Source organism: Neobacillus sp. FW104-15D2 (assembly GCF_058790155.1).
The window spans coordinates 1-57671 of record NZ_JBYTCJ010000015.1 but is presented as its reverse complement, the minus strand read 5'-3'; the positions used below and the strand labels follow the sequence as shown (position 1 = coordinate 57671).

The window sequence follows — 57671 nt, the reverse complement described above, 5'->3', positions numbered from 1 at the left end:
CGTTTCCTTTTCCTTCCTGAAATATTACAAAAAAGCTATGGTAAGCTAGTAGCGAAAAATAGAAACGCAAGCAGGGGAGGAAAAAGAAATGAAAAAGAAAGCATTAATTGGAACAGCGGCAGCGGCGGCTTTATTGGCAGCAAGCCCAGGAATTCACAAGGCGGATGCAGCTTCAAATACCCCCGCAGCACCACAGGAAAAAGTCTACTATTATCAAACATCCAATTTTAATAATCTCGATTTAAATAGTTTTATAGAAAAGTTTGTCAAAGAACATGGTATCCAGTGGAATTTCACTGATACTCCTGTAAAGCAGTCAGTACCTGGGCAGGCAAACCAGAGTAAAGCATCTGCTCCGGTAAAACAAGAAGTTGCTGCCCAAAAGCCAGCTATAAACAAAACAGCTGCTCCAGCTCATTCGGCACCAGCACAAACTTCCAGCCAGCTTAGTGCCTATGAGCAAAAAGTTGTCGATTTAACGAATCAGGAAAGGGCCAAGAATGGTCTGCCAGCACTTAAAGTTGATCTTGCATTAAGCAAAATGGCAAGAGATAAGTCAAAGGATATGCAGGCAAATCATTACTTTGATCATACCAGCCCAACTTATGGGTCCCCTTTTGATATGATGAAAAAGTATGGTATTTCTTATACGGCAGCTGGTGAAAATATCGCAATGGGACAAAAAACTCCTGAAGAGGTTGTGAATGCCTGGATGAACAGTGAAGGCCACCGCAGAAATATATTAAACTCTAATTTCACATATATTGGTGTTGGATATGTTGCCGAGGGTAACTATTGGACACAAGAGTTCATTGGAAAATAATTTTGATAAACAAAAAGGCAAAGCGCAGAAAATACTGCGCTTTGCCTTTTATTCTTCCCGTGGCCGGAAGTTAATCTTTGAAGATGATTCGTCAGTATTTTCTGTTTTGCTAGCTGGATTATTTTTGGATTTGCTATCTGGATTATTTTTAAATTTGCTATCTGGTTCATTTTCTGAGTCATTTTCAGATTTGCCCTCCAGCTTCTTCTTAAATATCTTTGCTGCCTCTTTTGAAATATCCCCTTCATAACTGGTTCCTATATTCAGCTTTCCAGAGAGTTCTTTTATTCCCAGCTGTCCAAAATTATTGGCATAATCAAGTTTTTCAATGATGATTTTATCTACATTTATATTTTCAATTTTAATGGAAGGCATTTCATCTGAAGAAGTGGCAGAAGGGGGTGGTTTAATTGGTGTGTAATGATTCCTTTTTTCATGCAATGATGATTTTAAAAGATTTTCAATAGCAATCATTTTCTTCTCAATATCTGGAAGCTTTTCAAGTCCAGTCATTTTCTTTTCAATGTCCGAGATTTTTTCAATGGTATTCATTTTCTTTTCGATATCCGACAGCTTTTCGAGTAGTCTTTTTTGTGATGGAAGAAAGCGGAAAGGAAATCGCATAACTACCTCAATTCTGGTGTTTATTCACCAAAGGAAATGGGGATATCCTCCATATCTTCCTTGTTAATTGGAACAATTAATGTAAAAATTCCTTTATCAAGTTCCGTCTGAATCTGTTCTTTCAAGATAGGATACGGGAGATTGATTTTTTTCTCGAATTTACGGCTTGGTCGTTCCTTCATAAAGTATCTGAGATTTTGTTCAAGTGAAACGAATTCACCAGATAGTGTCAAAGTTTGTTCCAGGATGGAGAGCTGAAAATCCTCTTTTTTTAATCCTGGCATTTCAGCAATTAAGATGAGGTAATTGTCTTTTTCAAACAGGTCACATTTAGGGAGAATATCCTGGCTGTTGAAGCCATGAGAAGATTTAGTACGGTGAATGGGATTGCTGCCTGTTTTATCGTCAAACACCGATTTCCAGAAGTCATCGGATTGGTATTGCTTGGCGATATCAAGCCATTGTTTTAATTTATCCATTTCCATTTTTAAAACCACCTCTTAAGATGATTTGCTAATCTATCTTATTTTTAGAATCTAAAAAAATGCAAAAAAAATTGATGTTTATAAAATTTCATTAACATCAATTTCTGAAAACTGCATATCGATATTTTTGGGAAGTTTAATTTCTAGTGTTCCATCTTTAAAATTGGCAGAGGAGCCTTTTTTCCTTACTATCGCAGGCAGAGGAATCGTATGCTTATCATCAAATTCTGGTATATGTTCAATTATGAGCTGGTTGGTCGTATGATACAGCTTTAGCTGTTTTATCCAATCCTCATTTTTAAGAGGGATTCTTACAAAAACAAAATCATGTGTTTCAAATGAAGAAGAGTTCAGGGCGCCAGGTGCGGCTGCCGGCTGCTGCTGACCAGAGAAATTCATTCCAGAGAAAAGATCCTGTGGGTTCGTCATCCCCTTCATATTTCCCGGAAGCATTTTCTCTAGAAGGTTATTGACATAAGAATCAATTTCATCCGGCTTCATTTGGCCCATCATGTTTTTCATATCTTTATTAAAAGGAAAAATATTCCACGGAAACATCTGATTGGTCTCCTTTCAGATCCAAAGCTAAAATTGGTTCGAAATCGGTGAAGAGGGATTAGCAATTTGGTCCTGGTCACTTATATCAAAGTCTCCAACGCCATTAGTCGAAAACTGTCCTGTAGGCGACAGGTCTCCAAATCCTAGATTTGCACCAACCCATTTAGAATTGGCTGTATGGCTGTTATGAACAGCAGGGCCCAGGGAAATATTTGCATTATTATTAATAGCGTTCGTTTTGATGTTGAAAATATTAATCTGAAAAGGCATTGGATTCAATCCTTTTTACATTTGATTTGAGTTAACATTTGCCGGATTCGCGATATCACCCATATCGTTAACGTCCGGATCAATAAATACATTTTCCATGGCTGCAGTAGGGGGAGCGTAGTCTCCGTAGGATGAATTTTGGCCTTGAGATTTCGAATTTGCTGTATGTGCGTTATGAAGAGCTTCGCCAATATTAATAGAACCATTGTTGGAGACACTGTTAATTTTCATGCTAAAAATATTGATGACAGTTTGCATCCCTTCACATCCTTTTTTAGATCAAAATTAGATGTACCCCATTTATGTTGGGGAATTATCTATTCTTGGGTCAGACCATAAGCTATATGGCCAGACTGGCGGGTTGCCTTTTCATAACTTTATATCCCATACTATGCAATGGCACGCCCATCCGTTATAAAAACTTCTCCACTTAAATTCAGGGAAACAAAACAATTAGGATATCGTTAATATTTGCATTCAAGTAAATAACTTTTTACTATAGAGGAAAGAAAATAAAGAGGATTTGAGGTTTTAAATGTGAACAGAACCGCTTTTATTACGGGAGGAGCATCCGGAATAGGGAAAATGACAGCTTATCTTTTAGCTGAAAAGGGATTTTCGGTTGCCATCAATTACAGAAACAGCGGGTATGAAGCCAGTAAACTGGCTCAGGAATTAAATGAAAAATTCGGCATAAAAGCTACTATACATAAAGGTGACATTTCCAAACCGGAGGACTGCGAAAGTTTAGTAAGGGAGGTACTTTCCATATATTCTTGTGTAGATGTTCTTATCCATAATGCAGGCCCCTATATCCACGAAAGAAAAAAAATGGCAGAGTATACAGCAGAGGAATGGAATTATTTACTGCATGGGAATTTATCTTCTGTCTTTTTAATAACAAAAAGCCTGCTGCCTGGAATGAAAGAAAAGGGATGGGGACGAATAATCACGATGGGATTTGACAGAGCCGAGACAGCACCTGGATGGGCTTATCGCTCGGTATTTGCGGCAGCTAAAGCTGGACTGGCCTCACTTACTAAATCGATTGCTTTGGAAGAAGCAGAGTTTGGCATAACCGCTAACATGGTTTGTCCTGGTGATATCATTAATGAGTGGAAGGAAAAGAGGATTGCTGACGCCTGTAAAGATAAAGAAATGGCTGCACCTGTGGGTCGTGCAGGGACAGGTGAGGACATTGCAAGAGTGATAGCCTTCTTAACGGATGATCAATCAGGTTTTATCACGGGAAGTGTTATTCCTGTAACAGGCGGGGCTGATGTTTTGGGGAAGATATATCGAGTGGAATAAACTCATCTATTCAACAGTTGCTTTTAATGGTAAAATTGAAAAAAATTCTCAATTAACCAGTAGGAGTAATATGAAGGAATATAGACAGTTTATCCAGCGTTTAATTTTAAATTATATAGTTGGTTCCTTTTTGGCTGTTTTTGTTGCCGGAGGAATTCCAATGTTTATGAGTATAAAAATAAATCATACAGAAAGCCTGCTTTTAATAGCTATTATTGCCGGATCTTTGTCCGTTATGGCTGTCTGCGAATTCTTATTTTTTATGAAACAAAAAAGTCCCATTAAGAAGGCTTTTGACAATCATTTTAAAAATCCGGAACTGACGGAAAGTGCATATAGCCAGCTTTTGAAATTTCCTGAATTAACAGCCAAAAGAATAATGGGGCCGCATCTATTTGGGTTTTCTGTTCCTGCTGCCTCCATTTCACTTTTGCTTATTCATAATGGATTATTAAACTTTTCCTATATTTATGTTGTTTATGCCTCGGTAGCTTCTTTAATAATAGCCTCCATGCATGCATTAATAGAATATTTTTTTACGATTAAAGCGATTCAGCCAGTTATCATGTTTTTAAATCAAAATGTCTCTTTGCCTGTTCAAACTTTAAAATCACAAATTAGGGTTCCCATCAGTTTAAAACTTGGAACTGCTATTGTATTAATAGGAATATTTCCGGTCATTTTGTTTCTTCTTTCTGCCCAGGTGAAAATTCAGCAAGTTAGCGGAATGAATCCATCTGTTTTTTGGAAATGGGCCGGTGTTGTCCTCCTCATAACAATGGGTTACTCGATTTTAATTTCTAGAATTATGGCAAAAGATATTCAAAAACCAATTCTTCAGCTTCAGCAAATGATGGGTGAAGTTGAAAAACAAAATTACATACACATGGAGAACGTCTATACGGATGAGTTTTCTGACTTATTTAATGGCTTTAATAAAATGATCCATGAGCTGGAAAAACATGATGCTAAAAATAAAATGATGCTCGAAAGCTTTTTAATGGTTCTTTCTGCCGCCTTAGATGCAAGAGACAAATATACATCAGGCCATTCAGTCAGGGTTGCGGATTTTTCGAAAGAAATAGGCATCAAAATGAATTTACCAAAGGACTCGATTGAAGCTCTATATAAAACTGCCTTACTGCACGATATAGGAAAAATAGGTGTTCCCGACAAGGTCCTTCTTAAAGAAGGCAGATTGTCTGATGAAGAGTTTAATTTGATAAAAGCTCACCCTGTAATTGGAGAAAACATTCTAAAACAAGTTCACCCAATAAGTGAAATTGCTGACTTTCTCCCCGGAGTTCGTTCACATCATGAACGGATGGACGGTAATGGATATCCTGATGGTTTAACAGGTAAAGAGATCCCTTTGTTCGGCAGGATCATTGCTGTTGCGGATTCTTTTGATGCAATGACCTCTGATCGTCCGTATCGTAAAGGGATGCCACAGGAGAAGGCAGGCCACATCCTTCATGAAGGGCGTGGCACACAATGGGATGCTAAAATTGTGGATTTGTTTATTGAGTTTATTAATGAAAGTACCAATAAAGAAAAAGTTAGCTGAAGTGTAAAAGGCTGTCCCTGAGGGGGCAGCCTTTTTGGTCGTTTAGGAAATTTAGATTATTAACTAGTGGATAACTTGAACTAGGTTATTGTAATCCAGCTCCAGCGCCCAGCCAGTTTTCCTCGGGAATATGTTTCTTTGAATATCTTGTGAGGATTATGACCGATAGGTGATAATTCGAACAGCTCGGGGTCATAAGCCAAATCACTTCAGAAATCAGGACAAGAAACGCTTCGGAAGCATCAGCATCGCACGATGGAAAAGCTTCAGCTTTTCCGAGGATGACTACGTGATTCGTCTTATGCCTGTTGGAGGCCCACAGGAAGTGGGTCAGGAAGGCGTTGCCACAGGACAAGGAAAGCTTCGTCAGCTTAATCATCGCACGAAGGAAAAGCGCAGCTTTTTCGAGGACGTGGCGATTTTAGCCTTTCATCATCTAACCGGGCTCTTACGCCTTTTCTTCTAAGGGTGGAATCCTCTTTTAAAAAATGCCTATGAATGATTATTCTTCATTCAAGGAAACTTATGGGTAAATAATTAAAATGGGAGGAAGTAAATTGCGAAAAATAGTAAAGGGCTTTTTAATTTCCGTACTATTAACTGGAATTACCGTTTCTGCTGGCAGTTCAGATTATACGGCAAAAGCAGCACCCCAAAATCCGCTGCTTCAAAAGCCAAAAAATATTATTTATATGATTGGGGACGGAATGGGCATTGGTCAGCTTGAAATTGGCAGGTTGTTTGAATATGGGAAAGAAGGCACTCTGTTTATGCAGACACTTCCTCATGCAGGTCTTGCCAGAACATATTCTGCCAATAACTTTGTAACAGATTCCGCTGCAGGCGCCACAGCTTTAGCAACTGGAAGAAAAACCAATAATGGGATGATAGGGGTAACACCAGATGGAAAAGAGGTTCCAAGCATCCTTGATCTTTTCAAAGAGGATGGAAAAAAAACAGGAGTCATTTCAACCAGTCTGGTAACTGATGCTACACCAGCAGGATTCACAGCAAGTGTGTCCCATAGGTGGAGTGGTCAGCCTGAAATCGCCCGTCAGCAATTAAAGAATCAGGTGGATGTCATTCTTGGCGGCGGAGGTGATTTTTTTCAGCCGAAAAATCAAAACGGTTTCGATCTTGTAAATCAATTTCGCAAAAATGGGTACACGTATGTTACTGATAGAACAAAGCTTGCCGGCGTGAAAGGTGGTAAGGTGCTTGGTTTGTTTCATTCTTCCTATATGACTTATATGCAGGACAGAGAAGAGATGGCGAGCCAGGAGCCTACCTTAAAAGAAATGGCACAAAAAGGTATTGAAACATTATCGACAGGTAATAAGGGTTTTTTCGTAATGATTGAAGGAGCGAGGATTGACCATGCCGCCCATTCTTCCGACATTCCAGGAATTTGGCGTGAATTAATAGAATTTGATGAGGCAGTTAAGTATGCAGTTAACTGGGCAGAAAAACGCGGAGATACACTTGTGGTAGTTACTGCTGATCATGAAACAATGGGAGTTTCAGCAGATGAGCCAATAAATATAGAAGCTTATAAAAGAATTAAAGTGTCACCAGAATTTATGGCAAGTAAACTTATATTCGATCCAAATACAGGGGAATTTACTGCCGAAAGTGTCAAAAGAGCTTTTTCTCATTATGCCGGCCTTGTGATAACAGATAAGGAAGTCAGTGATTTTAATTTAAGATTAAAAGCCAACAAGGGACAAATGTACGCCTCAAAACATGCAGCATGGGAAATTGGCAGCATCATAGCACAGCACATGAATGCTGGTATAAATAGCAGCAGGATTCGGGCATTAAGCTCTACAGGGGGGCACACGGCAAATATGGTTCCCATTTTTGCATTTGGGCCTGGCAGCGAAAGATTTGACGGCGTCTTAAACAATATTGAGATACCAAAAAGAATGGGGCAATTAATGGGATACCAGTTTTAATTTATCAGCGTTTATTCTAGGTCGGTTAATGGATCATGTTCTTTAGAAGCTCTAATCAAAGCTGTTTTTCCTCATCTGCAATTTGTTTTTACTTTGACCCTTTATATGCCTGCTGAATTCTATTTAAAAACATTATTGATTTTTATAAATGGTAGTTGTAGCGAGTGTCTTGAAGCGAAACCAAGTATAACAGAACCAAAATTTAAGAATTAATATAGGTGCTCTCTCATAAAGTGTAGGAACATACATTTGAGGGAGTTGACATCATGGCATTTAGAGGCTCGAAGGGCTGGTTTATTCAAGAATTGAAAAAAATGGGGATTAGTAAACATCCAGTTGAGCGTAAAAAATTAGAGCTTTACAAGACCTATTTAATTAGAAATTTATATTGGGAAATAACAAATGAAAAAAACTGATGAATAGAAGACCAGGATGTGATGCCTGGTTTTTCTATTCATCCTCGACTTTTGCTATAGTATTTTCAAATTTTATGAACAATTTGAATAAGAGGAATAAACCTTTTGCCAGAGGCAGATAATATAACTAACTTATATTTGGTGAAAGGATGAGTGGATTATGAGCCACAGGACAAATCGCATAAATCCGAATCAGACGCAGGTGTTTTTTGAAGATGGTCGGTTTGAAACCCTGACCAATGAAGAGCTTGACGAATTTTTTCAGCAAACAGGCTGGGTTGAAAAGTCAGGAAATCTGGAGCAAAACCTTTAATTAAATCTCACAAAAAGGCTGGAACTGTGATAGTTCCAGCCTTTTACTTAGCTAATCTGAATTTATATCTATTGGAACTCAGCTCTTACCTAGTTTACTTTAGGCTTCTAACAATTGAGAGTCATCAGCATCTGTATTATTATTTGTATTTCTCATCATATATAGAGTATATAAATCTTTTGGAATTTCGTATAAATCATATACATCCTCTGATGCATTTAAGCTTTCATAAATAGCGTTCCTTGTTTCATTTGCCTTCACAACATACGGAAGTTTTTCTGCAGCTTTTATGGATCGGATATTTACTTTACGTATCCGCATAAAGACTGTTTCGATACCAAGCTCGTAAAATAGCTCGTCAAAAAATGCTTCTTTTGCCGGGCTGTTATAACCTTTACCATGGTAGGGTTTTCCCAGCCACGTACCTAGAAAACCTGCATTATCTTCTATATCATATAGATTGATTGTTCCTATTGGCGCGCCCCATTCGTCATGAATCGTGCGAGAAATTAATTCACCGCGTTCTTCTGCTTCAATCGTTTGCTTCGTTACGAAAAGAAATTCATCGTATGAAGCCGCTTTTTGGCGCACAAAAGGGAAGACATCTGGATGCGTCATCAATTCATATAATGCATGGCATTCTGAAAGATCACGTTTTTTAATCATGATTGTCCCTCCAGCTAGGCAGTCCGATTCCACTTAATATGAAGCGTCCCACCTCGAAATTTTTTGTATTGCTAAAAAATTTCGGGGTGGGAATCGAACCCACTAGAACCAGAATACCTGGTGGCGCACCATTTGCCTTCCCTATTTCATTTTGTTTTAAAGCTTTAGATCTAAAAAACACCTTCTAGTTTGAATTGGGGCCAAAAGAAATTTGGCACCTTTTTATAAGAGGTCACTTCAAGTATCATACAAAAAAAAACGCGAAAAATAAATAGTTTTTTTTCTTATTTTTTGTTAAATTTTATTCCAATTTTCAACAATTTACTACACCTGCTGATAAACAATTTTACCGCCGATCATAGTCCATTTCGGCTGAGCTAAATAATGGAAAGGATGATGGCTCCAAAGGACCAAATCTGCCTCCTTTCCTTCTTCAATACATCCCAGTCTGTCATCAACACGTAGATTTCTGGCAGGATTAATAGTAATGCCTTCTAATGCTTTTTGTTCAGGAAGTCCTTCGCGGACAGCTATTGCTGCACAGATGTTTAAATACTGAATAGGAGTGTAGGGATGATCAGTGGTAATGGAAACTTCGACACCATTTTCAGACAGCTCCTGATAGGTTTTCCATGTCTTGTTTTTTAACTCCACCTTTGCTCGTCTTGTTAAAGTTGGCCCAACAGATACTTTTAAATTCATTCCTGAGAGCTCACTTGCTATTAAATGCCCTTCCGTGCAATGTTCAATCCTTAAGTCCAGATTAAATTCTTCTGCAAGCCGGATAGCTGATATAATATCATCAGCTCTGTGCGCATGGATCCTTACTGGAATTTCTCTCTTTAATGCTTTTATAAGAGGCGAAACTCTTAAATCATCAGGATTATCTGCATTCAAGGCATTATAAAAAGCCTCCCTCAGCATCCCCATGATTCCCATTCGTGTAATAGAAGCATTATTCCCATTACTATGAATCCTTTTTGGATTTTCTCCAAGGGCAATCTTTAATCCCGCCGTTTCTTTTACGATCATTTTTTGTATGTTTTTCCCGTGTGTTTTTATGACGGATGTTGTCCCTCCAATTACATTGGCGCTTCCCGGCATAATATGAACAGTTGTGATTCCGCTTTTAATGGCATCTAAAAATCCTGTATCTAATGGATATGCACCATCTATCGCTCTAATATGTGGTGTTAAAGGCTCTGCCGTCTCATTTGCATCATTACCAGCCCAGCCAGTTCCCTCATCATAAAGCCCCAAATGAGTATGAACATCGATAAATCCCGGAAATAAGCAATAGTTACTGCAGTCTATCATCTTAACATCAGTGGAGCTGACCAGATTTTTTCCGACCTTTATAATTATTCCGTTTTCAATTAATACATCGCCGTTCACAATTACCTCTGATGTTACAGGATAAACCTTTGCATTTTTTAATAATATCTTTGTCATTTTAATTTCTTTCCCCTGACTAGAAACAGTTTTAAATATTTTATCAATTAACTGTTTAGTTGGGAACAAATTAACCAAAGGAAGTTTTTAGAATTTTCGTCAAAACAAACTTTAAAAAAATTATTCAGATTACTGAACGAATTTTCCAGTTATCCGTCAGATGAGATGAAATGAATACTAGGGGGAAAAATGATGAGTCAAATAGATGGAATAAATATTGCAGTATTAGCTCCGGTTTTAATTATTAATCTCATTTTAATAATTGTGGCTGTTATCGATTTAATTCGAATTGAAAATACAAGGGGTCCAAAATGGCTTTGGGCAATAGTCATTCTCTTTGTTAATTTAATTGGCCCAGTTCTCTATTTTATTGTAGGAAGGAGAAATGATTAATGACCCTTGTTGAGGTAAGCGGGCTGAAAAAAAGCTTTCAGGGAACAGAGGTCATCAAAGGGCTCGATTTTTCGCTTGATAGGGGAAAGTGTATCGCTCTTTTAGGACCAAATGGTGCCGGGAAAACAACCATCTTAAGAATGCTTTCTGGTTTGATGAAACCAACATCCGGTTCTATTTCTTTTTCAACTAATGGAAAAGGAGATGACATCCGTCACTTGATTGGCTATCTACCGCAGTTTCCTGTCTATTATGACTGGATGACTGCGAAAGAATTTCTTCAATATGTTGGAAGGCTTGCAGGACTAAGCAGCAGGGAAGCAAAGGGTAGAACAATTGAATTGCTGAAAAGAGTAGGCATTGAAGAAGCAAAAAATAGAAGGATCGCAAAATTTTCCGGTGGAATGAAGCAAAGGCTCGGAATTGCACAGGCACTAATTCACCGGCCGCTTCTCCTAATGCTGGATGAACCGGTATCTGCGCTGGATCCTTTTGGAAGAAGAGAAGTGCTTGAACTGTTAGAGGAATTGAAAAAAGAAACAACCATCCTTTTCTCCACGCACATCTTAAACGATGCTGAAGAGGTATGTGATAAAATCCTTTTCCTCCACAAGGGCCGCATAGTGGAAACAGGGACAATGGAGGAATTAAAGGACCGGTATATGGAGGCAAGAATTGACTTTTCCTTTAAGCAAAACGCCGATAAGTATGTGACATTATTTGCAGCTTCTCCATTAGTAAATTCCTTGGAAACTCAAGGTGATACGGTAAGGGTTGAAGTGGCTAATTTGGAAAAAGCAAGATCGTATTTTCTTAACCGAATAGCGGAGGAAAATTGGTCTTTAACCAAATTCGAAATCAGTTCTATGACACTTGAGGATATCTTTATGAAGGTGGTGGGAATGGATGAGCCAGTGGATAACACTTCTGCAAAAAGAATTGGTTGAAACGTGGAGAAACTTTAAATGGATCTGGGTTCCTATAACTTTTATATTATTAGGAGTAAAAGAGCCTCTAACAAGCTATTATATGCAGCCCATTCTGGATGCATTGGGAGGACTGCCCAAAGGGGCTGTTATTAAGCTCCCAGAGCCATCGGCGGCCGAAGTTCTTGCTAAAGGGCTCAGCTCCTATACTTCAATAGGAGTTTTGATTATCGTATTAACCACCATGGGGATTATTGCAGTTGAACGAAGAAGCGGAGTTGCTGCTATGATCCTTGTAAAACCTGTTTCCTTTATCTCCTATGTGACTGCAAAGTGGATGGGAGGACTTATTTTAATGGTTTTCTCCTTTTTCATTGGATACCTCGCTACGTGGTATTACACAGGGATTCTTTTTGAATGGGTTCCGTTTGGGGATTTCTTCCTTTCGTTTTTATTGTATGCCCTTTGGCTTGCCCTTATCTTAACTTTTACTGTTTTTTGCAGCTCACTGTTTTTGGTTCCAGGAACTGCAGGCTTCATCTCAATTGCCACAATTATTATCTATACACTTATTAGCGGTACGCTGACTAAGTGGATGAAATGGAGTCCCTCCATGCTTACTGATTATGCTAACCAGCTTCTAGCGGGTCAATCATTGCCCAGTGCGACAAGCGCAGCCGCAGCCATTGCAGCCTTAGCAATCATTATATTATTGACATTGAGTGTAGTCGTTTTTCGAAAAAAAGAGCTCGCTGCCTAAGAATGCGTTTAATTTTTATTCAAGGCTTAACTGGACTATAATAGTCAATATCCGATTGATGTACGATTGAAGGGAAGAGTAAAATGTTAGACCAAACAGGCCTTGTTTTAGAAGGAGGGGGCATGCGCGGCGTTTATACTGCAGGCGTCCTTGAGTTCTTTTTAGAAAATGAAATTTTTTTCCCTTATGTAATTGGGGTTTCCGCGGGTGCTTGTAATGCCGCATCCTATCTGTCAGGTCAAAGGGGAAGAAATAAAACAGTAACAATTGAATATGCTGGCGATCCCCGCTATATTTCCTGGAGAAATTACTTTCGTAACCGCCAGTTTTTTGGAATGGATTTTATTTTTGATGAAATTCCAAGCAAACATGTTCCTTATAATTATAATGCTTTTTACGATAGGCCATCCGAATTTGTAGTAGGTACAACCGATTGCCATACAGGAGAACCTGTTTATTTTGGAAAAAAAGATTACCAAAAAGATCTTTTAACCGTTTTAAGGGCTTCCAGTTCCTTGCCGTTTATAGCACCGGAAATATCTTATCAGAACAGGATGCTGCTGGACGGGGGAATTAGCGATCCCATCCCTGTGAAGAAAGCGATAGAGGATGGGTTTAAGAAAAATGTTGTCATATTGACCCGGAACGAGGGATATCTGAAAAAGCCCTCACGGTTTCATTTCCTCGTTAATCGTAAATATCCTTTATATACTGGATTACAAAAGTCCTTAAGGCAGCGATATAGTATTTATAACGAGACAATGGCTTTCCTTGAGGAGGAAAACAAGAAGGGCAGTGTCTTCCTTGTTCGTCCCTCTGTCCCATTGAAAGTCGGAAGAATGGAAAGGGATCCCAAAAAGCTAGAAGAGCTATATTATCAGGGGTATGTGGATGCGGAAAAATCTGCAGAAAAAATGCTTAAATGGATGCAATAGTCATAATACGTAAGTTAAGAAAAGGGGAAAGCAGATTTGGCTTTTCCCTTTTCTTTTTGCTTATTTCTATCATTTTTTTAAATTCTGGTAAATAGAATTGAATAAGAGGATAGATAAGGAGTCATTAAAATTATGAAAATCTATGAATATTATCGGGATTCTGCTAATTTAACACTTAATGGCGGCCTTTTAGCGCTTTTTCCTGCAATGTTCATTGTATTGGGAAATATATTGATTTTACATCAAAAGATATTAATGCTGCTATGTATACCTTTTATTGTCTATAGTTTCTTAAGCTACCAACTCTACCGGAATAAAACGAGGGATGGAATATCAATAAAAAAGAATATGCATTCAAGCGGGACGAGTTATTTTCATTTATTTAGTTCCCGGCATTTACTTGTATTATTTCTGCCGGCCATAACGCCTAGCGTAAAGCTCTTTTATCCTGATGGAAACCTGGCAGGGGAAATATCCCCTGTTTCACGTAAACTATCTGATTTTATAGGTTCCACGAGGAAATACATCCTTACTGATCAATTTAGTAGTATAAGAGGATCTTTTAAGGTCAAAAATAATAACTCACTAGAAATTGAGGTTTGGAATGAAATGGGGGAATACGCAGGTAAGTTTCAGAAGAGGAAAAGGCCGGGCTTTAAAAGAATGAAAAAAGAGCTTTTTGAGGGCAATGGCTGCTTTTTAGCAGAGATTAAGGGAGCTTCATTTTTTATGGATGAGCAAATTTTAATGCCGGATAATGAAAGTATAGGGCGGTTGAGAAGAGGCTGGATGCCTGTGGAATGGAGCAGTATCTTTCCAGATCCCAACACTCCTGTCCTTACACTTAACCCCAATAAAAACACAAATATTAATCTTCTCGCAATATCGGTTTTAATTAACGAGTTTTTTATTGAAAGGTAAATTGATAAGACTTTTGTCCTGTGTATTTACATTTTTTGATAAATTTATCATAATAGAGGAATATAATATAAACCTTTTCGGGTGGGGATCTAGGGATGGAAGTCTTTGTTGCAAGACAGCCAATTTTAACAAAAAAGGAAGAAATCTATGCTTACGAGCTGCTTTACAGAAATAACGAGATAAATTACTTTCCACAGGTGGATGGTGATAAAGCTACCGCCGATGTTATTATTAATAGCTTTTTAAATATAGGAATTGACCAGTTATCAAATGGAAAGCCTTGTTTTATTAATTTTACGGAAAAATTACTTAAACTTAAGCTTCCAACTTTTTTCCGGCCTCGTGAAATAGTTGTTGAGATACTTGAAACTGTTGTTCTTGGTCCTGATCTTATAGCTATTTGCCGTGAATTAAAGGATATGGAATATCAGATTGCTCTGGACGATTTTATTTTAAATGAACGAAATCCATATTTAGAAGAACTGTTAAAGTACATAGATATTATAAAAGTAGACTTTCAAAATTCTACTCCAGCAATGAGGAAGAAAATTGAAACTCTTGTATTTCAAAAAAAGATACAGCTTTTAGCTGAAAAAATAGAGACCCGGGAAGAGTTCAAGTCAGCAGTTAACGCCGGTTATCACTATTTTCAGGGGTACTTTTTTCCAAGCCTGTTATTTTAACAACAAAAGATATCCCGTCGTATTTTTATTCATACTATGAAATTATTAATCATTTATCATCACCTGAGCCCCGAATAGATACGATTACAAAGCTAATTGAAAAGGATATATCACTTTCTTATAAGCTTCTTAAACTTATCAATTCTCCAGCTTACAGGCCAAAGCAAAAAATTAATTCAATACGTCAGGCTATTGTCCTTCTAGGGTTAATCGAAATCCAAAAATGGATTTATGTACTGGCTGTCAGAGAAACACCGGGAGCAAACCAGGAGCCTTCCAAAGAGATGGTTGCCATGAGTCTAACCAGGGCAAAAATGGGTGAATTAATAGCTGGATATTTACATAACGTCGCAGGAGCTCCATCGTTTTTTATGACAGGAATGTTTTCAATGATGGACTCTTTGCTTAACATGCCAATGAATGATGTACTGGTGGACCTACCTCTTCAGGAGGATATTTGCGAAGCCTTAAAAGGGAAAAATAATGAACTGAAGCTTGTACTTGATCTTTCGCTGGCAATTGAAAAAGGGGACTGGGAAGCAGCATCACTTTTATGTATTCAGCTAAATATACCAGAGGACATAGCGTTCCGTTTTTATCAGCAGGCAATGACCTGGTCAAAACAATTAATTGAACTTGAAACTTCACTCATGTAGCAGCCGGTTTATACCCGGCTGTTTTTTTAAAGGTTATATTAAAGCTCCTTTTTTAGTTTGCACTATATTCATTGGAGCAGAAGGCGGGAGGCTCATCGAAAATCCTCATCATTTCGTGCGGGGATAATTCAAGGCTGCTTTCCCTGAGCGAACGCAATTTCCTTCGTGCTCCAGCGCTGTAGAGTATTAGAAGATACCACCAGCTCTTCGCAAAGTCGCTGGTGGCTTTTCAAAGAAGGTTTTCACAGACAGCAGCTTGACCGCCCGAGGATAGTGCATGCCGGGAATGGAAATCAAAAGGTAAGTTTACCATAGGCTTATTTTTAAATTGATTAATAAAATAAATTGTGTCATTCTTATGTTATTCTTAATACAACATGAGTTCGGGGGTTTTGAAAGTGGAATTAGAAATCATTAAATGCCATGGTTCCGGAAATGATTTTTTGATTATAGACGAGATAACAAATGATTATACTTTTTCAGAGATTCAAAGGGCAGAAATCGCAAAAGCGTTGTGCAGCAGAGATACAGAATTAGGAGCAGATGGGATCTTGTACCTGCAAAAAAGCGATCATGCTGATGGTGTAATGAGAGTATTTAACACAGATGGCTCAGAAGCCTCAATGTGCGGAAATGGTCTTCGCTGTGCAGCCCGATATATTTGTGGTCTTCATGGAAAGAAGGAAGCTATTATTGAAACAATGAAAGCGGATCTTCATGTTAGTGAGCAGGAGAATATATTTCAGGACATAACCACCTTTCAAGTAGAAATTTCTCCGGTTTCTTTCTTGTTAAAAGATCTGCCTTTAATCCTGGATCAAGAAACACTTCAAAACGAAAAAGTTACCGAGTTATCTGAAGAACTTAAATTTACAGCAGTTGCCGTTCCTAATCCGCATTTAATTGCAATGGTAGAGGAGAAACACCTTCAAGGCGACTTTCAAGGAGAATTAAGCAGTAAACTGAATGGCCCAAATAAATGGTTCCCTGACGGAGTAAATGTCAGTTTCGTAAAATCTATTTCTAAAGGAAACATATATGTACGTACCTTTGAAAGAGGAGTAGGCTTTACAAATGCCTGCGGAACAGCCATGTCAGCTTCCACCCTTGTTACCTGCCTCTTAGGATTAAACAATTTAGAGGAAAAGGTAAATGTTTATAATAATGGGGGTTTGGTTCAATGTGTGGCCCACAAATACGAAGAGGGCTACAAAATAGACCTTATTGGAAATGCCACCTTTATGTATAAAGCTGGAGTAACCATTAATATGGATGACTACTCTTTTACAACAGGACCAAAAGAAGATTTTGGTGAACAGGTATCTTATGGAAAACTTCAAAGCGAAGTAAAGCAATTTTTAGATACAAATATGCAGGGATAAGGGCCAGCCTTATCCCTTTTTATATGGGATTTTTTAATCTTTGGATAAACCTAAACAAAGTTATTGGAATCTGGCTTCAGCGCCCCCCCAGATTTTCTCAAATATCTTGGTGAGGATAATGGATCGAACAGCTCGGGGTCATAAGCCAAACTCCAGAAACAGGACAAGAACGTTTCGAAGCATCCGCATTGCACGAAGGAAAAGCGCTGCTTTATCAAGTGTGTGGCGATTTTAGCTTTTCATCATCTGACCAGGGCGCTTGCGCTTTTCTTAAGCTAATCAGAATTTATATTCCTAAATTCTGAACGGATAAGTAAAACTAGGGCATCCGCCAAAGTGACTTGGCGAATGCCAAGATTTTCTAATTATATCAGGGTCGTGATTCCTTTATTCTGCCTTAAAAATTTCAGAATGGGAGCAAAAGGCTGACTGTCTTTTGCAGTGAAATAATTCTTAAATGGGTTGCCCAGAGAATCCATTCGTTTTTTTATTGTGATGAAGGTGTAATCATTGGGATCCATTTTTAAGTTAATTTCCTCCCAAAATAAAGGGGTTGCTATGCCAGCCCGTTCATTGCCTCTTAGAGAGAAGGGAGAAACAATTGTTTTTCCCTCTGAATACTGAACATAGTCGACGTAAAGCCTGCCTTGCCTGTTCTTTTTTAGTCTTTCGACAGTAAAGGAGTCCGGTCTTTTTGAAATAAGGTATTCTGCAATGAAACTGGTGAAAAGCCTGGTGTCGTCGTAAGAATAGGTGTTTTCCGGAAGAGGGATATATATCTGGAGACCTTTGTTCCCGGAAGTTTTAATAAAGCCGGTTAGATTTAATTCATCCAGCACTTCCTTAATAAGGATTGCAGCATGTACAGCAAGCTGAAAAGCTTCCTTTGACGGAGGATCCAGATCAAACACTATTTCGCTCGGCCCGCTGCTTTTTATGGTTTGGAATGGAATATGAAATTCAATCGCGAGCTGATTACCCAGCCATAAAAGTGTTTCAAGATTGTTGCACAGGATATATTCAATATCATCTGCCTGGACTGTTTTTACAAAATCGGGGGCATAATCCGGACAATTTTTTTGATAAAAAGGTTCGCCAAACATCCCGTGTGGAAATCTTATTACCGTTAGCAGCCTGTCCTTTAAAAAAGGCAGCATATAAGGTGAAATCTCAAGCAAATAATTAATATAATCCATTTTGCTTATATCTTTATCCTGCCATAAAGGTTTTTCTGGATGTGTAATTTCAAATTCCTTTGGCAGGTTTTTTTTCTGTAATACAAACTTATCATAAGTACATTCAGTGGGAGTTAGATCAAAACGGAACCTTTCAAAATGAGGTTCTCTTAATTGGTTTTCGTAAAGCTCTAAATACTTCACTTCCAGGCAGATTGCCGGGTCAACATAAATATATTTGCTATCCTCATGTCGGCTGTTTTGCTTAAGTGTTGCTAATAGAGCTTGTTTTTCATCTGGTTTTAGGCCAAACAAAATATGTCCAATCCTAACTACTTCAGTTCCTTTATAGACTCCAACACCAATATACTGATTGGACTTATCGAGATCTGTAATAAAACAATTAAAGTGTTTAAAATTTTTATATTTTAGCCACGATGTTGTTCTTTTTCCTTCTTCCCAAGGACTGCCCTTTTGCTTTGCTACAATTCCTTCTCCATCAAATAAAACAACTTTTTCCCACAATTCTTTAAAATCCTTAAAAGGCTCAACGAATTGAAGCAGCTGTTCTGAATCGGGATTCGGTTTTTTATCAAAATGGAGAGAATCAAACAGGGCTGCCAGTTCTTTTTTTCGTTCAAGGTAGCCCGCAGAAAAAAGCTGTTTTCCGCTAAGGTGCAAGATATCAAACACAAGCAGCCGGCAAGGGCTTTTTTTAGCTTGTTCCTCAATATTTTTAATTGATTTCATTCTTCCTCTTTTTTGAATTCCCGAAAAATCGGCTTTGAAAATATTTTCAAGAAGCACTAACTCACCATCAAGGATTATCGGCAAAGATGGACTAAATAACTTTTCATTCTGGAGAAGAAAGTTCTCTATTTCAGGAAATTGCGGAAGAAGGTCTTTACCGTTTCTGCTAATAAGCTTAATTCCGCTGCTATCCCATTCCAAAAAGGCACGAAAACCATCGTATTTTACTTCATAAAACCAATCAGGCTTTGAAGGTGTATCAAAGGTAAGTGTAGGCAGCATTGGTTTCATTCGAAGATGCTCCTTAGAATATGGTCTGTAACATTATTTTTCGTAAGTTAGTCAGATTTCATCCTTCCATAAGTTGATAAGAATGAGGAATTTACATTTGAGAAAAATAATAAAAAAAGGATGGAGATATATATGCACACAATATGGAAAGGCAGTATTAGTTTTGGACTTGTAAACATTCCGATAAAGCTTCATGCGGCAACAGAGGATAAGGATATTAAACTGCGTACTCTGCATAAGGAATGCCATTCACCAATTAAATATGAAAAAGTATGTCCGGTTTGCGAAGTGGAAGTAAAGCCTGAAGATATCGTTAAGGCTTATGAGTATACAAAAGGTAAATATGTTGTGTTGGAGAATGAAGACCTGGAAAAACTAAAAAAGGAAAATGAAGACCGGGCAGTAGAGATTATTGATTTTGTGAAAATGGAACAAATAGATCCCATTTATTTTGATAAGACTTACTTCATGTCTCCCCATGAGGGTGGTTCAAAAGCATATTCACTTTTAAGAAAAGCCCTGCAGGATTCACAAAAGGTTGGAATTGCAAGAATGATTATCCGTTCAAAGGAACAGCTGGGGGTAATCAGGGTTTACGAAAATACCCTTGTCATGGAAACAATCCATTACCCGGATGAGGTCAGAAAAGCTGCTGATGTACCGAATGTACCAGCAGAGGATAAAGTAACTGATCGGGAATTGGATACCGCCATTTTATTGATTGACCAGCTAACAACAGAATTTGAACCAGGAAAATATATAGATGAATACAGAAATGCATTACTTGAGCTTATTGAAGCAAAACGAACAGGTCAGGAAGTTGTTACTCCTGCAGCGCCTAAAGAAGCCGCTTCAAATGTTACCGATTTGATGGCCGCATTACAGGCCTCTATTGACCGAACAAAACCTGACAAAGCGGAAAAAGCACCTGCTCCAAAGAAAAGGGCGGCGGTTAAAACAAAAAAGCGGGCATAAAAAACAAACCGGTTTCCCCAGGAAACCGGTTCAATATTTTTGCAAAGATAATTTTTAAAATGTAATAATGTTGAAAACAGGAAAAGGCGGTCAGAATGATGGTAGAGAAAGAGAAAAAAATAAGTGCGATTTATTTGATTGTTATTTTAGCTATTCTGGGAACCTTTTTAGGTGTATTTATCCTCGTTGCCAATGAAATGAGAGAGAATAAATTAGTTAAATTTGATCAAACAATTATCCATTATATTCAGGGGTTTATCTCACCCAAATTGACCGAAATTATGCTTTTTTTTACCTTTCTAGGATCAGTAAGATGGCTAATAATTGCGGTTATCCTTGCCACTTTAATTCTTTTTCTCCTTAAGAAAAGAGCTTTGGGAATTTTTATTTTATTATCCTCTGGCATTGGTTCGTTATTTAATTCTTTGCTTAAACATATTTTTAAAAGGACACGGCCGGATATTAAACCTTTAATTACCGAGATGGGATTTAGTTTTCCTAGCGGGCACTCAATGGGCTCCTTTATTTTTTATGGGGCAATCGCCTATATTTTAATTCATTATTACCATAAAAAGTGGAGAAAAATTACGGGCGCCACTCTCATGTTTGTCTTGATATTCCTGATTGGACTTAGCCGAATTTACCTGGGGGTTCATTTTCCGAGTGATATTATTGGAGGATTTACGGCAGGAGGAGCATGGCTGGTCTGCTGTATTATAATGTTTCGGTACTATGAGTATAAAAAAGGTTTATAGATTCCGGCTCTAACTCTCCATCTGTTAGATTTTTAAGTAAGGAAAAAGAAATGGGAGGGACAGTGGTGAGTAAATATATTTTATCCCTTGACCAGGGAACGACCAGCTCAAGGGCAATTTTATTAAATCAGGCTGGGGAGGTATCGCTATGTTTAATGTCCTCATGTTTGTTGATTCGGGTGTGGATGATTCTTTTGCTTTGATGTATGCATTGATGAACCCTCAGATTAATGTGGTTGGTGTGGTAAGCGGGTATGGAAATATAACGAAAGAACAGTCCGTTAGGAACACCGCATATTTACTCAAGCTTGCAGGCAGGGAGGATATCCCTATTATCGCAGGAGCGGCTGGACCGTTATCAGGTGAGCAAACCTCCTATTATCCTGAAATACATGGAAAAGAGGGACTTGGTCCGATTAGGCCGCCAGCAAACCTTACAAACCTTAAATTGTATGATATCAATAAAATTATTGAGATTGTAAACCAATACAAAAACAACCTTTATATCGTTGGGGTTGGGAGGCTCACAGAACTTGCATTGCCCTTTATTCTATATGGAATTGATGCATTAAAGGATGTATCAGCCTTTTATATTATGGGGGGAGCTTTTCTTGTACCAGGGAATGTAACCTCTGAAGCTGAAGCCAATTTTTATGCCGACCCAATCGCAGCTTACACCGTTATGGAAAAAGGCAGGAACATTTTTCTTCATCCCTTAAATATAACAAACCGGGCGATTGTTACTCCTGAAATGGTTGAGTATTTGTCAGTAAATAGCCCCAGCCCTTTTAAGCCTTTGTTAAAACCAGCATATGATTACTATTTTTCAGCTTATCAAAAGCTAGTTCCCGGCATTAAAGGCGCTCCCATTCATGATGTAGTTCCCTTGATAGCTTTGACCAATCCAGGTCTGGTAAGATACCTGCCGAGAAGAGTTCGAATCGAGCAATTTGGAAATGCCCGCGGTAAAAGTATTGCAGATTTTCGTCCCAAACCGGATCAGGAGCCAAAAGAGACACTCGATTTTATAGGCATGGAAGCAGATATTCCAAAGCTTCTTCAAAACTTTATGGACATATTTTTAAAAAATCCGCAAACACTACACTAAAACACGCCGGGAATCCACCAGGCGTGTTTGTTTTTTTATTTATGAACAGACCATTCGGCTCTTTTTAGAATATTTTTGTTTAGAAAAAGGATTCAGAAACATGCTGCATTTCCTTACCGTAAATATCCTTAGGAGGGAGAGGTTTCCCTTCCATTCGAAGACTTTATGAGTTGTTTATATGCCTTTCATTAACCTGGGGAAAACCTTTGAAGAACAGCGGAGATGAATTTCTCCCTGTTTTTTTGTGGAGATTAAGAACTAGGCGGTTTGGGAATATAAAAATATAAAAAACATTATCCATGTATTACGAAAGGAATCTTATGAAAATAGTTGTTGTTTCAGATACGCATATACCGAAAAGAGCAAAAAAACTGCCCTCGGCTTTATTAAAGGATCTTGTCGATGCAGACCTTATCTTGCATGCGGGCGATTGGCAAACGGTGGAGGTCTATGAGGAGCTTTCCCAATACGGTAAAGTCGAGGGAGTGTATGGTAATGTCGACGGAGTAGATATAAAAGGAATTTTCCCTGAAAAGAACATTATCGAAGCTGGTAAATTTCACATTGGGCTTGTTCATGGGCATGGGAAAGGACAGACAACTGAAAAGCGAGCCCTCAGTGCTTTTAAAGATGATCATGTAGATATGATCATTTTCGGACATTCACATATTCCCCTGAAGAAATGGGCCGGGGAAATTCTCTTATTTAACCCTGGATCTGCAACCGACAAACGGAGGCAAAAACAATTTTCCTATGGAATAATTACTGTAGGAGAAACTTTGCATGCCGAACATGTTTTTTACATATCGAAGGAATAGGCGGGAAACTGTTCTTAACAAGGAAAGGATTTTTGGTGTTTTAGGCGCCATCCTCAGAAACGTTCTGTATTTAATAGAAAGTTCTTCATTAGTCTGAAAAAGTTGAACAAATTTATCAAGAGAAAAAAGTAAAGCTTTTTTGCTGTTTTAAGCTTTTTTCGTAAATGAGGCAACAAAAAGAAAAGCAGGGAAATCCCTGCCTTTCTAACGTTTTACTTTAATCTTCAAGCCAAATCTGTTACTGCCTGTTTGCAGTAAAGGTTAACATCTGCCTCTTCGTCCTCTTCAAGTTCAAAATCGAGAACTTTCTCTGATCCTTTTTCATAAAAGTTATATTGTAGAATTTTATGGTTATCTCCGTCTATACCATAGATTACTTTTAAACCTATTCCATTTTCGGAGTATAGCTCGTCTTCTTCATCTACATCAATATCCAAAAAGAACTCGTAGCGGTCTCCTGATAAAAGTCCAAATGGATCTTCAAGTTTTTCAATTGTATGGCCTGTTATATTCATCAAATCATCCTTTTTCGTTATTCTCTTCCACTATTATACACTCTTTTTATGAAATCTTGTAATTACGTTAAAAAAAGACAAATAACCCATTTTCGGATTTTATGTCAATTAAATCACAAAGATAATCAATAACCACAGTTTTAAGATCGAAGGAGTTGGACCTATCTTAGTTATAGAATACTTTAACAGTTTGAGGGTAAAGGAAGTCAGGTGAGCCTCAGAATAACCGGATCCAGCAGAAGAATGATTGATTTGGAAAAAGAAAAAAGCTTGCTCCAATAATTTAGAGCAAGCTTTTTTGACGGAGAAGGTGAGATTCGAACTCACGCGACGGTTGCCCGCCCTAACGCATTTCGAGTGCGCCCCCTTATAACCACTTGGGTACTCCTCCATAATAAAAGTAAAGAAAGTCAGAAACCCAACCAGAATTGGTTGGGTTTTATATGCGGATGAGAGGACTTGAACCTCCACGGGGTTGCCCCCACTAGAACCTGAATCTAGCGCGTCTGCCGATTCCGCCACACCCGCGTTTTATATGTCTGCTTTAATAATATAACATAGTTAGTTAGAAATTTCATTAGGAAAATTTCGATCAAATAAATAATTAAAAAATGAGCGGAAGTTAAAATATTCAGTTTACATTCAAAAACGTTCACAAAAATGATTGTTTTTAGATGTTTTTGATTGAAAGTGATTGAATTATGACATCGCTTACAGTAAAATAAACACAGAGAAAGATGGAAAGAGGTGCTAAAGGTGTTAACGCAACAGCGTCATAGAATCATACTGGATTTGCTAAAAGAAAAGAGTGTTATTAAAATCCAGGAAATTATTGATTTAACTAATACCTCTGAATCAACCATAAGACGTGATCTTTCCCAGCTTGAGGAAGCAAGATTTTTAAAAAGAATTCATGGCGGGGCAGCGAGGCTTCAGGGGAAGCTTCAGGAACCAAGCATGATTGAAAAAGCATCCAAAAACCTTCAGGAAAAACGATCAATTGCACAATATGCAGCCAGCTTAATTGAAGAAGGTGACAGTATCTATCTTGATGCTGGATCAACTACAAAAGAGATGATTGATTTTCTTGATGTTAAAGATTTGGCAGTTGTCACAAATGGTTTTATGCATTTGAGTGACTTATTAAATAAAGGAATAAAAACCTATCTTTTAGGCGGCTATGCTAAACCTTCAACAAATGCTCTTATTGGCCGGGGGGCACTAGAAGGGCTTGAGATGTACCGATTTGACAAGGCTTTTATTGGTGTTAACGGCATCCATCCTCAATTTGGATATACAACCCCTGATCAGGAGGAGGCGATGGTTAAGCAAAAGGCCATTAACCTATCAAGAGAGGTATTCATTCTTGCTGATGATTCGAAGTTTGGGGAAATTTCTTTTGGGAAAATTGCTGATCTTAACCAGGCAGTTATTATTACAAATCAGCTGGAAGAAGATATAAGCAAACATTATGAAAGCAAAACAACAATAAAGGTAGTGACATCATGATTTACACGGTAACTTTAAATCCATCTGTTGATTACGTTGTTGAATTGGAAGAAGTAGAATTAGGCGGTTTGAATAGAACATCAAAAGAAACAAAATTCCCAGGAGGTAAAGGCATTAACGTCTCCCGGGTTCTGAAAAGATTGAGTGTTGGAAGCAGGACTCTCGGTTTTGCAGGAGGATTTACAGGACGGTACATTGATGAATACCTCTCCCGCGAGAATATTGAAACAGATTTTGTCTGGGTAGAGGAAGATACACGAATTAATGTGAAAGTTAAATCTCAAAAAGAAACTGAGATAAATGCACGGGGGCCAAAAATCAGCAGTCAGGACTTAGAAGCACTTAAAAACAAGGCGGCCCAATTGTCAAATGAAGATATTCTAGTTCTTGCCGGGAGCATTCCTTCCAGTATGCCGAAAACCACGTATGAAGATTTAGTAAAGATATGCACGGAAAATGGCACTGGATTTATCGTTGATGCTGAAGGAGATTTACTAAAGAAAGTTCTGCCATATAAGCCTTTACTGATAAAACCAAACCATCACGAACTTGGAGAACTATTTGAAACCACTATAAGGACTAAGGAAGAAGCTATATACTTCGGCAGGGAGCTGCTGAAAAAAGGTGCTCAAAACGTTATTGTTTCTCTTGCTGAGAAGGGCGCAGTTTTTTTAAACAATGAAATTACCTTTTCTGCAGAAGTTCCAGCAGGAGAGGTAAAAAGCTCAGTAGGGGCTGGAGATTCAACTGTTGCGGGTTTCCTTGCAAAATATCAGGAAACGAGGAACTTAGCAGAGGCTTTTAAATATGGGGTAGCTTCTGGAAGTGCAACTGCTTTTTCAATCGGTTTATGTACTAGAGAACAAATTGAAGAATTACTTCCGAAGGTAAAAATAACCGAGTTTCAAGAGGGGGAGAGTTAATGAAAATTACTGAACTGCTTACTAAACCGACTATTCTTCTAAATATGACATCTATACAAAAAGAAGAAGCTATAGATGAGCTCGTAGAAGTACTTTATAAGGCAGAAAAAATTACAGACAAAAATGCATTTAAAGCTGCCATTATTAAACGAGAGGAACAAAGCACGACAGGAATCGGTGATGGGATTGCCATTCCGCATGCCAAAGTAAAGGCTGTTAAAGATGCGGCAATTGTTTTCGGTAAGTCTAAAGCCGGAGTGGATTATCAATCTCTAGATGGGCAGCCTGCCCATTTGTTTTTCATGATCGCTGCGCCAGAAGGGGCTAATAATACTCATCTCGAAGCTTTAGCCCGTTTGTCTTCGATTTTAATGAATCCGGAAGCACGCGAGCAACTTTTAAATGCTAATACACCTGAAAAAGTACTGGATATTATTAATAGTTATGATCATGAAGAGGAACAGGAACAGGATCTCTCCGGAAAGAAAAACACTGTTGTTGCTGTAACAGGCTGTCCAACAGGTATTGCACACACTTATATGGCAGCAGACTCGTTAAAAGCAAAAGCAGCTGAAATGGGTGTTGATATTAAGGTTGAAACTAATGGCTCTGGAGGAGCAAAAAACGTTCTTACAGAAGAAGAAATTGAGAATGCAGCTGCCGTTATCATCGCTGCTGATATCAATGTTCAAATGGAAAGATTTAAAGGAAAACATGTCATTCAGGTTCCGGTGGCTGACGGTATAAGAAAGCCACAGCAATTAATTGATAGGGCATTAAAACAGGAAGCTCCCGTTTACAAAGGAAAGTCAGGCCCGGACGAAGCATCATCCGATAAAAAAGAATCTCGTACTGGTTTTTATAAACATTTAATGAACGGCGTTTCAAATATGCTTCCATTTGTAGTCGGCGGTGGTATTTTAATCGCAATTTGTTTCATGTTTGGCTATAACTCCTTTAAACCTGGTGACCCAACTTATAACAAGTTTGCAGAAGCATTAATGACCATTGGCGGAGGAAATGCATTTGGATTGATTGTTCCTGTACTGGCAGGTTTCATCGCTCTAAGTATTGCAGACCGTCCTGCATTTGCACCGGGTATGGTTGGCGGTATGCTAGCATCAAGTGGGGGCGCAGGCTTCCTCGGAGGGATGATTGCAGGTTTCCTTGCCGGTTATGTTATTGTTTTATTGAAAAAACTGTTTTCAAAACTTCCTCAGTCCCTGGAAGGTATTAAAAGTATTCTTCTATATCCGCTGTTTGGTATAGCGATTACTGGTTTTGTCATGCTTTTTGTTGTAAATAAGCCAGTTGGAATATTGAATAAGGCAATTGCGCACTGGCTGACTGACCTTGGGACTGGAAATGCGGTACTGCTGGGTATTGTTCTTGGATTAATGATGTCCTTTGATATGGGTGGTCCTGTTAATAAAGCAGCATATGTTTTTGGTACAGGTTTACTGGCAAGTGGTGTTTACCAGCCAATGGCTGCTATTATGGCAGCGGGTATGATTCCACCGCTGGGAATTGCGATTGCTACAACATTATTTAAAAACAAATTTACAACACAGGAAAGAGATGCAGGAAAAGCATGTTATATCATGGGACTATCCTTTATTACAGAGGGAGCCATCCCGTTTGCAGCATCTGATCCATTACGTGTAATTCCTGCCGCTATGGCAGGTTCTGCGGTAGCAGGAGCTCTATCCATGGCATTTGGAATTGGCTTAAGAGCACCGCACGGAGGGATTTTCGTCGTACCATTAGTTGAACATGGTGTACTTCAGTATGCAATAGCTATTCTAGCAGGTGCAGTAGTTTCTGGGGTGCTGCTGGGGATCTTAAAGAAACCTGTCAAAAATAATATCTAAGAGAACTCGGCGGCGATACGGAGTCATAAGGTAAGCCAATAATTGCACTTCACGCTCAAAAACGGTACATTCATATACCTTCCGCCTGACAAGAAACATCTTGTCCATCGTGCGTTCAGAATTTAATTAGCTAAAAACGCCGGGATTTTTCCCGGCGTTTTTATGCTTTGCTTGTTTTTTTAGCACCCGGGCGAATAGCCATTAAGGCTACAATGGCAGCAAGTACACATGCTCCGCCGAGGACGATAAAAATCCAGTTATCGGAATTTTTCATAAGAAGAGCAACAACAGGGGGACCTGCTGCAACCCCTATAAATCGCATGGAACTATAAATGGAACTGATTGTTCCTCGTTCCTCTTTTTCGATTCCTTCGGTAATTAGAGCGTCCAGGCATGGCAGTCCAACGCCAATACCTATTCCGGCAAGTAAAAACATAATAATCATAAACCAAAGATTATCTGAGAAATAAAGTGCACCGATGGCCGCTGCTGCAAGAATAGTTCCTCCTAGATTAATCCATTTCATCATAACTTTGTTTTTCTTTATAAATTTGCCCGTTATAAATGAAGAGAGGCATAGAGCCCCGAGGGGAATAGCTAAAAATAGTCCCTTTTTAATGTCTTTAATTCCATATTCTTTTTCAAATTTATCGGATAAATAAAACAGGATACCGAAAAGGACAAACATAAGTATGCCCCCAATGAAAAAGATCGCATATAGCCAGCGTCCTTTTTCGCTAAGGATTTTTTTGAGATTGGTGAGAAACTCTTTAAACGGCAGTGGTTTTTGATCAGTCTTAGGACTTTTGACCATAAACAGCATCATTAAAACTGAAATGGCACAAAGGATTGGTATTGAAAAAAATGGTATATACCATATGAACCCTGCTAAAAAAGCTCCCAAGACAGGACTGAGTACTTTACCAAAGGTGTTGGCTGTTTCAATAATCCCCAGTGTACTGCTAACTTCATCTTCGTTTTTAAACATGTCTGCAACGAGTGGAAGGACAATAGGAAACGCACCAGCTGCACCCACACCCTGCAAGGAACGTCCGATAAGGATTACCCAATATGCATTGTCCAGTTTCCATGCAGCCCATGCAGAAATCACTCCGCCAATTGCTGCAATAATTAAACTTGGAATAATAACTTTTTTCCTGCCAATATGGTCGGAAATATATCCTGCTATGGGAATAAGAATAATAGCCACAATAGAATAAACTGTTATGATCATGCTTGTTTGAAAAGCGGTTATGGATAAACTCTTCTCCATTGCAGGCAGAACCGGTATTAACATGGAATTTCCCAATGTCATAACAAGAGGAATAGAAGATATGGCTATAACAGCACCCTTCTTCTTCCCCTTCTTCTTGGCTTTTGAGTGGGAGTTCCTTACTGCTTTAGATGCCCCGTAAACACTTTCAACATTCTCCATATGGACAAATCCCGCCTTTTGTTATTTCTATCTTTAATATTTGCTTCATTTTCGAAAATTAAAAAGCCTTTTTATGGAAGAGGCAGCTTAAAAAAATGTTATATCCTTAGACATAAAAATCGGAATATTCAGGTTTATATCTTTGGAGAAAGGAAAAGAAATAAGTAATCGCTTTTTTAAAAGACAACTTTTGAGGAGGAATACAATGAAAATAAAAAAACTTTTTACCCTTTCAACTGCATCACTCCTGGCTTTTTCTCTTGCGGCTTGTTCAGATAGCAGTAATAAGGCTTCAAGCGGCACTTCAGAAAAAAGCAGTAAGGATGACAGTAAGGGAAAAACCGTCGAAATTACATATGCTCGAGGTGCGGATACAACTGGCAGTACAAAGAAACTAATTGATGCCTTTGAAAAATCACATCCCAATATTAAAATTCACTACCTTGAAATGCCTAACAGCAGTGGTCAGCAGCATGATCAATACGTTACGGCCTTTAGCAGTAAGAGCTCGGAGATTGATGTGTTTGACGCGGATGTGGTTTGGCCGGCAGAATTTGCTCAGGCCAATTATGCCATGGAATTGGACCGTTTTATCGACAAAGACCATATCAAGATGAACGATTATTTCCCAGGCGCTGCGGAAGCTGCTAAGTTTGACGGCAAGCAATGGGCGATGCCGAAATACATGGATGCAGGTATTCTTTTCTATCGTAAGGATTTAATACCAGATCCCCCGCAAACCTGGGACGAGCTTATCGCTCAGGCTAAACAAGCAAAAGGCAAAGGCGGCACAACTGCCGGTTATGTGATGCAGGCTAACCAATATGAAGGGCTTGTTGTAAATGCGATGGAGTTTATTGGTTCCTACGGAGGAAAAATTATTGACGAAAATAATAAGGTTGTTGTAAATAGCCCTGAGACAATTAAGGGACTTAAAAAGATGGTAGAAGTAGCTAACTCCGGTGTAACACCTAATAACCTGCTAACGTATCAGGAAACAGAAACAGAAAGAGCATTTAATCAGGGACAAACAGCCCTTGCACGAAACTGGCCTTATATGGCTAAAACAGCAGATGATGCATCAGTTTCAAAGGTAAAAGGAAAATTCGGTTATACAACTCTTCCAAAAGGAGATAAGGGTTCTGCATCTACACTGGGCGGGTATATGGCAATGATTAACCGTTATACAGACCACCCAAAAGAGGCCTGGGAATTTGTTAAATTCATGACAGGCCCTGAAGGCCAGACTATTTCGGCAGTCGAAGGCGGCCGTGCCCCTACTATTAAGGCGCTATACGATAAACCTGAAGTTCAAAAGGCCCGACCGCTGTTTAAGGAGCCTTTCTTTATAAAAACACTCAACAGTACCATCCCAAGACCTGTAACACCTAATTACCAAAAAATCTCAGATATCATTCAAATTGAAGTCTCGAAGGCTCTATCAAATAGTGAAAGTGTTGAACAGGCCGTACAGAATATGGAAACAAAAATTAAGGCTGCTATTAAGTAAAGCCTTGCCGATTAAAAGGGGAGATAGGCATACAGCCGTCTCCCATTCTTTCGCATTTTCTACGAGTCATTAATTGTACCTCTTAAACGGACTTTTAAGAAAAAGGTGATTCCATTGAAGAGAAATTTTTCGCTAAGTGAAAAGCAGCTGGGGTATGCCTTCGTTTTACCATCCCTGCTCCTCATCCTTGTAATTGTTATCTGGCCTATTACAATGTCTTTTTGGAACAGCCTTTTTGATTATAAGCTTAATGATCCAGCTAAATCGATACGAATGCTTAAGTCCAATGTTGATGTAGAACGATATGCAAATGACTATTATTATTTGAGGAAGTCTCTGGAAGAGCTTCAGTCTAAAGCACCAGGAAAGTCATCTGGCTGGATAACTACACTCAATAAGGATCATAAAAAGTTAATGAAGCAGCCAGGTTTCAAGGACCAATTTAATAAAGTAGATGAAATGGTACAGAACTTTAAGCCAGTAAAGGATGAGAATTTAAAATATGCACAGGTCGATGACCCTGTTGTTAAAGGTTATCGTTCCGACATGCTGGCTATGTCTAAAGAACTTAATCAAATGAAAGGATCTAAGGAAATAAAAAAGTTAGCTGAGGACTCAGCAGGCCTAGCTAAATCTGTTTCTAAAGAAATGCTGGCAGAAAATTTTGTAGGACTATCCAATTATGGTGTTTATCTAAAAGATGGACGCATGTGGAAGTCCTTGCTAAATACATTCGTCTTCACCTTCTTTTCTGTTTTATTCGAGCTTGTGCTTGGATTATTGGTTGCTCTTCTCATTAACCGTGCATTCTTTGGAAGAAGTATCGTTCGGGCTGCTGTGCTTATTCCTTGGGCGATTCCAACAGCAGTATCAGCAATGATGTGGAAATTTTTATATGATGGACAGTCGGGAATTATTGCCCACTTCTTTGAAAAAATCCATTTAGTATCAAATGCAGGGAATTTGCTTACCACGGGTTCGGGAGCTATGTCTGCTGTTGTCTTGGCTGATATTTGGAAAACAATGCCTTATATGGCTCTTTTGCTTTTGGCAGGATTGCAAACAATACCAAAGGAATTATACGAGGCGGCTTCAGTGGATGGTGCAACCAAGTGGGAACAATTTCGCAGGATAACGCTTCCACTATTAAAATCGAGTATCCTTGTTGCATTACTCTTCCGGACGCTTGATGCGTTTAGAGTATTCGATTTAATTTACGTATTAACAGGCGGTGGACCTGCCAACTCAACCGAGGTAATATCCATCTATGCCTATAAAACACTTTTTGCCCAGCAAAATTTCGGGGAAGGGTCCGTACTTTCCATTATTGTGTTTATTTCAGTTGCCTTGATCAGTCTTATATATATCAGGTTTATCGGATCCGATTTGTTTGAAGGAAAAGTGAAACGATAGGGGATGACAAGATGGAGTCGAAAAACAATACTGTTTTTTACCTTTTACTTGCTTTGTTTATTTTTATCGTTATGTTTCCATTTCTCTGGGTGTTTCTAACCTCTATAAAACAGCCGGGGGAAATTTTCAGCTCTTTTAGATGGTTTTCAAGTCATCCAACACTTGAATCATATCGGTCGGCACTAACTACCCGGCCGCTTGTTAAGTACATGACGAACAGCCTTGTCATTGCGGCATTTACAACCTTAATATCTGTTGTGTTTGCGTCGTTTAGTGCTTATTCACTAACACGGCTTCCCATTAGGGGCAAGGGGATTATATTGGGAATCATACTTGCATCATCAATGTTCCCTCACATTGCGATAATATCGCCTATATATAATTTTGTAACGGAATTTAACCTTCGTAACTCGTATACAGGCTTGATTATCCCATATATCACGTTCAGCCTCCCGCTGGCCATATGGCTTTTATCCACCTTTTTTCAGCAAATCCCCCGTGACCTGGAGGAATCAGCAAAGATGGATGGCGCTTCACCTTTTTTAACATTCCGTAAAATCATTTTTCCGCTAGCAGCACCGGGTGTTTTTACGACGGCCATTTTAGTCTTTATTGCGGCATGGAATGAATACTTATTTGCTTTAACTATAAATTCAAAAGAATCAGCACGTACGGTACCAGTCGGAATCTCTCTATATCAAAGTGATTATACGATTCCCTGGGGTGATATTACCGCTGCTACGGTAATTGTTACAATTCCAATTGTTATTATCGTATTGATTTTCCAGCGAAAAATTATCTCAGGTCTTACATCTGGTTCTGTAAAAGGCTGATAGTACAAAAAATAAGGGGTTTTCCGGGAGGCTGGCTCGGGAATAAAATTAAAAGAGAACCCAGTAGATTTAAAAGGGGGAGACAACTATGCAAAAAAAACCTTACTTAACGGATGCCATACTCGGAAATTCAAGTATGCTTGTATCTTTGACAAAAGATGGCCAGGCACAAAGGATTGTTTGGCCGAACATCGACTTTCCCCAGCATTTAAACCGTTTCTATGTGGGGATTAGAGGCCTTCCCGGCTCCAATCGCACCTATTTTTTTCATGATGATATGTGGACGCACAAGCAAAGATATTTACCGAAAACAAATATCCTTGAGACCGAGGCGTTTATGGAGAGCCTTGACCTTCATGTAAGTCAAACAGATTTTGTTTTGCCTGATAAAAATATTTTGGTCCGGCATATTTCTATAAAAAATGAATCTTCAAAACCGCTGTCACTGGCAGTTACGTTATATAGCGATTTTATGATTGACGAAAAGAAAAGGTATCAGACTGTATTTTTTGATGAAACGTCAGACTGCATGGTTCACTACCATAGGGAATACGCTTTTGCAGTAGGTTCTGACCAGGAGGTAAAAAAACTACAATGCGGTGCCTCGGTGGATGACGTTGTATACGGAAAACTGAACGGTTCACGAATTATTAATCGCTCATCCAGCGGTATCGAATATGAACAAATGGATTTAGAACCGGGCGATGAAAAATGCCTTACCTTATTTATTACAGCAGCTCATGGGCATGAGAATGCTATTGCTTTGCTGAACGAGGCAAAAAGAGACTCTTATGAGTCGCATTTTTTAAAGACTGATAATTACTGGAAGCATTATCTAAATGAGGCAAATCCTATCGAGATAAATGATCCCAGCATTAATAATATCTACGAGCGATCCCTGCTTGTATTTCATCTGATGCATAATCGGGATGGCGGTTTTATAGCAGGTCCTGAAGTGGATGAGGACTATGATTTCTCCGGAGGGTACGCCTATTGCTGGGGAAGAGATGCTGCATTTATCTCATCAGCAGTGGATCAGGCGGGTTATCATGATAGGGCTCGAAAGTTTTTTTATTGGCTAAAAAGTATTCAATCCCAGTCGGGTGCCTGGGAGCAGCGTTATTACCTTGATATTATTCTGGCACCCACTTGGGGGCTGCAGATTGACGAAACAGGATCCATCCTTTGGGGTATTCATCAGCATTATGAAATTACTCAGGATTATCAGTTTCTGATGGATATGTGGCCGACTGTGAGGAAGGGTGCAGATTTCCTTGTTAGCTTTATTGATCCGGACACAAAGCTGCCACTGCCGAGTAAGGATTTATGGGAAAAGCGGGACGGGGAGCATTTTTATTCTGCCTCAGCTGTTTATGGAGGACTGATGGGAGCAGCAGAATTTGCCATAAAAAATGGCGAGGAAGAGCTCGCTGAACACTACAAGTCAGCAGCTGAAGAAATGAAGAAGACCATCCTGGAAGAGGGCTATAACGAAGATAATGGTGCCTTCTATAGAGCATTTTTTCTAACCATTGATCAAGCGGAATTTGCTCGACACCAGGCTGCCGGAAAAGAGGTTCGGGCATCTGAGGATAGTAAAGGCTACCCCGTTTATCAGCTTGAGAAAGACGATATGGTTGATATTAGTTTGTTAGGTCTTAACGTACCATTTGGAATGATAGATGCTAATGAGCCGAATATGATACGAACTGCTGAAACCATCGAGGCATTGTGCACCTCTCAGTTGATTGGCGGCATTGAACGCTATCCAGGAGATATTTACATTGGAGGAAACCCATGGATTTTAACCACACTTTGGCTGGCTTTATATTATACACACATAGATCGGCTTGAAAAGGCCAAAGAGCTGCTGGACTGGTGTGTGAAATATTCTACAGAACTGAACCTTCTTCCGGAACAGGTTAATAAAGTAACCGGAAAACCAGCTTGGGTTTTACCACTTACCTGGTCTCATGCAATGTTTGTCCTTACAGTTATTGAAATGAAGAAAAAAGGTATTGAATTGTAGGAGGGAAAAAGCTGTCTGAATGGACTATGGATTCGGACAAGAAGTCTCTTTGAAATGTCAAAGCAGTCTGAATGGGCCTTGTATTCGGACAAGGCGGAGCTTGGAAATGTCAAAGCAGTCTGAATGGACCCTATATTCGGACAAGGAGGAGCTTGGAATTGTCGAAGCTGTCTGAATGGGCTAATGATTAAGATAGGATGAATTGTAAGTTACCAAGCTGTCCGAACGGGTTTTATATCGAACGTTCGCCCATGAAAAGCAAAAGTTTGTTTTCTATAAGCCTTTTAAAGTCAAAAGGCATTGGTTAAGACCACCTGAGGGCATTACACATAATCTATAAAAAAATAAAACGAATTTTATAAAAATTCTTGACACCTTTATTCCTTTAGCTTAATATAGAAAACAATATAAGAAATACGATATAGCGAAGACGAAGAGTAGTAGCTTTTACGGATACTTTAGAGAGCTGATGGCAGGTGGAAATCAGTGTAGACGTATTAGTGAATGGACTTCCGAGCTTCCGGACCGAACCTGAAAAAGGGTGTAGGCTCTGGCGAAGATCTCATCGTTACAAGAGACAGGTATTCAAGCGAATAAGCTTTGATATCGGTAGAGCGGGCTGTTTTTAATAGCTCATGAAGGTGGCACCACGGGTCTCCCGTCCTTTTTGGATGGGGGCCTTTTTGTATTTTAATATGGAAATTGTTGAGCAAGAAGAGTAAACATTTATGTTTCTTTCCAGAGAGCCGGGTCAGGTGGAAGCCGGCATGAAACGATTTGTCGAATGGGCTTGCGAGAGGCTGCTTGAACCATAGTAGGGCAGCACGGAATTCCACCGTTAAAAGGATAGGGTATCGGACAATTTGTCCTTGTATCCGAAAAGAGGGAACAGGAATCTCCTGTTTCAACTGAGGTGGCACCGCGGTTAGCTAATCGTCCTCTATACACATAACCATTATGTGTATAGGGGACTTTTTTATTTTTCAGGAAAGGAAAGCGATAATGATTACACCAAAAACATTAAGAGAAAATTTCTGTTGCGTAGAACTTGAGGGGGACACGTTTACACCCATTGGGATACTTCAAAAATTAAGCGGAAATAAAAAGTTTTTGCTGGAAAGTTCGCTTAAACACAAGGAGGAAGGAAGATATTCCTTTATAGGCTCCAGCCCTGCTTTCGAACTTGTCAGCTACGGAGAGACAAATCAAATCATTCAGCCTAATGGCGAGAATAGAATCTTAAAAGGAAATCCCATTTCAATAATAAAAAATTTACTTCCTGCAATCGAAGGATTTCAATCCACACTGCCATTATTCGCAGGCGGAGTAGGATATATAGGTTATGATATCGTTCGCCAGTTTGAAAACATTGGCGGGGAATTGAAAAATGAGCTAAATATGCCAGATGTACACCTGATGTTTTATGAAGAAATGGTTATTTTCGACCATCTTGAAAAAAAGGTCTACATTGCTGGAATGCCATTACTTAAAGAAAGCACCGAGGAAAGCATCAGAAAAAGAATAGAAAAAAGACAGGAAGAACTTAAGGCGGCGGTCCCTTACCAGGAGATGGAGGAGGCGAGCTTGTCAGGGTTCGAGCCTTTACTGGAACGACATGAATTTATTAAAAATGTTGAAACAGCAAAAGAACATATCCTTAACGGTGATATATTCCAGGTGGTTTTATCACAAAGAATGAAATCGGAATTTAAAGGTTCTTCGCTTTCTCTTTACAGGAAACACCGGGCAGCCAATCCAACACCCTATATGTTTTATATCGATTTTGAGGAGTACACAGTGATTGGTTCATCACCGGAGAGCCTCGTAAAGACTCGGGGAAAGAAAGTAACTGTTAATCCTATTGCCGGGACAAAAAAACGGGGAAACAGCACTGAAGAAGATGTGGAAATTGCAAGGGAACTGGCAACGGATGAAAAAGAACTCGCCGAACACAGGATGCTGGTGGATCTGGGAAGAAATGATTTAGGCAGGGTATGTGAATTCGGAACAGTCTCTGTGCAGCGATATATGGAAGTGGAAAAATTCACGCATGTCATGCACCTTGTTTCAGAAGTAACAGGTGAATTAAAAGATGGAGAAACAGCAATTGATGCTTTAGCAGCCTGCCTTCCAGCAGGGACCGTTTCAGGGGCTCCTAAAGTAAGAGCCATGGAGATAATAAATAACTTAGAAAACAGCAGGAGAGGGCTTTATTCCGGAGCAGTTGGCTATTTGTCCGCTGGTGGAGATATGGATTTTGCTTTAGCGATCCGAACAGCCATTCTTAAGGACGGAGATGCCTATATTCAGGCAGGAGCTGGCATCGTTCATGATTCACAGCCTGTTAGCGAATATGAAGAGACAATCAATAAATTGAAATCCTTTTTAGGAGGAAAACGATGATTTTACTTATTGATAATTTTGATTCCTTTACCTATAACCTCTATCAATATCTTGGTGAACTTGGACAACAAGTGAAAGTCGTCAGGAATGACAGTTTAGACATCCAGCAAATTGAGGAAATGAAACCGAAGGCGATTATCCTCTCACCTGGACCTGGAAGACCCGAGGAAGCTGGTATTTGTATAGACGTAATCAAGGCTTTTTATAAAAAACTGCCCATTCTGGGAGTTTGCCTGGGACATCAGGCGATCGGGCTTGCTTTCGGTGGAACAATTGGAAGAGCGAATACAATCAAACACGGAAAAACCTCGTTAATCGAACATAGTGGCAGTCATCTTTTTGCATCAACGCCAAACCCTTTAGAAGTAATGAGATACCATTCGCTTTTGCTTACTAAAGATAGCCTGCCAGCAGAATTGGAATGTATGGCCGTTTCTTTGGATGATAAGGAAATTATGGCTGTAAAGCATAAGGAATATCCGGTTTATGGCTTGCAGTTTCACCCTGAGTCTATAGGAACACCTACTGGGAAAAAAATAATTGAGAATTTTATAGCTGAAATGGAAAGGAAGAGTGAAAATGAAAAACTATTTGCTCCAATTGGCTGAAAAAAAATCATTTTCGGAAGAACAGATGCTAGAAGCATTTCGCAGTGTTTTATATGAAGACGTATCGGAAAGCGAAATAGCTGCATTCCTAATGGGCTTGAAGGCCAAGGGGGAAACAGTTGAAGAAATTGCTGGGATAGTTCGGGCTTTGAAGGAACAATCTCTTCCAATTACGAAAGGATTAACAAATGTATTAGATAATTGCGGAACAGGCGGCGATGGATCTTCAAGTTTCAATGTCAGCACTACATCTGCATTTGTATTGGCTGGTGCAGGAATAACTGTTGCCAAACATGGAAACCGGAGCATTTCAAGCAGGACAGGGAGCGCCGATGTGCTTGAGCATCTGGGGGTAAGGCTTGATTTTACTCCGGAACAGACGGAAGAAAATTTAAAGGAAATTGGCATTTCCTTTTTGTTCGCCCCGTATGTCCATCCAAAGCTGAAAAAAATTATGACGGTTAGAAAACAGCTAAGAATTCCAACTATCTTTAATTTTATTGGGCCGCTTACGAATCCAGTAGATTTAGATTATCAATTACTGGGTGTTTATAGGAAAGATCTACTCCCGCTATTTGCTGAGGTACTTAAAACTTTGGGAAGAAAGAAAGCCGTTGTCCTCAACGGCGCAGGTTCCATGGATGAGGCATCCTTACAGGGAGAAAACCATTTATGTGTTTTGGAAAATGGGCAAATTTCATCCTCCTCCTTTTATCCGGAGGAAGTGGGACTTTCTCGTTTTGACAACAGTGCCATCATTGGCGGGGAAGCCAGGGAAAATGCTGATATTCTTCTAAGAGTTCTAAAAGGTGAAAAGGGAGCTTACAGAGAAACTGTTTTATTGAATGCTGGCCTGGGAATCTATACCGCTGAAAAATCCCAATCAATTAAAGAAGGTATTGAGATTGCTAAGGAAAGTATAGACTCCGGAGCAGCAAAGGAAAAACTGATGAAGTTAGTTGATAGGTCAAAAAAGGTAAGGCAGGAGGCAATCTGAATGGAAACTATTTTAGATAAAATCTTAAAGGAAAAAGAAAAGGAAATTCGAAAATTAAAAGAAAATCAAACCACACAAGTAGACGTGATTTTACCAAAAAGGTCGTTAATTGAGAAACTGAAAAAAGCGGAGGAACTTGCTGTTATAGCCGAATTTAAAAGGGCATCACCATCAAAAGGCATAATCAATGGAGCCGCAGACCCGGTACAGCAGGCAAAGCAATACGAAGAGAGTGGAGCTTCGGCCATATCCGTTTTAACAGACCAAACCTTTTTCAAGGGTTCTTTTGAAGATTTAAAAGTAATCAGGGAAGCAGTAGGGATTCCGGTCCTTTGCAAAGATTTTATCATAAGCAGAATTCAAATCGATTTCGCCAATGCAAGCGGAGCAGATTTAATATTATTAATTGCTGCTGCTTTGGATGAAGACCAGCTGTTAGATCTGTATAACTACGCTAAAAGTAAGGGCCTTGAGCCGCTTGTAGAAGTTCATAATGCTGAAGAACTGGATAAGGCATTATGTATTAAGGCCGAGCTTATTGGAATAAATAACCGTGATTTAAGAAACTTCAATGTTTCTTTAGAAACGACACAGCAATTGGCTGGCCGGGTAAAATCCTCAGGCAGTTTTCTAATCAGTGAGAGCGGCATTTTCACTCAAGCAGATGCAGAAACAGTTCGGAATGCAGGTGCAAATGGGATTCTTGTTGGGGAAGCTCTTATGAGAAGCGGAGATATTCAAAAGAATTTAACTGATTTGAGGGTTCCGTTTTTGAAGGGAGCAGCAAAATGAAGGTAAAAATTTGTGGTATCAGAGATAAAGAGACTGCCTTGGCAGCAGCAGAGCTTGGTGCTGATGCCATTGGTTTCGTCTTTGCTGAGAGCAAACGCAAAATAGATGAGGAAACAGCAAGGGAAATTGCAGAGATTTTACCATCCAATATGATGAAAGTTGGAGTATTCGTTAATGAAAGTAAAGAAAATATGGAACTGATTGCAGATTATGTTGGATTAACACACTTACAGCTTCATGGAAATGAAAGTAAAGAATTATCCCAAAGCCTTACTTTTCCAGTTATTAAAGCTGTAAGTATCGAGGAAGGGATGGATTTATCTTATATAACAGACTATCCGGCTGACTTCCTTTTGCTGGATGGCCCTAAAGGGAAATATATCGGCGGAAATGGAATTGCATTCGACTGGAACCAGGCGGATTCAAAATACTTAGGCGGAAAATCTATTATTCTCGCAGGCGGACTGAATCCTGAAAATGTTAAGGAGGCAATCCAGAAAGTAAATCCGGTAATGGTTGATGTAAGCAGCGGTGTAGAGACTGATGGAAAAAAGGATATAAAAAAAATGAAAGAATTTATAATGCAAGCTAAACAAGCAAAGGGAGGACTACAAAATGATAGATTACACACTGCCAAATGAGAGAGGTCACTTCGGAATGTTCGGAGGAAGATATGTACCAGAAACCCTTATGCAGCCTGTACTTGAGCTGGAGAGAGAATACGAGAAAGCAAAAAACGATCCAGAGTTTCAAGACGAGGTAAAAAGGCTTCTTGAAGAATATGTTGGACGGGAGACACCACTTTTCTTTGCTGAAAATCTAACAAAGCATGCCGGTGGAGCAAAGATTTATCTTAAGCGTGAGGATCTCAATCATACTGGAGCGCATAAAATTAACAATGCCATTGGGCAGGCGCTTTTAGCAGTAAGGATGGGAAAAAAGAAAATTGTTGCAGAAACAGGCGCAGGACAGCACGGAGTGGCAACTGCTACGGTGTGTGCACTGTTAAAGCTTGACTGCGTTGTTTTTATGGGTGAAGAGGATGTTAAGAGACAGGCGCTGAATGTGTTCCGAATGGAACTTCTGGGAGCAAAGGTGGTTAGCGTAAAATCTGGAAGTGCGACCTTAAAGGATGCTGTCAATGAAGCTTTGCGTTATTGGGTTGCCAATGCAGACGATACTCATTATCTATTAGGATCAGTCATGGGGCCACATCCCTTTCCAATGATGGTAAGAGATTTTCAGAGTGTAATAGGCAATGAAACACGTGAACAAATACTTGAAAGGGAGGGAAAGCTCCCCGAGGCTGTTGTTGCCTGTATTGGCGGAGGCAGTAATTCAATGGGGATGTTCTATCCTTTTATCGGAGACACAGACGTAAAGTTATATGGTGTCGAAGCGGCAGGTAAAGGGGTAGATACTCCATATCATGCTGCATCTCTTACAAAAGGAAGACCGGGAGTTGTACATGGTTCTTTAATGTACCTTCTGCAAAATGAAGATGGACAAATTCAGGAGGCCCATTCAGTTTCGGCGGGTCTCGATTATCCGGGAGTAGGTCCTGAACATAGCTATCTTAAGGATGCAGGACGTGTAATCTATGATTCTATTACAGATGAACAAGCATTATCTGCATTTCAGCTGCTAGCCCAGCTTGAGGGAATTATACCAGCGCTTGAGAGCGCACATGCTGTCGCTTTTGCAGTGGAACAGGCAGCAAAAATGAAAGAAACAGAAACTCTAATTATTTGTCTTTCAGGCCGTGGAGATAAAGATGTTGATACAGTAAGGAGCATTTTAAAAAGGGGGGAATCACAATGAATCGAATCCAGGAAACCTTCAAACAACTAAAGGAAAACGGGCAAAAGGCTTTTGTTCCGTATATTATGGCGGGTGATGGCGGACTCGGCTGTTTGGCAGATCGGCTATTAACACTTGAAAAATTCGGGGCTTCTTTAATAGAGGTTGGAATTCCTTTTTCGGATCCAGTTGCTGATGGACCTGTCATTCAGCAGGCTGGAATAAGGGCGCTTGCCAACTCGGTCAGCTTACGGGATGTAATAGTTGAGCTAAAAAGAACAAAGGGCAAAATTTCTGTACCAATTTTATTTATGACCTATATGAATCCAATCCTTTCCTATGGGGTGGAGCGATTTGCAGAGGACATAAGGGAAGCCGGAATAGATGGCTGTATTATTCCGGATCTGCCAGTCGAGGAGGAGGATATCATTGCCCCTCTCCTAGAAAAAGCGAATGTTGAACTGATCAGACTTGTTACCTTGGCTACTCCTCCAGAAAGGATTGAAATGATTGCTCAAAAGGGAAACGGCTTCCTTTATACAGTTACCGTTAAAGGGATAACAGGAACAAGGAAGGAATACCAGTCAGGAATTGGAGAGTTCCTGCAGGAGGTTAAAAGGCTTTCTGGCATTCCTGTTCTTGCCGGTTTCGGAGTATCTAACGAAGAACAGGCTCGCGAATTAGCATCCTATTGTGATGGAGTAGTGGTAGGAAGCAGAATTGTTGAGCTTTTTAACGAAAATGACTTACAGGGTATTGAAAAGTTAGTAACGTCCCTTCATAAAGAAACAAATTTGATTTAAAAGAATTATTTAAAAAAAAGGCTTTTTTAAACTACCTTTAGTACAACCTAAAAAAAGATCCACTCATCATCGTGAGTGGACTTTTTTGTTTGATAGGACGTGTTGAATCATGACGATCAATATTTCCGTGCGCATCTGCATTTTATTATTATTTTTCACCGCTAACACAAACGGTTAAAATCGGTCTTACCTTCTTAAAGGAAATTTTAATATTGGAAAATCCCGCCTTTTGAAGGTCCTGTTTCATGCTTTCTCCTAAAAGGCGTGCGGTTTGATCAGTAGCATCTTCTTCACGGGGCTGTACGGTTAGTATGATTTTGCCCCCTGGTTTTAGAAAATGGAAAAGCTGCTTGAGTGATTTCATTTGTTCCTCCCAGAGCGGATAGTTATTCACAGAGAAAATTTTATCATAGGTGTTGCTTAAGGTTTCAAATTGTGAAACATCTCCACAGAATAATCGAAGCGATCCGGAATCCATCCAATTTTTGTTCCGTTTCGATGCTGTTTCCTTCATTTTTTCTGATACATCTATTCCGTCTACCCTTAAAGGCTTATTATGTTCCAAAATGAATTGAACCGCATATCCTGGCCCGTATCCTATTTCGAGAATACAGTCGTTTTTTTGGATTTTGAGTTGGTCGATGGTCCATTTATTGATCTTTCTGTTTTCGAAATACATTATCAATCCTGTTATTTTGCCGAGTGAGCCTTTGGGCTTCTCAAAGTTCTTTGCCATTTTGTTAATCAGGGTAAACACCTCTTTTACTCTCTTATACCCTTTTTTTCGAAAACTAAAGGTCTGTTAAATTAATCGAAAATTCCCTATATTTTCGTGCTTTTTGTTACAGCAGAATGTGGATCAATACCATATACTCAAAGGAGATAGCAAAAACCAGATACCTTCATTTTATGTAAACTTTTAACAAGGTTTAACCGGCAGGGGGATGAAAAATGAAAGTGTATGAAAGAATTTTATTTATTTTAGAGGAAAAGGGACCTATGCCCATAACTGATCTATGCAGAGAATTAAATCATATACAAGATCTTGAAATGGCTAGTCCATTTTTACCCTCACAGATTCAGTCTGTCATCTCTCGAAAGAAAGATTTATTTCATAATCATAATGAACAAATTTCTATACTTCCTGAAAAATACCCAGAATTTTTAAAAGCATACGTTGGCGGTTTTAGTGGTCCTTGTTACCAAGTAAGAGTTAATTTTCTTCAAAAAAGATTTACCTATCTTGTCTGGACACGAAACAGAGATGGAGAAATAAACATGGAAAATTTATATCAATCAAAATTGCCAGGTGATTTTGAAGAATTTAAAAGGGATATACTTTCAATGAAGTTATGGGAATGGGAATCCTCTTATCCAACAAATGAAGGAATTATTCTGGATGGTACAAACTGGTTTGTTGAATTGAAGACGACAAAAACAGTTTATAAAAGTGAGGGAATGCAAGCTTTTCCTCCAAAATGGAAGAAGTTTTGCAGGGCTATTGAAAAGCTTACAGCATCTCCTTTTCATTAAAAAAGGGATGTAAATAAGAAAGAGGTTTCCTTCAGATCCTTTTAAAATGCTGCCAAAAAGAGCAGCTTTTTTATTTGGGGTTATCAATTATAGTTTCTGTCAAAACTCCTAAATAAGGTATGATAAGTTATGGAAGTTTTCAAGACATTATTTTTCCTTTAGAATAGTAATGTAAATACAGTTTTAAGGAGTTTGTTTAAAATGAGAGAAATTACTATTGAGGAACTTTTAGATTTAAAAGATCCTGTAGTTATAGATGTACGGGCACCTATTGAATATAAAGATGGATTTATCCCAGGATCTATTAATGTCCCGTTGTTCACTGACGAAGAACGACATGAAATAGGTATTATATATAAAAATGACGGCCAGGCAGCAGCTAAATGGCGGGCAATGGAACTTGTCTCACCTAAATTACCTGAATTGCTTATGGAAATTAAAGAAGTATCGGAGGGAAAGACACCTGTTATACATTGCTGGCGCGGTGGAAACAGGAGTAAAGCTGTCACCTCCTTTCTTGACTTTTCTGGTCTTCATGCTAGAAGACTTTCAGGTGGCTATCGGGCCTTCCGTCAGGCAATTTTAAAATTAATTCCTTCTCTTCTGCCAGAAAAAGCAGTTGTTTTACACGGATTAACAGGAGTGGGTAAAACGGAAATTTTAAAAATCCTTGCTAAAAAAGGTTATCCAATAATGGATTTGGAAGGAATGGCAGCCCATCGCGGCTCTATTTTCGGTACCGTTGGTCTTGGTCAGGCGAATAATCAAAAAACATTTGATGCCCTTTTATTCCAACGTCTTACAGAGCTTCAGGGTTCCCCATATTTTATTATGGAAGCAGAAAGCAAGAGAGTCGGAAAATGCGTACAGCCAGATGAGCTAATGGAGAAGAAACGGACAGGTGTGCATATCTACCTTTCAACAACTATGGAGCAAAGGATCAAACATATTACCGAGGAATATATTGAGCCATTCAAAAGTGAAAAAGGATATCATGAACAAATAGAGGAAGCCCTTGAAAAGGTTTTTAGAAGATTGAAGAATGAAGAGGCTAGAAGTTCTTTGACTAAGGCACTGGAAGAACGAAAATATGAGGATATGATTGAGGTATTATTAAAAGATTATTATGATCCTAAATATGATCACAAGCTTCAAGAATATGAGGGGGATTTTTATGATATTTATTCCCTAAGCCATGAAGAAGCAGCGGAAAGAATTGCTGAGATTTTGGAAGAGAAATTTTCTTTACTTCCAAACCCATCAGGTATTGGAGAGCTTTCTAATTAAATTCTAATGTTTCTCTCATTCCCTTTTCGTATTGGAAAGCTAAGATGAACGAGTATAAATAAATTATTTGAGAACTTCATTTCAGAACAGCTGATATTAAATTCATTATTGCTTAGGTCAGATTTTGTTTTGCTGCTGTAAATCGGTCTAACCAATAATGAAGGTTCTCTCTAATTATCACATGCCCCCCCGGCATGTGTTTTTTCTTTTTTTTAGGCTAACTTATAAGATGTTGTTGATCGAAAGATGATTTTCGAGCCATCGCCATTCCATTCGCATTTCTTTGTATGTTTAGAGTCTGGGAAAAAGCTGGTCTGACAAGACTACTACAGTGAGGACCAGAGGGAGGCTTGGCAGATCAACTGCGGAAAAGAGAGCAAATTAGGGATCTTACCATAGCTTTTGTACAAAATAACAGTAAAAGGTTATACGTTATTATTCACACCCAGGGACAATTATTACTGAAAAGTTAACAGCGTCTTGTTAGGTAGGAAAGTACTGAGATTTTCATGCTTTTATTATTTAATTACAACTGGTTGTCTGCAAATAATCAGGGTGTCCATATGTCTTGTTCACAGGGAATTCTCATAATTTTCTCATCAACATCTAAATTAACAGGTCTATGATGAAAACATTAGTACTCTAATGATAATAAAAATCCCTCAATTTTTTCTGCCAATTTATTTGATCAGAGTATCAAAAGGAGGAGAGAAAATGTGGTGGATACGTTTATTGCCGGTAGTCTTTTTTGCTGTAACGGCTTTTTCGTTGATTTCTTTTCAATCAATTGAGATTGTGCATGCGTTCTTTGATTTTATTCAGGATAAACATAAGATAAAATAAGTACAGAGTTACTATTCATAAATTGGAAGTGAAATGCCTTGGCAAGGATTTTGATAATAGAGGATGAAAAAAACCTGGCAAGATTTATTGAACTAGAATTAAAGTATGAAGGCTATGAAACTAAGGTCTGCTCCGACGGCAGAACAGGATTGAATGCGGCGGTTACTGAGGAATGGGATGCTGTGCTCCTCGATCTCATGCTTCCTGAATTAAGCGGAATTGAGGTTTGCAGAAGAATCCGCCAAACCAAACCATTGCTTCCGGTAGTTATGGTAACGGCAAGAGATGATGTTCTTGACCGTGTCTCTGGCCTTGATAGCGGAGCAGACGATTATATTGTGAAACCTTTTGCTATTGAGGAGCTGCTTGCAAGGCTAAGGTCCTTGTTCAGGAGAATGGATCAGCTTTCACATTCTGAACTGACGGTTCTAACCTTTAAAGACCTTTCCGTTGAATTGGAATCATGCATTGTAAAAAAGGGAGACCGCGTGTTAAATCTGACAAAGAGAGAGTACGATTTATTAGTTGTTCTCATCGGAAATATTAATATTGTGTTAACCAGGGAAGTCTTGCTAGATAAAGTTTGGGGCTATAATACAGGTGTTGAGACAAATGTGGTGGATGTTTACGTCCGTTATTTACGGAATAAAATCGACGACGATAGTGAGCAGAGCTATATCCAAACGGTGCGTGGCACAGGATATGTGATGAGATAATGATAAAGCCTTTTTCCTTTTTTAAAAAAATGCCATGGCGTTCGAAGTTAATCTTAAGCAGTACAGTAGCCATATTTTTCACATTTTTCATCGTTAATTTTCTTCAATTCCATATGGTTTCTAAGTGGATGCTTAAACGCGAGGAAGCGTCTGTCCATAAAACATTGTCTGAAATAACATCTTATTATAAAGAAAAAGAAGATCGTCTGAATGTTGCTTTTATACAAAAGAACAGCAGTCTATTAAATCGGTTAAATGACAAAAACCAGCTGATAAGGGTTTATGATAACAAGGGAAAAGTAATTATTTCTGATAAAAATGGGAATTTCCCCACACTTGAACCCGTACCTGCAGCTGAAAAAACACTCGATCATATAACATCTGAAGAAAATGAAACCATTGTTGTACGAACCCCAATTAATACAAGAAATTTCCATGGTACAATTGAAATTGTTCGAGAACTTACATCCTATGGGAGAATGATGGATGAACTATTTATCATTATGACAACCTTTGGGATTGCGGCTATTTTATTTAGTGCACTGACTGGTTTTATATTGGCAAAACAATTTTTGACACCTGTTCGCGAGCTTGCTTTAACCATGAAAAGAATTAAAGAAAATGGGTTCCAGGAGAGAATGGTTGTTCCTGAAGGAAATGATGAACTTGCAGACCTGTCAAAAATTTTTAATGATATGATGGATGAAATTGAGAGCTCCTTTCTGCAGCAAAAACAATTTGTAGAAGATGCATCCCATGAATTAAGGACTCCAATATCTATTTTGGAAGGCCATGTAGCATTATTGAATCGCTGGGGCAAAAAAGATGAGGCAATTTTGGATGAGTCACTTTCTGCATCAATGCAAGAGCTCTCTCGTCTGAAAAAATTAGTATTTAATTTACTTGACTTAACTCGGGCGGAGAATTCCAGAATTATGCAGCCCAACGAGAAAACAGATCCGAGGTTAATTATTCACCAGGTGGTCAAAAACTTTGAGGTTCTTCATCCTAGTTTTGAAATAGTGGCAGAGATTAAACAGCCACTTGATTATATTTCCATTTCCAGTGAACATTTGCAGCAAATATTAATTATTCTTATGGATAATTCGGTCAAATACTCCCAGAGGGTGAAAAGGACCGTGGTTTCTGCCAAACAAAAGGGAGATCTAATTTGTATTGAGGTTAAAGATAATGGAATAGGGATTCCGCCTGATGAAGTATCCAAGGTATTTAATAGATTTTATCGAATTGATAAAGCGAGAAGCAGAGAAAAGGGTGGTACTGGTCTTGGGCTTTCAATTGCGAAAAGGCTGGTCGAGAAATATAACGGTACTATTTCAATTGATAGTGAAGAAGGAAAAGGTACTATCGTAGAAATATTATTTCCTAGCATTAGGAACTGAGGCTCTTTTCTGAGAGAATGTTACAATTTGTAGTAACTCTGAGCAAAAATAGGCGAGATCCACGAAAATGCATTCGTATCTTCTTCGTGCGGTGTCGATTCATCGATGCAATCTCAACGTCCTGTGGGAAAAGGAAGCCAGGCGAGACCCCTCAGGTCGTTAGGGACAGAGGAAGCGTGCTCCTATGCCACAGAATATTCGAAGTAGCTAAACCTTCAGCTCGATGCAAAGCTGCAAGTAGCAGTACACAGATGCTTATCACGAAGTTATTACAGCCAGTAGCTTGATTGCCTGCGGAAAGCGAGTCTATTTCTGCTTATAAACAACTAAGTTTACGAAAAGAGACAAAACTAAAATAGAGTATCCATAAAGAATAAAAAACATAAACCATTCAATTTTAATATTATATTCCAATAAAGCCGGATTTTTTCCGGTTTTTTTGTTTTTACCGAACTTGGTAAGGTTTTCATGAAAAAAATATATGTGTTTCAGTGGCATCTATCACAAGAAAGTAATATAATTTTTTATTGTAGAATAAAAATATTTTATATTTTTAAAATTACCAGTTAGTTTTAATGAGTAAGGGGTATTTGTATATAGGCCTTTTTTGCTTATTAAAACTAAGGGTAAAAATTTTTAGGGCCAGTTTACTAATACATAGATAATGGGGTGGTAGTTTTGAAACGGCCTGGGGAAGAAAGTAAAAAGTTTCTTGAAAGTTTTTATGGGCCAAATCTTGGCTATGTTATGGGAATCTATGAACAATATTTAGAAGATCCAGAATCAGTAGATCCCGAAATGAGAATGATTTTTGACCAGATTCCTTTTGAAAATGTAAAGGCTGAGGAAGTACCTTCGAGTGAAGCGAAGTATCAAGCAGACAATATTCCTTTTGAGAAAATAGTTGCCGCGGCACGTCTTGCAGAAAATATTCGCTCATATGGTCACCTAGAAGCAAAAATATATCCATTAGGAAATGAAAGGCCAAAGCAGGCAAACCTTACACTCGAACATTATGGCCTTAGGGAAGAAGATCTTAAAATCATGCCTCCAAGCATTTTTATGAAAGATCCGAATTTATCTTTTTCGAATGCCTTGGAAGCCTACAAACATTTAAAACAGGTATATACAAAATCGATTGCGTTCGAATTTCATCATGTCCACAGTGCAGATGAAAAAAACTGGCTGCAGCAAAAGGCAGAAAGCGGAAATCTGTTTAAAGGTCTTTCCAAGGAAAAGCAGCTTCGGTTATTAAAGAGGCTTACCGAAGTAGAGGATTTTGAAAAATTTCTCCATCGTACATTTGCAGGTCAAAAACGCTTTTCAATAGAAGGCCTGGACGTTATGGTTCCGATGCTTGATGAAATGATTTATGAAGCCGTTCGTGAAGGTGCAGAAACGGTTAATATCGGTATGGCACATAGAGGCCGTCTGAATGTTCTTGCTCATGTGTTAAACAAACCATACGAAAAGATTTTTTCCGAGTTCCAGCATGCTCCTAATAAGGATCTTGTTCCTTCTGAAGGTTCCAGCGGAATTAACTATGGCTGGACCGGGGATGTCAAATATCATCTTGGTCTGAATCGGCAAATAAAAGAGGAAAATCTTGCAACAGCAAAAGTAACACTTGCTAATAACCCAAGTCACTTGGAATTTGTCGGAGCAGTCGTGGAAGGGTTTACAAGAGCTGCGCAGGAAGACAGGACGGTCGCGGGTGAGCCTCATGGAGATTTTAAATCATCACTTGCGTTATTAATTCATGGTGATGCAGCTTTTCCAGGTGAAGGCATTGTTGCAGAAACATTAAATTTAAGCAGACTGAATGGATTTAGAACAGGCGGAACCATTCATATTATCAGCAATAATACTATTGGCTTTACGACGGAATCCTCTGATTCCCGATCCACTTTATATGCAAGCGACCTGGCAAAAGGATTTGAAATTCCAATAATACACGTAAATGCAGATGATCCAGAAGCATGTATTGCTGCTGCTATTCTGGCTGTTGAATATCGAATAGCATTTCAAAAAGACTTTCTGATAGACCTTGTTGGCTATCGAAGATATGGTCATAACGAAATGGATGAACCGATGACAACCAGCCCTTTAATGTATACGAAGATTCATGAGCATCTGACAATTAAGGAGCTTTACGCTAAAACCTTAATTGAAAAGGGTGGAATTTCCGAGAGTGAATTTAAGAAAGTGCAAACCGAGGTAGAATCACGCCTGAAAGCGGCATATGAAAAAGTTCCTCCAAAAGATGATCATGAAGTTTCAGTACCAGTACCGCCGGAAACGGTAGAACACGGGCTGCCCAAAATAGATACTAGTGTACCAGCGGAAAAGTTAAATTCAATCAACGAACATTTGCTTCATTGGCCGAATGACTTTAGTGTATTTCCTAAATTAGAGAGAATCCTGAAAAGACGTTCCGAAACCTTTAAGGAAAAGGGGCTTGCTGAATGGGGATTAGCGGAGGCATTTGCATTTGCATCCATTCTCGCTGATGGAACTCCAATCCGCCTTACAGGACAGGATTCAGAAAGAGGGACATTTGCCCAGCGTAACCTAGTGCTTCACGATCATAACACAGGTAAACGTTTTTCCGCACTTCAGCAATATCCTGAAGCGAAGGCTTCCTTTGCCCTCTTCAATAGCCCTTTAACTGAAACAGCAGTCTTAGGATTTGAATATGGGTATAATGTTTTTGCACCTGAAACTTTAGTTATCTGGGAAGCCCAATATGGTGACTTTGCCAATGTGACACAGGTGATTTTCGACCAGTTTATTGCAGCCGGACGAGCTAAGTGGGGTCAAAAATCAGGCCTTGTGATGCTTCTTCCACATGGTTATGAAGGTCAGGGACCTGAACATTCCAGCGGACGTCTAGAGCGCTACCTGCAGCTGGCAGCAGAAAACAACTGGACAGTTGCAAATTTAACGAGTGCGGCACAGTATTTTCACATTTTAAGGCGGCAGGCAGCCATTTTGAAACAAGAAGAAGTTAGACCGTTGATTCTTATGACACCAAAAAGCTTGTTGAGAAACCCAATGGTAATGTCTACTGCAGAGGAACTAAGCGAAGGTAAATTTTCCACAATAATGGAGGAACCCGGCTTAGGAACTAACCCTGAAAAAGTGGAACGTGTTATCCTGTGTTCTGGAAAAATGGCCATCGATTTGTCCGAGAAAGTTAAGGAAGCGGGACAGACTGATTGGCTTCATATATTAAGGGTTGAGCAGATTTATCCATTCCCTCTGGAAAAGGTAAGGGAAGCTTTGAAACGATATCCGAATTTAAAAGAAATATACTGGGTACAGGAAGAGCCTAAAAATATGGGTGCCTGGAATTTTGTCGAACCTCGTATCCAGGAAACTGCTCCAAATGATATAAAGGTTGAATATGTTGGACGCAGAAGGCGGTCAAGCCCTGCGGGCGGCGATCCAACTGTCCATAAACTCGAACAGAACTTAATATTACAAAAAAGCCTAACTAGAAGTGAACAAGGGGGAGAATCAAATGGCAGAGATTAAAGTTCCTGAACTCGCAGAATCTATTACTGAAGGTACAATTGCTCAGTGGCTAAAGAAAAAAGGGGAATATGTTGAAAAAGGTGAATATCTGGTAGAACTTGAGACAGATAAAGTTAATATTGAAATCATTTCAGATTTTTCAGGAACTCTTACTGAATTGAAAGCTGATGAAGGTGATACAGTTCAGGTTGGAGACATAATTGCTGTTATTAATGAATCTGGGGAACAGACTTCAGGGCAAGAAGAAGTACCAGCAAGTTCAGAGCCAGCAGTATCTTCAGACGATAAAGTCACTTCTGAAGAAACAGCTCAGAAGTCGAATACAGCCGCCGCCGCTAATTCTCAGGAGGGGACAAATAACGATTCTGGAAAACAAAAGGTAATTGCTTCTCCGGCAGCCAGGAAGCTTGCAAGAGAAAAAGGAATTGACCTTGAGAATGTTCCTGCCGTAGATCCACTGGGCAGGGTTCGCCGTCAGGATGTAGAAGCATTCCAGCCTCAGCAGAATAACCAGCAGAAAGCACCAAAGGCAGAGCAAAAGCCAGTTCAGGCGGCTAAGCCGTTTTTCGAAAGTGCAGAGACCGATTCAAAGCCAATTATTCGGGAAAGAATGTCAAGAAGACGTCAGACAATCGCTAAAAGGCTTGTTGAGGTGCAACAAACAGCCGCTATGCTGACAACCTTTAATGAGGTGGATATGACAGCTGTCATGGACCTGCGTAAGCGTAGGAAGGATAAATTCTTTGAGGAAAATGACGTCCGCCTGGGTTTCATGTCCTTCTTTACAAAAGCTGTGGTATCGGCGCTTAAGAAGTTCCCTTACTTAAACGCAGAGATAGGTGAAAATGAATTTCTTATTAAGAAGTTTTATGATATTGGTATTGCCGTATCTGCCGAAGAGGGTCTAGTTGTCCCAGTTGTACGTGATGCTGACCGGAAATCCTTTGCCGAAATCGAACAGGATATTACTGACCTTGCGTTAAAGGCCCGTGCCAATAAATTATCTCTGAAGGATTTACAGGGTGGGACATTTACTATCACAAATGGCGGAGTGTTTGGTTCTTTGCTGTCAACTCCAATCCTTAATGGTCCACAAGTAGGTATTTTGGGTATGCATAAGATACAGCTGCGCCCAGTGGCTATAGATGCGGAAAGAATGGAAAACAGGCCAATGATGTATATTGCCCTTTCATACGATCATAGAATTGTTGATGGGAAGGAAGCTGTTAGTTTCCTTGCAAAAGTGAAGGAGCTATTAGAAGATCCAGATTCGCTTCTATTGGGCTGATAGTATAAAAAGGCTGTCCTTGTTTGGGCAGCCTTTTTGTCTATATCTAAAATATTATTCCAGCGGTTTAGAGCACCTTGGGCAAAGATTGTCATGTGAGCTTTGTGGAACCTTAGTATTGGAAACAGGATTTTAGCACGATTGTGTTAGTTATCAATATTATAATAAATTAAAAACCGCCGATTTTTCGGCGGTTCCTTTTTTCGTTAGCGTTTTTTAAATGGCGTTAATCCACGGCGTTGAATTTCATCCTTTAAAAATTTAATCCATTCCTTTTCATTTCCGGTTTTCAATGCATCCCGATACGATACGACTAACAGCTCGTTACTCATAATTCTCAACTTTGCATTCCTCCTCTGAAAAGTGGATTGAATATTCAGTTTTAAACATTGTAATGGTTTTTATTGCTTTTGAAAACCCCTTTTCTAAAAAAAAATATAAAAGGTACTTTTGGCTGAGTTAAAAACTCTTATGGATATTCTGGAAATGGTAAAATAGTCAAAAAACAAGAAAAGAGGAGATAGTATGCTGGAGGTAGAACTCGACCATATAGTCAACTTTCTTAAAAAGGACCCGAGCAAGGCTGTATATGATTGGGAGGCGTATGGACTTAAAGCTATTCCGGGTGGTAATCATCAAGTATGGGGCACCTGGAATTCTTTGATGTACTTCGGACTTACCTATATAGAGTTTCTTTCAATTAATTCAGAAGAAAAGGCTGCGCAAAGTGATAATCCTCTGATTGTTCAACTGACAAAGGACTTAGAAACCTACGAGGGCCTGGGTCAAATTTGTTTCCGGACAACAAATATAATTTCGGTTAAAAACACATTACTAAAACTTGGTTATTCCGTTACCCAAATATATAATGGAGAACGAAAAAGAAATGATGGTTTGGTTATAAGCTGGAAAATGCTTTTTATAGATTCCGAAAATGGACTTCCTTACCCTTTCTTTATTGAATGGGAAAAAAATAATGATGATAGATGGCTTGATTTTAAAAAGATGGGCGTATGGAACAAATGGCAGGAAAAAGCTTCTGTTGAAGAAATCCAATATGTCGTAAAAGACAGTAAAGCTGCTGCTAAGGACTGGGGCAGGCTGTTTGGTTCAGATGTGGTGGATGAGACAGAAAGTGCTATAGAAAAATCCACTATTCAAGCAGGAGGAATTAAGATAACCTTCTGGCAGCCTGAAGGGGATAGTAAATTAGAAAGTATTCTCCTGCGAAAAGGAGAAAGGCCATTTCTTGTTCAGTTTAAACCTGCCCTTCCAGATTCTATTAATTATCTTCAGGATGACTATAAGTAATATCAGGGGCATTTCGCAGGCTATGTGAAATGCTCTTTATATGTAATGATACAAAATTTATTGAATATTCATATAAATATGCTAACATCATTGTAAGCGCTTTTATATAAAGGGAGGGATCAAGATTGTCTGCTATATTGGATATTACTATCGGTAAACTATTAGAAGAAAAGGCAAAATTACATCCAGAACATGAAGCAGTTGTTTATGCTGACAGAAATTTAAGATGGACCTACAGTCAATTTAATAACGAATGCAGGAAAGCGGCAAAAGGATTTATAAAGGCCGGAATTGATAAGGGAGAAAATATTGCTGTTTGGTCATCAAATACCCCAGAATGGCTTATCACTCAATTTGGTACAGGAAAAATGGGAGCAGTACTAGTCACAGTGAATACCAACTATCAAACTGCCGAATTGGAATATCTCCTAAGACAATCTGACTCTACCACCATTATTTTAATGGATATCTATAAAGAATCTTCTTACATTGATATGCTATATGAGATTGTACCAGAGCTAAGGACTTCTGAACCGGGTAAACTAAAAAGCGGCCGTCTTCCATATTTAAAAAATGTGATTGTAATGGAAGAAAAGAAATATCCAGGCACTTTTTCCTGGGGTGATTTACTAAAGCTTGGTGAATCGGTCTCAGAAATAGAACTGGATGAGAGAATGGCCTCACTTGAACCTGATGATGTGATTAATATGCAATACACCTCCGGAACGACCGGTTTCCCAAAAGGGGTAATGTTAACTCATTTAAATATTGTTAACAATGGATTTAATATTGCTAACTGTATGAAGCTGGCTGAAAATGACAAACTTTGCATTCCTGTTCCGTTTTTCCATTGTTTTGGGTGCGTCCTTGGCACAATGGCCTGCGTATCAGTTGGAGCCACAATGGTACCAGTTCAGGAATTCAGCCCAAAAAAGGTTCTTCAGACTGTTCAGGATGAAAGGTGTACAGGTCTTCATGGTGTTCCTACCATGTTTATTGCAGAGTTGAATGACCCAGATTTTGAACAATATAATCTTTCTGCTCTAAGAACAGGCATAATGGCTGGTTCAAATTGTCCTATTGAGGTAATGAAGGCAGTTATTGAAAAGATGGGAGCAACTGAAATCACGATTGCATACGGACAAACTGAATCATCCCCAGTAATTACCCAAACCAGAACGGACGATCCAATTGAAGTTAGGGTAGAATCGGTTGGTAAGGCGCTTCCGAATGTAGAGGTGAAAATTGTTGAACCGGGAACAAATATTGAAGTTCCACGCGGGGTACAAGGTGAACTATGCACACGAGGCTACCATGTTATGAAAGGTTATTATAAAAATGAAGCCGCAACAAGAGAGGCTATTGATGGAGATGGCTGGCTTCATACCGGCGACCTTGCTGTCATGGATAAAAATGGATACTGTAAAATTACAGGCCGTTTAAAGGACATGATTATAAGAGGTGGGGAAAACATTTATCCTAGGGAAATTGAAGAATTCCTCTACACACACCCTGAAGTAGTAGATGTTCAGGTTGTAGGAGTACCCGATGCGGTATATGGTGAAGAGGTAATGGCATGGATTATTCCAAAAGAGGGTGCAGTCATAAATGCCGAAGAGATTAGGGATTATTGCGCGGGGAAAATATCCAAACATAAAATACCAAAGTATATAGAATTTATTAGCGCATACCCTATGACAGCTTCAGGTAAAATACAAAAGTTCCGGCTTAGGGAACAAGCCAAAGTGCTTGCACAGGGAATTGAAGCAAATTAAATATGAAAGCTGCCAAAATGGCAGCTTTTATTTTTTACCACAAAAGGCCTTATCCTCCATTAAATTATGGTGTTTTATTTTTGTGCAATATAGGGAATAGCTAACTTATCTAGTGGGGTGAGGGGTTCTTATGGAAATTAAGAAGAAAGAAATTGAAATGAGCAGTTTTGTTGGACGTGTGTTAAGAGATAACTTTGGGAGAGGGCCAGGAAATGTATTTTGTACATTTACAAACCCTTTTATTGTTTTTCACATTACCAATTTTTTATCACCAATGGAAAAGACGCTAATGACGAATGATAAAGCATTTTTTGTTCATAAGACAAGAGATTTAATGATGGAAACTCTTTTATCGGAAATTGAATCACAAATTGAAATAACAGTAGAAAAAAAAGTTAGAGAATTCTATTATGATTGGAATTTAGAAGCAAAAACAGGTATGTTTTTGGCGATTACACAGGATATTGAGGTGGCAAGCGTAGGGCAAATTAATGGTTACACAAACGAAGAAAAGGTTAATCAGGAAATGATCCAAGTCAGCAAAGAGGTAGAAAAACCGCCTGGGGAAATTACATCTTTAATGCTTAATCCCCGTACGTTAATTTTTATCAGAAATAAGATTCTTGTTCCTATTGAAAAGGAATTAATTCATTTAGGATGTGAAGAAACCTTAAAGATAGCTAAAAGGAATCTTGAGAAGAGATTTTTAAATTTGCACGTTAATATCTTTGAAGAATATTTAAATGTTCGGGTAACAGATTATTTTGTTGATTGGAATTTTGAAGAGGATAAAAGCTATACCCTTTTTATGCTGAAACCATAATAATTTATTAGGAAAGATGATTACGTGAAAAGGTATTGATAAGGTTCTCAATAGGTGTTAAAATATGTTAGTAGATGTGGGAATCTGTTGGAAAATGAGTTGGGCAAAGAACCAATCATGAAGCAGATTCATTAATTTGAAATATGGATTATTCACTTGAAAAAGTTGACAATAAATTCTGATACGATGAACGGGTATAAAACCAGGCATATGTCAGAAAGGACTATTTATAGTCTTTTCTGACTTTTTTATTGTCCGAAAAATAAGGATTTATAAAAGGAATGATGAGTGCAGCTTATGACTATCGAAAAAGATTCAAACAAAGAAACTCTAATACTATTAAAAATTGAGAATTTTATTAGCCAAAAACGTTCTAAAGAAGCAAGCATGTCAAAACCCGGTATTATAAAAAAAAGTGAGATAGAGGAATTTATTGAAATGACTGCCCGGGAGCTAGCAATTGGCTTCAATAAGAAATGTCATTCAACAAATACTAGTTTTCAATTTAATTTAGAAAATAAGACATTAATTGTTGATATACTATACCGCTACGGCAATTATTACACAAGGCATAATATTTCTTCTTCCTAACTAATACCTGAGTGATACTAAAAAGGGTCCGCTGATGTGAGGTGACCCCCAAAAGTTAGAGTTTTATATTAAGCAGCTGATTGGCTGGTATGAATCCGGTATTGTACTGGACTCATGCCAGCCAATTTTTGTTTTATACGCTTGTTATTGTAATA

At 38.9% G+C, this 57671-nt stretch carries 57 protein-coding genes, 2 tRNA genes, 1 pseudogene and 2 other annotated features; of the genes and pseudogenes, 45 read left to right on the top strand and 15 right to left on the bottom strand.

The annotated features are described in order from the left end of the window. Positions 1–88 precede the first annotated feature (88 nt). Entirely contained in the window at positions 89–823 is a 735-nt protein-coding gene (locus tag AC3WR0_RS13330; protein ID WP_492552766.1) for a CAP domain-containing protein, read from the top strand. A 48-nt stretch (positions 824–871) separates the two neighbouring features. On the opposite strand, the gene AC3WR0_RS13325 is transcribed toward AC3WR0_RS13330, so the two are convergent. The 5 genes from AC3WR0_RS13325 to AC3WR0_RS13305 form a co-directional block, all read right to left on the bottom strand. Beyond that, on the bottom strand, positions 872–1447 hold the full coding sequence (locus AC3WR0_RS13325; RefSeq protein WP_492552765.1) for a hypothetical protein: 576 nt from the start codon (positions 1445–1447) through the stop codon (positions 872–874). Positions 1448–1467: 20 nt separating this feature from the next. Next, complete coding sequence (locus tag AC3WR0_RS13320) at positions 1468–1932, bottom strand: Hsp20/alpha crystallin family protein (protein ID WP_027321558.1); 465 nt, start codon at positions 1930–1932, stop codon at positions 1468–1470. A gap of 78 nt (positions 1933–2010) precedes the next feature. Then, entirely contained in the window at positions 2011–2490 is a 480-nt protein-coding gene (locus tag AC3WR0_RS13315) for an Hsp20/alpha crystallin family protein (RefSeq protein WP_492552764.1), read from the bottom strand. A gap of 27 nt (positions 2491–2517) precedes the next feature. Further along, on the bottom strand, positions 2518–2760 hold the full coding sequence (locus AC3WR0_RS13310; RefSeq protein ID WP_027321560.1) for a spore germination protein: 243 nt from the start codon (positions 2758–2760) through the stop codon (positions 2518–2520). Between the two features lie 15 nt (positions 2761–2775). Further along, a complete protein-coding gene (locus AC3WR0_RS13305) occupies positions 2776–3018 on the bottom strand; it encodes a spore germination protein (protein WP_027321561.1) in 243 nt (80 codons plus the stop codon). Positions 3019–3297: 279 nt separating this feature from the next. On the opposite strand from AC3WR0_RS13305, the gene AC3WR0_RS13300 reads away from it, so the two are divergent. From AC3WR0_RS13300 to AC3WR0_RS13275, 6 genes are all read left to right on the top strand, one after another. After that, positions 3298–4071, top strand: a complete 774-nt coding sequence (locus AC3WR0_RS13300; RefSeq protein WP_492552763.1) for an SDR family oxidoreductase — start codon at positions 3298–3300, stop codon at positions 4069–4071. Further along, positions 4040–5638 carry an HD domain-containing phosphohydrolase gene (locus tag AC3WR0_RS13295; protein WP_492552762.1) on the top strand — a complete coding sequence of 533 codons (1599 nt, stop codon included), beginning with the start codon at positions 4040–4042 and terminating at the stop codon, positions 5636–5638. The genes AC3WR0_RS13300 and AC3WR0_RS13295 overlap by 32 nt, the downstream gene beginning before the upstream one ends. A 289-nt stretch (positions 5639–5927) precedes the next feature. Continuing rightward, complete coding sequence (locus AC3WR0_RS13290) at positions 5928–6104, top strand: hypothetical protein (protein ID WP_492552761.1); 177 nt, start codon at positions 5928–5930, stop codon at positions 6102–6104. Positions 6105–6195: 91 nt separating this feature from the next. Next, positions 6196–7593 carry an alkaline phosphatase gene (locus AC3WR0_RS13285; RefSeq protein WP_492552760.1) on the top strand — a complete coding sequence of 466 codons (1398 nt, stop codon included), beginning with the start codon at positions 6196–6198 and terminating at the stop codon, positions 7591–7593. Positions 7594–7859: 266 nt separating this feature from the next. Further along, entirely contained in the window at positions 7860–8009 is a 150-nt protein-coding gene (locus tag AC3WR0_RS13280; protein WP_492552759.1) for a YflJ family protein, read from the top strand. 160 nt (positions 8010–8169) lie between these two features. Continuing rightward, positions 8170–8322, top strand: a complete 153-nt coding sequence (locus AC3WR0_RS13275; protein ID WP_492552758.1) for a hypothetical protein — start codon at positions 8170–8172, stop codon at positions 8320–8322. Positions 8323–8421: 99 nt separating this feature from the next. On the opposite strand, the gene AC3WR0_RS13270 is transcribed toward AC3WR0_RS13275, so the two are convergent. Further along, on the bottom strand, positions 8422–8988 hold the full coding sequence (locus AC3WR0_RS13270; protein WP_492552757.1) for a GNAT family N-acetyltransferase: 567 nt from the start codon (positions 8986–8988) through the stop codon (positions 8422–8424). A 324-nt stretch (positions 8989–9312) separates the two neighbouring features. Further along, the gene (locus tag AC3WR0_RS13265; RefSeq protein WP_492552756.1) at positions 9313–10440 is read right to left on the bottom strand and encodes an amidohydrolase; all 1128 of its coding nucleotides are present in this window, start codon (positions 10438–10440) and stop codon (positions 9313–9315) included. 192 nt (positions 10441–10632) lie between these two features. Between AC3WR0_RS13265 and AC3WR0_RS13260 the strand changes: the two genes are divergently transcribed. From AC3WR0_RS13260 to dapF, 8 genes are all read left to right on the top strand, one after another. Then, entirely contained in the window at positions 10633–10833 is a 201-nt protein-coding gene (locus AC3WR0_RS13260; RefSeq protein ID WP_492552755.1) for a PLD nuclease N-terminal domain-containing protein, read from the top strand. Beyond that, entirely contained in the window at positions 10833–11780 is a 948-nt protein-coding gene (locus tag AC3WR0_RS13255) for an ABC transporter ATP-binding protein (protein ID WP_492552754.1), read from the top strand. The genes AC3WR0_RS13260 and AC3WR0_RS13255 overlap by 1 nt, the downstream gene beginning before the upstream one ends. Beyond that, entirely contained in the window at positions 11740–12519 is a 780-nt protein-coding gene (locus tag AC3WR0_RS13250) for an ABC transporter permease (protein WP_492552753.1), read from the top strand. Before AC3WR0_RS13255 ends, AC3WR0_RS13250 begins: the two co-directional genes overlap by 41 nt. Positions 12520–12602: 83 nt before the next feature. Further along, a complete protein-coding gene (locus tag AC3WR0_RS13245) occupies positions 12603–13454 on the top strand; it encodes a patatin-like phospholipase family protein (RefSeq protein WP_492552752.1) in 852 nt (283 codons plus the stop codon). Positions 13455–13586: 132 nt separating this feature from the next. Then, entirely contained in the window at positions 13587–14375 is a 789-nt protein-coding gene (locus AC3WR0_RS13240) for a hypothetical protein (protein WP_492552751.1), read from the top strand. Positions 14376–14470: 95 nt separating this feature from the next. Continuing rightward, on the top strand, positions 14471–15058 hold the full coding sequence (locus AC3WR0_RS13235; RefSeq protein WP_492552750.1) for an EAL and HDOD domain-containing protein: 588 nt from the start codon (positions 14471–14473) through the stop codon (positions 15056–15058). Continuing rightward, entirely contained in the window at positions 15052–15714 is a 663-nt protein-coding gene (locus AC3WR0_RS13230; protein ID WP_492552827.1) for an EAL and HDOD domain-containing protein, read from the top strand. The genes AC3WR0_RS13235 and AC3WR0_RS13230 overlap by 7 nt, the downstream gene beginning before the upstream one ends. A gap of 398 nt (positions 15715–16112) precedes the next feature. Next, positions 16113–17096, top strand: a complete 984-nt coding sequence (gene dapF, locus AC3WR0_RS13225) for a diaminopimelate epimerase (RefSeq protein ID WP_492552749.1) — start codon at positions 16113–16115, stop codon at positions 17094–17096. Positions 17097–17461: 365 nt separating this feature from the next. Here dapF and AC3WR0_RS13220 read toward each other — a convergent pair whose 3' ends face one another. Continuing rightward, on the bottom strand, positions 17462–19312 hold the full coding sequence (locus tag AC3WR0_RS13220; protein WP_492552748.1) for a DNA ligase D: 1851 nt from the start codon (positions 19310–19312) through the stop codon (positions 17462–17464). Between the two features lie 132 nt (positions 19313–19444). On the opposite strand from AC3WR0_RS13220, the gene ku reads away from it, so the two are divergent. From ku to AC3WR0_RS13195, 5 genes and pseudogenes are all read left to right on the top strand, one after another. Next, a complete protein-coding gene (ku, locus tag AC3WR0_RS13215; RefSeq protein WP_027321575.1) occupies positions 19445–20287 on the top strand; it encodes a non-homologous end joining protein Ku in 843 nt (280 codons plus the stop codon). Between the two features lie 95 nt (positions 20288–20382). Next, positions 20383–21042 (top strand): phosphatase PAP2 family protein, encoded by a 660-nt coding sequence (locus tag AC3WR0_RS13210; protein WP_492552747.1) that lies wholly within the window; start codon positions 20383–20385, stop codon positions 21040–21042. 65 nt (positions 21043–21107) lie between these two features. Continuing rightward, positions 21108–21188 (top strand): annotated as a pseudogene (locus AC3WR0_RS13205) (hypothetical protein); the annotation flags it as partial. A gap of 2 nt (positions 21189–21190) precedes the next feature. Next, positions 21191–22150: a nucleoside hydrolase gene (locus tag AC3WR0_RS13200; protein WP_492552746.1), complete on the top strand. Its 960-nt coding sequence runs from the start codon at positions 21191–21193 to the stop codon at positions 22148–22150. A gap of 320 nt (positions 22151–22470) precedes the next feature. Then, on the top strand, positions 22471–22968 hold the full coding sequence (locus AC3WR0_RS13195) for a metallophosphoesterase family protein (RefSeq protein WP_492552745.1): 498 nt from the start codon (positions 22471–22473) through the stop codon (positions 22966–22968). 224 nt (positions 22969–23192) lie between these two features. On the opposite strand, the gene AC3WR0_RS13190 is transcribed toward AC3WR0_RS13195, so the two are convergent. The 3 genes from AC3WR0_RS13190 to AC3WR0_RS13180 all read right to left on the bottom strand — a co-directional run bounded on the left by AC3WR0_RS13190 (position 23193) and on the right by AC3WR0_RS13180 (position 24011). Then, positions 23193–23483 (bottom strand): DUF6509 family protein, encoded by a 291-nt coding sequence (locus tag AC3WR0_RS13190; RefSeq protein WP_492552744.1) that lies wholly within the window; start codon positions 23481–23483, stop codon positions 23193–23195. A gap of 302 nt (positions 23484–23785) precedes the next feature. Further along, a tRNA-Ser gene (locus AC3WR0_RS13185) sits at positions 23786–23874 on the bottom strand. Between the two features lie 53 nt (positions 23875–23927). Beyond that, positions 23928–24011, bottom strand: a tRNA-Leu gene (locus tag AC3WR0_RS13180). Between the two features lie 228 nt (positions 24012–24239). On the opposite strand from AC3WR0_RS13180, the gene AC3WR0_RS13175 reads away from it, so the two are divergent. Genes AC3WR0_RS13175 through AC3WR0_RS13165 form a run of 3 tightly spaced genes read left to right on the top strand, consistent with a single transcriptional unit; the run spans position 24240 to position 27786 of the window. Beyond that, positions 24240–24992: a DeoR/GlpR family DNA-binding transcription regulator gene (locus tag AC3WR0_RS13175; RefSeq protein WP_492552743.1), complete on the top strand. Its 753-nt coding sequence runs from the start codon at positions 24240–24242 to the stop codon at positions 24990–24992. After that, the gene (pfkB, locus tag AC3WR0_RS13170) at positions 24989–25915 is read left to right on the top strand and encodes a 1-phosphofructokinase (RefSeq protein WP_492552742.1); all 927 of its coding nucleotides are present in this window, start codon (positions 24989–24991) and stop codon (positions 25913–25915) included. The genes AC3WR0_RS13175 and pfkB overlap by 4 nt, the downstream gene beginning before the upstream one ends. Beyond that, the gene (locus AC3WR0_RS13165) at positions 25915–27786 is read left to right on the top strand and encodes a PTS fructose transporter subunit IIABC (RefSeq protein ID WP_492552741.1); all 1872 of its coding nucleotides are present in this window, start codon (positions 25915–25917) and stop codon (positions 27784–27786) included. Before pfkB ends, AC3WR0_RS13165 begins: the two co-directional genes overlap by 1 nt. 160 nt (positions 27787–27946) lie before the next feature. Here AC3WR0_RS13165 and bcbE read toward each other — a convergent pair whose 3' ends face one another. Continuing rightward, entirely contained in the window at positions 27947–29221 is a 1275-nt protein-coding gene (bcbE, locus tag AC3WR0_RS13160; RefSeq protein ID WP_492552740.1) for a bacillibactin exporter BcbE, read from the bottom strand. Positions 29222–29426: 205 nt separating this feature from the next. On the opposite strand from bcbE, the gene AC3WR0_RS13155 reads away from it, so the two are divergent. From AC3WR0_RS13155 to trpA, 11 genes are all read left to right on the top strand, one after another. Next, positions 29427–30731, top strand: a complete 1305-nt coding sequence (locus tag AC3WR0_RS13155) for an ABC transporter substrate-binding protein (protein WP_492552739.1) — start codon at positions 29427–29429, stop codon at positions 30729–30731. Between the two features lie 114 nt (positions 30732–30845). Beyond that, positions 30846–32144, top strand: a complete 1299-nt coding sequence (locus AC3WR0_RS13150; protein ID WP_492552738.1) for a carbohydrate ABC transporter permease — start codon at positions 30846–30848, stop codon at positions 32142–32144. Between the two features lie 11 nt (positions 32145–32155). Next, complete coding sequence (locus AC3WR0_RS13145) at positions 32156–32977, top strand: carbohydrate ABC transporter permease (protein WP_492552737.1); 822 nt, start codon at positions 32156–32158, stop codon at positions 32975–32977. Positions 32978–33065: 88 nt separating this feature from the next. After that, complete coding sequence (locus AC3WR0_RS13140; protein WP_492552736.1) at positions 33066–35006, top strand: glycoside hydrolase family 15 protein; 1941 nt, start codon at positions 33066–33068, stop codon at positions 35004–35006. A 418-nt stretch (positions 35007–35424) separates the two neighbouring features. Continuing rightward, positions 35425–35675: a binding site (T-box leader), on the top strand. Between the two features lie 27 nt (positions 35676–35702). Then, positions 35703–35950 (top strand) — a binding site (T-box leader). A 58-nt stretch (positions 35951–36008) separates the two neighbouring features. After that, entirely contained in the window at positions 36009–37409 is a 1401-nt protein-coding gene (gene trpE, locus AC3WR0_RS13135) for an anthranilate synthase component I (protein ID WP_492552735.1), read from the top strand. Further along, positions 37406–38017 carry an anthranilate synthase component II gene (locus tag AC3WR0_RS13130; protein WP_492552734.1) on the top strand — a complete coding sequence of 204 codons (612 nt, stop codon included), beginning with the start codon at positions 37406–37408 and terminating at the stop codon, positions 38015–38017. The genes trpE and AC3WR0_RS13130 overlap by 4 nt, the downstream gene beginning before the upstream one ends. Then, the gene (gene trpD / locus AC3WR0_RS13125; protein ID WP_492552733.1) at positions 37989–39014 is read left to right on the top strand and encodes an anthranilate phosphoribosyltransferase; all 1026 of its coding nucleotides are present in this window, start codon (positions 37989–37991) and stop codon (positions 39012–39014) included. The genes AC3WR0_RS13130 and trpD overlap by 29 nt, the downstream gene beginning before the upstream one ends. Then, entirely contained in the window at positions 39015–39806 is a 792-nt protein-coding gene (trpC, locus tag AC3WR0_RS13120) for an indole-3-glycerol phosphate synthase TrpC (RefSeq protein ID WP_492552732.1), read from the top strand. It begins immediately after the preceding gene. After that, entirely contained in the window at positions 39803–40447 is a 645-nt protein-coding gene (locus AC3WR0_RS13115; protein ID WP_492552731.1) for a phosphoribosylanthranilate isomerase, read from the top strand. The genes trpC and AC3WR0_RS13115 overlap by 4 nt, the downstream gene beginning before the upstream one ends. Continuing rightward, a complete protein-coding gene (gene trpB, locus AC3WR0_RS13110; RefSeq protein ID WP_492552730.1) occupies positions 40422–41627 on the top strand; it encodes a tryptophan synthase subunit beta in 1206 nt (401 codons plus the stop codon). Before AC3WR0_RS13115 ends, trpB begins: the two co-directional genes overlap by 26 nt. Continuing rightward, entirely contained in the window at positions 41624–42409 is a 786-nt protein-coding gene (gene trpA, locus AC3WR0_RS13105) for a tryptophan synthase subunit alpha (RefSeq protein ID WP_492552729.1), read from the top strand. Before trpB ends, trpA begins: the two co-directional genes overlap by 4 nt. Before the next feature lie 148 nt (positions 42410–42557). Here the strand turns inward: trpA and AC3WR0_RS13100 are convergent, their stop codons facing one another. Further along, positions 42558–43166, bottom strand: coding sequence for a class I SAM-dependent methyltransferase (locus tag AC3WR0_RS13100; protein ID WP_492552728.1), 609 nt, complete (start codon positions 43164–43166; stop codon positions 42558–42560). A gap of 194 nt (positions 43167–43360) precedes the next feature. On the opposite strand from AC3WR0_RS13100, the gene AC3WR0_RS13095 reads away from it, so the two are divergent. The 7 genes from AC3WR0_RS13095 (at position 43361) to odhB (ending at position 53016) form a co-directional block, all read left to right on the top strand. Further along, complete coding sequence (locus tag AC3WR0_RS13095) at positions 43361–43942, top strand: hypothetical protein (RefSeq protein WP_492552727.1); 582 nt, start codon at positions 43361–43363, stop codon at positions 43940–43942. Positions 43943–44143: 201 nt separating this feature from the next. Next, positions 44144–45229: a tRNA 2-selenouridine(34) synthase MnmH gene (mnmH, locus tag AC3WR0_RS13090; RefSeq protein ID WP_492552726.1), complete on the top strand. Its 1086-nt coding sequence runs from the start codon at positions 44144–44146 to the stop codon at positions 45227–45229. Positions 45230–45943: 714 nt separating this feature from the next. Beyond that, positions 45944–46072 carry a hypothetical protein gene (locus AC3WR0_RS13085; protein ID WP_492552725.1) on the top strand — a complete coding sequence of 43 codons (129 nt, stop codon included), beginning with the start codon at positions 45944–45946 and terminating at the stop codon, positions 46070–46072. Between the two features lie 38 nt (positions 46073–46110). Beyond that, the gene (locus AC3WR0_RS13080; protein ID WP_027321599.1) at positions 46111–46788 is read left to right on the top strand and encodes a response regulator transcription factor; all 678 of its coding nucleotides are present in this window, start codon (positions 46111–46113) and stop codon (positions 46786–46788) included. After that, positions 46788–48191: a HAMP domain-containing sensor histidine kinase gene (locus AC3WR0_RS13075; protein ID WP_492552724.1), complete on the top strand. Its 1404-nt coding sequence runs from the start codon at positions 46788–46790 to the stop codon at positions 48189–48191. Before AC3WR0_RS13080 ends, AC3WR0_RS13075 begins: the two co-directional genes overlap by 1 nt. Positions 48192–48869: 678 nt before the next feature. After that, complete coding sequence (locus tag AC3WR0_RS13070; protein WP_492552723.1) at positions 48870–51728, top strand: 2-oxoglutarate dehydrogenase E1 component; 2859 nt, start codon at positions 48870–48872, stop codon at positions 51726–51728. Further along, positions 51715–53016 (top strand): 2-oxoglutarate dehydrogenase complex dihydrolipoyllysine-residue succinyltransferase, encoded by a 1302-nt coding sequence (gene odhB / locus AC3WR0_RS13065; protein ID WP_492552722.1) that lies wholly within the window; start codon positions 51715–51717, stop codon positions 53014–53016. The genes AC3WR0_RS13070 and odhB overlap by 14 nt, the downstream gene beginning before the upstream one ends. A 206-nt stretch (positions 53017–53222) precedes the next feature. Here odhB and sda read toward each other — a convergent pair whose 3' ends face one another. Further along, positions 53223–53348 (bottom strand): sporulation histidine kinase inhibitor Sda, encoded by a 126-nt coding sequence (gene sda, locus AC3WR0_RS13060; RefSeq protein WP_492552826.1) that lies wholly within the window; start codon positions 53346–53348, stop codon positions 53223–53225. A 193-nt stretch (positions 53349–53541) separates the two neighbouring features. On the opposite strand from sda, the gene AC3WR0_RS13055 reads away from it, so the two are divergent. The 4 genes from AC3WR0_RS13055 to AC3WR0_RS13040 all read left to right on the top strand — a co-directional run bounded on the left by AC3WR0_RS13055 (position 53542) and on the right by AC3WR0_RS13040 (position 57516). Beyond that, complete coding sequence (locus tag AC3WR0_RS13055) at positions 53542–54327, top strand: VOC family protein (RefSeq protein ID WP_492552721.1); 786 nt, start codon at positions 53542–53544, stop codon at positions 54325–54327. Between the two features lie 134 nt (positions 54328–54461). Beyond that, complete coding sequence (locus AC3WR0_RS13050) at positions 54462–56102, top strand: AMP-binding protein (RefSeq protein ID WP_492552825.1); 1641 nt, start codon at positions 54462–54464, stop codon at positions 56100–56102. 130 nt (positions 56103–56232) lie between these two features. Further along, positions 56233–56925 carry a Na-translocating system protein MpsC family protein gene (locus AC3WR0_RS13045; RefSeq protein WP_492552720.1) on the top strand — a complete coding sequence of 231 codons (693 nt, stop codon included), beginning with the start codon at positions 56233–56235 and terminating at the stop codon, positions 56923–56925. A gap of 297 nt (positions 56926–57222) precedes the next feature. Further along, positions 57223–57516: a hypothetical protein gene (locus AC3WR0_RS13040; protein WP_027321606.1), complete on the top strand. Its 294-nt coding sequence runs from the start codon at positions 57223–57225 to the stop codon at positions 57514–57516. A gap of 68 nt (positions 57517–57584) precedes the next feature. On the opposite strand, the gene AC3WR0_RS13035 is transcribed toward AC3WR0_RS13040, so the two are convergent. Then, positions 57585–57671, bottom strand: an 87-nt coding sequence (locus tag AC3WR0_RS13035) for an IS3 family transposase (protein WP_492552393.1), incomplete at its 5' end; no start/stop codon positions are given.

Excerpts from the sequence above, each read along its gene's own strand:
- AC3WR0_RS13330 (WP_492552766.1), top strand. The coding sequence starts at position 89 with ATGAAAAAGAAAGCATTAATTGGAACAGCGGCAGCGGCGGCTTTATTG.
- AC3WR0_RS13325 (WP_492552765.1), bottom strand. The coding sequence starts at position 1,447 with ATGCGATTTCCTTTCCGCTTTCTTCCATCACAAAAAAGACTACTCGAA.
- AC3WR0_RS13320 (WP_027321558.1), bottom strand. The coding sequence starts at position 1,932 with ATGGAAATGGATAAATTAAAACAATGGCTTGATATCGCCAAGCAATAC.
- AC3WR0_RS13315 (WP_492552764.1), bottom strand. The coding sequence starts at position 2,490 with ATGTTTCCGTGGAATATTTTTCCTTTTAATAAAGATATGAAAAACATG.
- AC3WR0_RS13310 (WP_027321560.1), bottom strand. The coding sequence starts at position 2,760 with ATGCCTTTTCAGATTAATATTTTCAACATCAAAACGAACGCTATTAAT.
- AC3WR0_RS13305 (WP_027321561.1), bottom strand. The coding sequence starts at position 3,018 with ATGCAAACTGTCATCAATATTTTTAGCATGAAAATTAACAGTGTCTCC.
- AC3WR0_RS13295 (WP_492552762.1), top strand. The coding sequence starts at position 4,040 with ATGTTTTGGGGAAGATATATCGAGTGGAATAAACTCATCTATTCAACA.
- AC3WR0_RS13280 (WP_492552759.1), top strand. The coding sequence starts at position 7,860 with ATGGCATTTAGAGGCTCGAAGGGCTGGTTTATTCAAGAATTGAAAAAA.
- AC3WR0_RS13275 (WP_492552758.1), top strand. The coding sequence starts at position 8,170 with ATGAGCCACAGGACAAATCGCATAAATCCGAATCAGACGCAGGTGTTT.
- AC3WR0_RS13270 (WP_492552757.1), bottom strand. The coding sequence starts at position 8,988 with ATGATTAAAAAACGTGATCTTTCAGAATGCCATGCATTATATGAATTG.
- AC3WR0_RS13265 (WP_492552756.1), bottom strand. The coding sequence starts at position 10,440 with ATGACAAAGATATTATTAAAAAATGCAAAGGTTTATCCTGTAACATCA.
- AC3WR0_RS13260 (WP_492552755.1), top strand. The coding sequence starts at position 10,633 with ATGAGTCAAATAGATGGAATAAATATTGCAGTATTAGCTCCGGTTTTA.
- AC3WR0_RS13255 (WP_492552754.1), top strand. The coding sequence starts at position 10,833 with ATGACCCTTGTTGAGGTAAGCGGGCTGAAAAAAAGCTTTCAGGGAACA.
- AC3WR0_RS13250 (WP_492552753.1), top strand. The coding sequence starts at position 11,740 with ATGAGCCAGTGGATAACACTTCTGCAAAAAGAATTGGTTGAAACGTGG.
- AC3WR0_RS13245 (WP_492552752.1), top strand. The coding sequence starts at position 12,603 with ATGTTAGACCAAACAGGCCTTGTTTTAGAAGGAGGGGGCATGCGCGGC.
- AC3WR0_RS13240 (WP_492552751.1), top strand. The coding sequence starts at position 13,587 with ATGAAAATCTATGAATATTATCGGGATTCTGCTAATTTAACACTTAAT.
- AC3WR0_RS13235 (WP_492552750.1), top strand. The coding sequence starts at position 14,471 with ATGGAAGTCTTTGTTGCAAGACAGCCAATTTTAACAAAAAAGGAAGAA.
- AC3WR0_RS13220 (WP_492552748.1), bottom strand. The coding sequence starts at position 19,312 with ATGAAACCAATGCTGCCTACACTTACCTTTGATACACCTTCAAAGCCT.
- ku (WP_027321575.1), top strand. The coding sequence starts at position 19,445 with ATGCACACAATATGGAAAGGCAGTATTAGTTTTGGACTTGTAAACATT.
- AC3WR0_RS13210 (WP_492552747.1), top strand. The coding sequence starts at position 20,383 with ATGATGGTAGAGAAAGAGAAAAAAATAAGTGCGATTTATTTGATTGTT.
- AC3WR0_RS13200 (WP_492552746.1), top strand. The coding sequence starts at position 21,191 with ATGTTTAATGTCCTCATGTTTGTTGATTCGGGTGTGGATGATTCTTTT.
- AC3WR0_RS13195 (WP_492552745.1), top strand. The coding sequence starts at position 22,471 with ATGAAAATAGTTGTTGTTTCAGATACGCATATACCGAAAAGAGCAAAA.
- AC3WR0_RS13190 (WP_492552744.1), bottom strand. The coding sequence starts at position 23,483 with ATGAATATAACAGGCCATACAATTGAAAAACTTGAAGATCCATTTGGA.
- pfkB (WP_492552742.1), top strand. The coding sequence starts at position 24,989 with ATGATTTACACGGTAACTTTAAATCCATCTGTTGATTACGTTGTTGAA.
- AC3WR0_RS13165 (WP_492552741.1), top strand. The coding sequence starts at position 25,915 with ATGAAAATTACTGAACTGCTTACTAAACCGACTATTCTTCTAAATATG.
- bcbE (WP_492552740.1), bottom strand. The coding sequence starts at position 29,221 with ATGGAGAATGTTGAAAGTGTTTACGGGGCATCTAAAGCAGTAAGGAAC.
- AC3WR0_RS13155 (WP_492552739.1), top strand. The coding sequence starts at position 29,427 with ATGAAAATAAAAAAACTTTTTACCCTTTCAACTGCATCACTCCTGGCT.
- AC3WR0_RS13145 (WP_492552737.1), top strand. The coding sequence starts at position 32,156 with ATGGAGTCGAAAAACAATACTGTTTTTTACCTTTTACTTGCTTTGTTT.
- AC3WR0_RS13140 (WP_492552736.1), top strand. The coding sequence starts at position 33,066 with ATGCAAAAAAAACCTTACTTAACGGATGCCATACTCGGAAATTCAAGT.
- trpE (WP_492552735.1), top strand. The coding sequence starts at position 36,009 with ATGATTACACCAAAAACATTAAGAGAAAATTTCTGTTGCGTAGAACTT.
- AC3WR0_RS13130 (WP_492552734.1), top strand. The coding sequence starts at position 37,406 with ATGATTTTACTTATTGATAATTTTGATTCCTTTACCTATAACCTCTAT.
- trpD (WP_492552733.1), top strand. The coding sequence starts at position 37,989 with ATGAAAAACTATTTGCTCCAATTGGCTGAAAAAAAATCATTTTCGGAA.
- trpC (WP_492552732.1), top strand. The coding sequence starts at position 39,015 with ATGGAAACTATTTTAGATAAAATCTTAAAGGAAAAAGAAAAGGAAATT.
- AC3WR0_RS13115 (WP_492552731.1), top strand. The coding sequence starts at position 39,803 with ATGAAGGTAAAAATTTGTGGTATCAGAGATAAAGAGACTGCCTTGGCA.
- trpB (WP_492552730.1), top strand. The coding sequence starts at position 40,422 with ATGATAGATTACACACTGCCAAATGAGAGAGGTCACTTCGGAATGTTC.
- trpA (WP_492552729.1), top strand. The coding sequence starts at position 41,624 with ATGAATCGAATCCAGGAAACCTTCAAACAACTAAAGGAAAACGGGCAA.
- AC3WR0_RS13095 (WP_492552727.1), top strand. The coding sequence starts at position 43,361 with ATGAAAGTGTATGAAAGAATTTTATTTATTTTAGAGGAAAAGGGACCT.
- mnmH (WP_492552726.1), top strand. The coding sequence starts at position 44,144 with ATGAGAGAAATTACTATTGAGGAACTTTTAGATTTAAAAGATCCTGTA.
- AC3WR0_RS13085 (WP_492552725.1), top strand. The coding sequence starts at position 45,944 with ATGTGGTGGATACGTTTATTGCCGGTAGTCTTTTTTGCTGTAACGGCT.
- AC3WR0_RS13075 (WP_492552724.1), top strand. The coding sequence starts at position 46,788 with ATGATAAAGCCTTTTTCCTTTTTTAAAAAAATGCCATGGCGTTCGAAG.
- odhB (WP_492552722.1), top strand. The coding sequence starts at position 51,715 with ATGGCAGAGATTAAAGTTCCTGAACTCGCAGAATCTATTACTGAAGGT.
- sda (WP_492552826.1), bottom strand. The coding sequence starts at position 53,348 with ATGAGTAACGAGCTGTTAGTCGTATCGTATCGGGATGCATTGAAAACC.
- AC3WR0_RS13055 (WP_492552721.1), top strand. The coding sequence starts at position 53,542 with ATGCTGGAGGTAGAACTCGACCATATAGTCAACTTTCTTAAAAAGGAC.
- AC3WR0_RS13045 (WP_492552720.1), top strand. The coding sequence starts at position 56,233 with ATGGAAATTAAGAAGAAAGAAATTGAAATGAGCAGTTTTGTTGGACGT.
- AC3WR0_RS13040 (WP_027321606.1), top strand. The coding sequence starts at position 57,223 with ATGACTATCGAAAAAGATTCAAACAAAGAAACTCTAATACTATTAAAA.